The 56046-nt window shown below is 63.2% G+C and carries 54 protein-coding genes and 2 pseudogenes (1 of these 56 only partly in view); 29 read left to right on the top strand and 27 right to left on the bottom strand.

The genetic code is table 11. The annotated features are described in order from the left end of the window. Positions 1 to 653: 653 nt before the first annotated feature. Complete coding sequence (locus tag KIP88_RS29235; RefSeq protein ID WP_214491574.1) at positions 654 to 878, top strand: hypothetical protein; 225 nt, start codon at positions 654 to 656, stop codon at positions 876 to 878. A gap of 16 nt (positions 879 to 894) precedes the next feature. Then, entirely contained in the window at positions 895 to 1074 is a 180-nt protein-coding gene (locus KIP88_RS29240) for a hypothetical protein (RefSeq protein WP_214491575.1), read from the top strand. A gap of 215 nt (positions 1075 to 1289) precedes the next feature. On the opposite strand, the gene KIP88_RS29245 is transcribed toward KIP88_RS29240, so the two are convergent. Beyond that, positions 1290 to 1502 (bottom strand): DUF2842 domain-containing protein, encoded by a 213-nt coding sequence (locus KIP88_RS29245; RefSeq protein WP_214491576.1) that lies wholly within the window; start codon positions 1500 to 1502, stop codon positions 1290 to 1292. A gap of 106 nt (positions 1503 to 1608) precedes the next feature. Between KIP88_RS29245 and KIP88_RS29250 the strand changes: the two genes are divergently transcribed. Together KIP88_RS29250 and KIP88_RS29255 are read left to right on the top strand one after the other, a co-directional pair. After that, complete coding sequence (locus KIP88_RS29250; protein WP_214491577.1) at positions 1609 to 2700, top strand: COX15/CtaA family protein; 1092 nt, start codon at positions 1609 to 1611, stop codon at positions 2698 to 2700. Positions 2701 to 2852: 152 nt separating this feature from the next. Next, positions 2853 to 3662, top strand: coding sequence for an FTR1 family protein (locus tag KIP88_RS29255; protein ID WP_214491578.1), 810 nt, complete (start codon positions 2853 to 2855; stop codon positions 3660 to 3662). Between the two features lie 9 nt (positions 3663 to 3671). Here KIP88_RS29255 and nadC read toward each other — a convergent pair whose 3' ends face one another. The 8 genes from nadC to KIP88_RS29295 all read right to left on the bottom strand — a co-directional run bounded on the left by nadC (position 3672) and on the right by KIP88_RS29295 (position 11827). Further along, positions 3672 to 4541 (bottom strand): carboxylating nicotinate-nucleotide diphosphorylase, encoded by an 870-nt coding sequence (gene nadC, locus KIP88_RS29260; protein ID WP_214491579.1) that lies wholly within the window; start codon positions 4539 to 4541, stop codon positions 3672 to 3674. After that, positions 4538 to 6094: an L-aspartate oxidase gene (locus KIP88_RS29265; protein ID WP_214491580.1), complete on the bottom strand. Its 1557-nt coding sequence runs from the start codon at positions 6092 to 6094 to the stop codon at positions 4538 to 4540. Before KIP88_RS29265 ends, nadC begins: the two co-directional genes overlap by 4 nt. Further along, positions 6091 to 7077, bottom strand: a complete 987-nt coding sequence (gene nadA, locus KIP88_RS29270) for a quinolinate synthase NadA (protein WP_214491581.1) — start codon at positions 7075 to 7077, stop codon at positions 6091 to 6093. The genes KIP88_RS29265 and nadA overlap by 4 nt, the downstream gene beginning before the upstream one ends. Before the next feature lie 54 nt (positions 7078 to 7131). After that, entirely contained in the window at positions 7132 to 8088 is a 957-nt protein-coding gene (locus KIP88_RS29275; RefSeq protein ID WP_214491582.1) for a hypothetical protein, read from the bottom strand. A gap of 37 nt (positions 8089 to 8125) precedes the next feature. Beyond that, positions 8126 to 8647 (bottom strand): hypothetical protein, encoded by a 522-nt coding sequence (locus KIP88_RS48555; RefSeq protein WP_214491583.1) that lies wholly within the window; start codon positions 8645 to 8647, stop codon positions 8126 to 8128. Positions 8648 to 8858: 211 nt separating this feature from the next. After that, positions 8859 to 10139: an O-acetylhomoserine aminocarboxypropyltransferase gene (locus KIP88_RS29285; protein WP_214491584.1), complete on the bottom strand. Its 1281-nt coding sequence runs from the start codon at positions 10137 to 10139 to the stop codon at positions 8859 to 8861. A gap of 151 nt (positions 10140 to 10290) precedes the next feature. Continuing rightward, positions 10291 to 10875 carry a CoA-binding protein gene (locus KIP88_RS29290; protein ID WP_214491585.1) on the bottom strand — a complete coding sequence of 195 codons (585 nt, stop codon included), beginning with the start codon at positions 10873 to 10875 and terminating at the stop codon, positions 10291 to 10293. 127 nt (positions 10876 to 11002) lie between these two features. Further along, positions 11003 to 11827: an enoyl-CoA hydratase gene (locus KIP88_RS29295; RefSeq protein ID WP_214491586.1), complete on the bottom strand. Its 825-nt coding sequence runs from the start codon at positions 11825 to 11827 to the stop codon at positions 11003 to 11005. Positions 11828 to 11912: 85 nt separating this feature from the next. On the opposite strand from KIP88_RS29295, the gene KIP88_RS29300 reads away from it, so the two are divergent. From KIP88_RS29300 to KIP88_RS29315, 4 genes are all read left to right on the top strand, one after another. Further along, positions 11913 to 12341, top strand: a complete 429-nt coding sequence (locus tag KIP88_RS29300; RefSeq protein WP_214491587.1) for a PaaI family thioesterase — start codon at positions 11913 to 11915, stop codon at positions 12339 to 12341. Positions 12342 to 12495: 154 nt separating this feature from the next. Further along, positions 12496 to 12960 (top strand): 50S ribosomal protein L13, encoded by a 465-nt coding sequence (gene rplM / locus KIP88_RS29305; RefSeq protein ID WP_214491588.1) that lies wholly within the window; start codon positions 12496 to 12498, stop codon positions 12958 to 12960. 1 nt (position 12961) lies between these two features. Next, the gene (gene rpsI / locus KIP88_RS29310; RefSeq protein ID WP_214491589.1) at positions 12962 to 13438 is read left to right on the top strand and encodes a 30S ribosomal protein S9; all 477 of its coding nucleotides are present in this window, start codon (positions 12962 to 12964) and stop codon (positions 13436 to 13438) included. Between the two features lie 235 nt (positions 13439 to 13673). After that, positions 13674 to 14888, top strand: a complete 1215-nt coding sequence (locus tag KIP88_RS29315; RefSeq protein WP_214491590.1) for a GGDEF domain-containing protein — start codon at positions 13674 to 13676, stop codon at positions 14886 to 14888. Between the two features lie 45 nt (positions 14889 to 14933). On the opposite strand, the gene KIP88_RS29320 is transcribed toward KIP88_RS29315, so the two are convergent. Next, positions 14934 to 15767 carry an IclR family transcriptional regulator gene (locus KIP88_RS29320; RefSeq protein ID WP_214491591.1) on the bottom strand — a complete coding sequence of 278 codons (834 nt, stop codon included), beginning with the start codon at positions 15765 to 15767 and terminating at the stop codon, positions 14934 to 14936. A 132-nt stretch (positions 15768 to 15899) separates the two neighbouring features. Here KIP88_RS29320 and KIP88_RS29325 point away from each other — a divergent pair, with 132 nt between their 5' ends. From KIP88_RS29325 to KIP88_RS29355, 7 genes and pseudogenes are all read left to right on the top strand, one after another. Further along, a complete protein-coding gene (locus tag KIP88_RS29325) occupies positions 15900 to 16823 on the top strand; it encodes a dihydrodipicolinate synthase family protein (protein ID WP_214491592.1) in 924 nt (307 codons plus the stop codon). Between the two features lie 25 nt (positions 16824 to 16848). Next, on the top strand, positions 16849 to 18312 hold the full coding sequence (locus tag KIP88_RS29330) for an FAD-binding oxidoreductase (protein ID WP_214491593.1): 1464 nt from the start codon (positions 16849 to 16851) through the stop codon (positions 18310 to 18312). A 2-nt stretch (positions 18313 to 18314) separates the two neighbouring features. Then, positions 18315 to 19428 (top strand): annotated as a pseudogene (locus KIP88_RS29335) (four-carbon acid sugar kinase family protein). Continuing rightward, complete coding sequence (gene pdxA, locus KIP88_RS29340) at positions 19425 to 20459, top strand: 4-hydroxythreonine-4-phosphate dehydrogenase PdxA (protein ID WP_214491594.1); 1035 nt, start codon at positions 19425 to 19427, stop codon at positions 20457 to 20459. Before KIP88_RS29335 ends, pdxA begins: the two are co-directional and overlap by 4 nt. Positions 20460 to 20472: 13 nt before the next feature. Then, positions 20473 to 21603: an iron-containing alcohol dehydrogenase gene (locus KIP88_RS29345; RefSeq protein WP_214491595.1), complete on the top strand. Its 1131-nt coding sequence runs from the start codon at positions 20473 to 20475 to the stop codon at positions 21601 to 21603. Between the two features lie 54 nt (positions 21604 to 21657). Continuing rightward, positions 21658 to 22629, top strand: coding sequence for a tripartite tricarboxylate transporter substrate binding protein (locus KIP88_RS29350; RefSeq protein WP_214491596.1), 972 nt, complete (start codon positions 21658 to 21660; stop codon positions 22627 to 22629). Positions 22630 to 22785: 156 nt separating this feature from the next. Further along, the gene (locus KIP88_RS29355; RefSeq protein ID WP_214491597.1) at positions 22786 to 23025 is read left to right on the top strand and encodes a hypothetical protein; all 240 of its coding nucleotides are present in this window, start codon (positions 22786 to 22788) and stop codon (positions 23023 to 23025) included. Positions 23026 to 23028: 3 nt separating this feature from the next. Here KIP88_RS29355 and KIP88_RS29360 read toward each other — a convergent pair whose 3' ends face one another. Beyond that, complete coding sequence (locus tag KIP88_RS29360; protein WP_214491598.1) at positions 23029 to 25182, bottom strand: carboxypeptidase-like regulatory domain-containing protein; 2154 nt, start codon at positions 25180 to 25182, stop codon at positions 23029 to 23031. Between the two features lie 207 nt (positions 25183 to 25389). Between KIP88_RS29360 and KIP88_RS29365 the strand changes: the two genes are divergently transcribed. Next, positions 25390 to 25692 carry an antibiotic biosynthesis monooxygenase gene (locus KIP88_RS29365; RefSeq protein WP_214491599.1) on the top strand — a complete coding sequence of 101 codons (303 nt, stop codon included), beginning with the start codon at positions 25390 to 25392 and terminating at the stop codon, positions 25690 to 25692. Positions 25693 to 25696: 4 nt separating this feature from the next. On the opposite strand, the gene KIP88_RS29370 is transcribed toward KIP88_RS29365, so the two are convergent. Next, positions 25697 to 26821: an AI-2E family transporter gene (locus KIP88_RS29370; protein WP_214491600.1), complete on the bottom strand. Its 1125-nt coding sequence runs from the start codon at positions 26819 to 26821 to the stop codon at positions 25697 to 25699. Positions 26822 to 26938: 117 nt separating this feature from the next. Between KIP88_RS29370 and KIP88_RS29375 the strand changes: the two genes are divergently transcribed. From KIP88_RS29375 to KIP88_RS29405, 7 genes are all read left to right on the top strand, one after another. After that, the gene (locus KIP88_RS29375; protein ID WP_249791104.1) at positions 26939 to 27667 is read left to right on the top strand and encodes a hypothetical protein; all 729 of its coding nucleotides are present in this window, start codon (positions 26939 to 26941) and stop codon (positions 27665 to 27667) included. A gap of 123 nt (positions 27668 to 27790) precedes the next feature. Next, positions 27791 to 28561 (top strand): gamma-glutamyl-gamma-aminobutyrate hydrolase family protein, encoded by a 771-nt coding sequence (locus KIP88_RS29380; protein WP_214491601.1) that lies wholly within the window; start codon positions 27791 to 27793, stop codon positions 28559 to 28561. Between the two features lie 39 nt (positions 28562 to 28600). After that, positions 28601 to 29659, top strand: coding sequence for an extracellular solute-binding protein (locus KIP88_RS29385; protein WP_214491602.1), 1059 nt, complete (start codon positions 28601 to 28603; stop codon positions 29657 to 29659). A gap of 207 nt (positions 29660 to 29866) precedes the next feature. Next, positions 29867 to 31771 carry a PAS domain S-box protein gene (locus KIP88_RS29390; protein WP_214491603.1) on the top strand — a complete coding sequence of 635 codons (1905 nt, stop codon included), beginning with the start codon at positions 29867 to 29869 and terminating at the stop codon, positions 31769 to 31771. Positions 31772 to 32930: 1159 nt separating this feature from the next. Continuing rightward, on the top strand, positions 32931 to 33692 hold the full coding sequence (locus tag KIP88_RS29395) for a carboxymuconolactone decarboxylase family protein (RefSeq protein WP_214491604.1): 762 nt from the start codon (positions 32931 to 32933) through the stop codon (positions 33690 to 33692). Positions 33693 to 33807: 115 nt separating this feature from the next. Further along, positions 33808 to 34569: an SDR family oxidoreductase gene (locus KIP88_RS29400; RefSeq protein ID WP_214491605.1), complete on the top strand. Its 762-nt coding sequence runs from the start codon at positions 33808 to 33810 to the stop codon at positions 34567 to 34569. A gap of 95 nt (positions 34570 to 34664) precedes the next feature. Beyond that, the gene (locus tag KIP88_RS29405; RefSeq protein WP_214491606.1) at positions 34665 to 35369 is read left to right on the top strand and encodes a dihydrofolate reductase family protein; all 705 of its coding nucleotides are present in this window, start codon (positions 34665 to 34667) and stop codon (positions 35367 to 35369) included. A 44-nt stretch (positions 35370 to 35413) separates the two neighbouring features. On the opposite strand, the gene KIP88_RS29410 is transcribed toward KIP88_RS29405, so the two are convergent. Beyond that, positions 35414 to 36307, bottom strand: a complete 894-nt coding sequence (locus tag KIP88_RS29410; RefSeq protein ID WP_214491607.1) for a LysR family transcriptional regulator — start codon at positions 36305 to 36307, stop codon at positions 35414 to 35416. A 281-nt stretch (positions 36308 to 36588) separates the two neighbouring features. Between KIP88_RS29410 and KIP88_RS29415 the strand changes: the two genes are divergently transcribed. From KIP88_RS29415 to KIP88_RS29430, 4 genes are all read left to right on the top strand, one after another. Further along, the gene (locus tag KIP88_RS29415; protein WP_214491731.1) at positions 36589 to 36987 is read left to right on the top strand and encodes a cupin domain-containing protein; all 399 of its coding nucleotides are present in this window, start codon (positions 36589 to 36591) and stop codon (positions 36985 to 36987) included. 19 nt (positions 36988 to 37006) lie between these two features. Beyond that, the gene (locus tag KIP88_RS29420; RefSeq protein WP_249791105.1) at positions 37007 to 37492 is read left to right on the top strand and encodes a cyclophilin-like fold protein; all 486 of its coding nucleotides are present in this window, start codon (positions 37007 to 37009) and stop codon (positions 37490 to 37492) included. 74 nt (positions 37493 to 37566) lie between these two features. Then, a complete protein-coding gene (locus KIP88_RS29425) occupies positions 37567 to 37959 on the top strand; it encodes a putative quinol monooxygenase (RefSeq protein WP_214491608.1) in 393 nt (130 codons plus the stop codon). Positions 37960 to 38509: 550 nt separating this feature from the next. Then, positions 38510 to 39625 carry a TRAP transporter substrate-binding protein gene (locus KIP88_RS29430; protein WP_214491609.1) on the top strand — a complete coding sequence of 372 codons (1116 nt, stop codon included), beginning with the start codon at positions 38510 to 38512 and terminating at the stop codon, positions 39623 to 39625. 154 nt (positions 39626 to 39779) lie between these two features. Here KIP88_RS29430 and KIP88_RS29435 read toward each other — a convergent pair whose 3' ends face one another. From KIP88_RS29435 to KIP88_RS29495, 13 genes and pseudogenes are all read right to left on the bottom strand, one after another. After that, the gene (locus KIP88_RS29435; RefSeq protein WP_214491610.1) at positions 39780 to 41315 is read right to left on the bottom strand and encodes a TRAP transporter large permease subunit; all 1536 of its coding nucleotides are present in this window, start codon (positions 41313 to 41315) and stop codon (positions 39780 to 39782) included. 2 nt (positions 41316 to 41317) lie between these two features. Continuing rightward, positions 41318 to 41905: a TRAP transporter small permease subunit gene (locus KIP88_RS29440; RefSeq protein ID WP_214491611.1), complete on the bottom strand. Its 588-nt coding sequence runs from the start codon at positions 41903 to 41905 to the stop codon at positions 41318 to 41320. 184 nt (positions 41906 to 42089) lie between these two features. Then, entirely contained in the window at positions 42090 to 43517 is a 1428-nt protein-coding gene (locus KIP88_RS29445; protein ID WP_214491612.1) for a gamma-aminobutyraldehyde dehydrogenase, read from the bottom strand. 9 nt (positions 43518 to 43526) lie between these two features. Further along, positions 43527 to 44327: an ABC transporter permease gene (locus KIP88_RS29450; protein WP_214491613.1), complete on the bottom strand. Its 801-nt coding sequence runs from the start codon at positions 44325 to 44327 to the stop codon at positions 43527 to 43529. Between the two features lie 36 nt (positions 44328 to 44363). After that, on the bottom strand, positions 44364 to 45311 hold the full coding sequence (locus tag KIP88_RS29455) for an ABC transporter permease (protein WP_214491614.1): 948 nt from the start codon (positions 45309 to 45311) through the stop codon (positions 44364 to 44366). Next, positions 45308 to 46354: an ABC transporter ATP-binding protein gene (locus KIP88_RS29460; RefSeq protein ID WP_214491615.1), complete on the bottom strand. Its 1047-nt coding sequence runs from the start codon at positions 46352 to 46354 to the stop codon at positions 45308 to 45310. The genes KIP88_RS29455 and KIP88_RS29460 overlap by 4 nt, the downstream gene beginning before the upstream one ends. 98 nt (positions 46355 to 46452) lie before the next feature. Beyond that, the gene (locus KIP88_RS29465) at positions 46453 to 47607 is read right to left on the bottom strand and encodes an ABC transporter substrate-binding protein (protein WP_214491616.1); all 1155 of its coding nucleotides are present in this window, start codon (positions 47605 to 47607) and stop codon (positions 46453 to 46455) included. 156 nt (positions 47608 to 47763) lie between these two features. Next, positions 47764 to 48675 carry a LysR family transcriptional regulator gene (locus KIP88_RS29470; protein ID WP_214491617.1) on the bottom strand — a complete coding sequence of 304 codons (912 nt, stop codon included), beginning with the start codon at positions 48673 to 48675 and terminating at the stop codon, positions 47764 to 47766. Between the two features lie 308 nt (positions 48676 to 48983). Then, the gene (locus KIP88_RS29475; RefSeq protein ID WP_214491618.1) at positions 48984 to 49940 is read right to left on the bottom strand and encodes a hypothetical protein; all 957 of its coding nucleotides are present in this window, start codon (positions 49938 to 49940) and stop codon (positions 48984 to 48986) included. Positions 49941 to 50010: 70 nt separating this feature from the next. Continuing rightward, positions 50011 to 50162: pseudogene (gene glnA, locus KIP88_RS29480) on the bottom strand (glutamine synthetase); the annotation flags it as partial. A gap of 27 nt (positions 50163 to 50189) precedes the next feature. After that, positions 50190 to 50714 carry a DUF992 domain-containing protein gene (locus KIP88_RS29485; RefSeq protein WP_249791106.1) on the bottom strand — a complete coding sequence of 175 codons (525 nt, stop codon included), beginning with the start codon at positions 50712 to 50714 and terminating at the stop codon, positions 50190 to 50192. A gap of 224 nt (positions 50715 to 50938) precedes the next feature. Continuing rightward, on the bottom strand, positions 50939 to 52348 hold the full coding sequence (glnA, locus tag KIP88_RS29490) for a type I glutamate--ammonia ligase (RefSeq protein WP_214491619.1): 1410 nt from the start codon (positions 52346 to 52348) through the stop codon (positions 50939 to 50941). A 147-nt stretch (positions 52349 to 52495) separates the two neighbouring features. Next, a complete protein-coding gene (locus KIP88_RS29495; protein ID WP_011441447.1) occupies positions 52496 to 52834 on the bottom strand; it encodes a P-II family nitrogen regulator in 339 nt (112 codons plus the stop codon). A 40-nt stretch (positions 52835 to 52874) separates the two neighbouring features. On the opposite strand from KIP88_RS29495, the gene KIP88_RS29500 reads away from it, so the two are divergent. Beyond that, positions 52875 to 53084, top strand: coding sequence for a hypothetical protein (locus KIP88_RS29500; RefSeq protein WP_214491620.1), 210 nt, complete (start codon positions 52875 to 52877; stop codon positions 53082 to 53084). 116 nt (positions 53085 to 53200) lie between these two features. Beyond that, entirely contained in the window at positions 53201 to 54700 is a 1500-nt protein-coding gene (locus tag KIP88_RS29505; RefSeq protein ID WP_214491621.1) for an NAD(P)H-hydrate dehydratase, read from the top strand. A gap of 546 nt (positions 54701 to 55246) precedes the next feature. Here KIP88_RS29505 and KIP88_RS29510 read toward each other — a convergent pair. Beyond that, on the bottom strand, positions 55247 to 56046 hold the 3' portion of the coding sequence (locus KIP88_RS29510) for an enolase C-terminal domain-like protein (protein ID WP_214491622.1). 286 nt of this gene lie beyond the right edge of the window; only the last 800 of its 1086 coding nucleotides appear in the window; its start codon lies beyond the right edge, outside the window; it ends in the stop codon at positions 55247 to 55249.

Genomic DNA, 56046 nt, shown 5'->3' on the forward strand with positions numbered 1-56046 from the left:
CGGGAGGCGCCGAGGCGGCGTCCGGCGCCTCCAGGTAACGACCGGATTTCGCTTTCTGATCGTCCAAGCTCATGTCGCGGTTCGACTCCTTCGGGTGTTGTACCGACTGATCGCTAATCACGCGGCAAATTACCTGAGCGTTCTAGTCTCTGCGGCGCGCTTCGCGCCGTCTTCGCTGCTACAACATCATTAAGCGCGAGAAGCCAGCATCGCCACATAATGATAGCACGCATCGGATTCCCATCGAGTCGTGTGGCTTCTCGGCAACTTGTTCCGTACGGAGAAGAGGCTTTGGCGGGCTCTCGGGTGCGCCGTGGAAGTTCTTCGAGATCACGATCGACGTAATGGTGAGCAGCACGGAGAATTACGGGATTCTCCGCGGCGCGATCCTAGTTGCGGCTGAACTTTCTGTTTCTTCCCGAGCACCTCCGATCACGAACGTCGCGCTCCGACCGGATGCAAGCATCCCAACGAAGCCAAGCAGCAATGTCCGAACCGCGTCAAAAAGCACACCTCAAGCAGCGAATGTTCGACGTGTGCTCTTCCCTGTGAATTCACCGCCATTAAACTTAACCAGCAATCTTAATCAGCGGTTTTTCTTGCGGGGCACTGTAGCCGCGCTACCGTCGTCTCATCGGTCACGGAGGTGATCTATGAGCGATAAGAAGACGAAGGCCGAGCTGCTCGAGATGCTGGCCGAGGCGGTGCGCAATACGCAACCCCAGCCGGTCGGTAACACGCAACCCGAGCCTGTCCACGACCCGCAACCCGAGCGGAAACGTAAAACGCAATCCCGCAAAACGCGGCCAGCGTCGCAGCGCACGGCCAAAATCAAAAACGTTCGGGCATCTGCTAGCCGCAAGCAATGGCGTCGATAATGCAGCCGAGGATTCCATGATCGATAAAATGACGAAAGACCCCGCACAACGACCGGCGGAAAAAGCTTTTCTACAAGCACAAAAGCGAAGGGCGGTAACTGAATACGAAAAAGCGCAGGAGGCCTTCCAAAAGAACTACGAACGATTGCGGGCTGAGCGATTAGCTAGGGAAGCCGCGAAGCCCAAAGAGAAATAGCACCGTTGCTCCGTGGGTTACATGAAAGCGCTGGACGGCACTCTATATTGACGCGCCCTGGACTGCTCGTGACCGCAGAGCGCCCATACCCGCGTAGTTTCTCGCGCAGGTGGCCAGAGTCCGTTGTGGGGAGACGAAATTCCCGAGTGACAAGCGCATGTCTGCTTTAGCCTTCAAGAGCGGACATCTCTCGTTCTGTGAGTACACGCCCTAATCTATGCGGCGCGGTCCGGCCGTGACATCCAGCTGATGATCGGCATCGCCGGCAGCACCCACCCGAGCCCCGCCACGACATAGAAGATCGCCTGCCGCAGGCCGGAATTGGCCAGCCATGGCGTCTGGGCGATGGTCATTCCCAATAGCGACCACACCACGACCAGCAACAGAAGTGCGATGGTTCCGAAGAATTTGCGGGTGCGTATCGTCATGGCGGATATGTGAGGCTCGTGGCGGGTTGCGCGCGGGAAGGGGCGGACTATAAGGGGCGCGCCAATTCAATCAAGCGCGCCTTTAAGGCTGGCCAAGACGGGTTTTATGACCGCTAGTTCCGCACAGCAGGCTCCGCATCTCCGCGCCGTCAGATGGTGGCTGATCGTGGTCGCCGCGCTGATCGCGGTCATGGTGCTGGTCGGCGGCGCCACGCGGCTGACCGAATCCGGACTATCGATCGTGGAGTGGAAGCCGGTCACCGGCACGCTGCCGCCGCTCAACGAGGCGCAATGGGCGCAGGCGTTCGAGGGCTACAAGGCCATCCCGCAATACCGCGAACTCAACGCCGGCATGAGCCTTGCGGAGTTCAAGACCATCTTCTGGTGGGAATGGAGCCACCGCCTGCTCGGACGCGTAATCGGCGCGGTCTATCTGCTGCCGTTCCTGTACTTCCTGTGGCGCGGCGTGTTGAGCACTGAGCTCAAATGGCGGCTGTGGATTATATTCGCCCTTGGCGCGCTGCAGGGCGCGGTCGGCTGGTGGATGGTCTACTCAGGGCTAACGCAACGGACCGAGGTGTCCCAGTATCGGCTGGCGACGCATCTGATGCTGGCCCTGTTCATTCTTGCCTCAATCGTCTGGACGCTGCGGCGGATGACGGCGCGCCCGCAGCCTATCGTCCCGATGCGGCTGAAGGTCTCCGGGGTGGCCTTGCTCGCCCTGACTTTCGTCCAGCTCTATTTTGGCGCGCTGGTCGCGGGCCTGCGGGCGGGCAGGGTGTACAACACCTGGCCGGAGATCGACGGCGCCTTCATTCCGTCGGCGGCGCGGCTGTGGTTCGAGGAGCCGTGGTGGCGCAATTTGTTCGACAACACGCTTACTGTGCAGTTCGAGCACCGCATGACCGCCTATGCGCTGCTGATACTGGCGGTGCTTCATGCCATCGACGCCATGCGGTCACGGGCCGGCGCGGCCGTTATCGGCGGCGCGTGGTCGCTGGTGGCGGCGATCATTCTGCAGGCTGCGCTCGGCATCCTCACGCTGTTGCATCAGGTGCCGATCGATCTGGCGCTGGCGCATCAGGCTGTCGCAATCGTGGTGCTGACGCTTGTGGTCTTGCAGACCGAACGGCTGGTGGCACGCCGCGTCGAGCCCGACCGGCAAAAACTGATTCTGCCGCTCGGGCAACCCGGCTGAAATTGAGCAATTCTAATCTGTCGGCATTTGCGGGAAGTGCCCGATTTGCAGGGGTTTCTTGTTGCACGACGCCCCTGACGCGTTTGTGTGGGGCCGCACCGCTTTACTTGGATGGTTTGAACGATAAAACGAAACAAAAATGGGTTCGTTTCATGTCGTCAGCATTCATCCAGGCCGCCGTCATCCTGCTCCGCGAGGGGCTCGAAGCCATGCTCGTGATCGCAGCGCTGGCGGGCTATCTGACCAAAGCCGGCGCCGGTCATCGCATTAAGGCGCTATATGGCGGCGCGCTCGTCGCTGTGGCGGCCAGCTTCGTTGCGGCCTGGTTGTTTGCGGTGCTGAACTCGGGCGACCACAGCGACGTCCTGGAAGGCATAATCATTTTGCTTGCCGCCGCCCTGATGCTCTACGTCAGCGGTTGGCTGATGGTGAAGCAGGATCCCCGTGGATGGCAGGATTACCTCGCGCACAAGGCTGATCAGGCGTTGTCACAGGATACGATATGGGCGGTCGGCGCGTTGGCCTTCTTTGCGGTCTTTCGCGAGGGCGCGGAGACCGTCTTGTTCATCAACGCGCTCGCCAAGACCGAAGGCGGCTGGAGCGCGGGCCTGTTCGCCGGCCTTGCCGCGGCAGCGGCAGGCCTCGCCGTGCTGTTCTATTTCATCAACATGATTGCGCGGAAGCTTCCGCTGCGGCCGCTGTTCATCGTTACCTCGGCATTCCTGTTCGTGATGGCGATCAAGTTCATCGGCGAGGCCGTGCAGGAGTTCCAGGAACAGGCGATCATCACGGTGACCGAGGCCAAGGGCTCGGCCTTCCTGAGCGCGATCGGCCTCAATCCTTCCGTGGAAGCGCTGTCGATCCAGGGCCTGGTCATCCTGTTTGCGCTGGCGAGTTATTCGGTGGTCCAGCGCAACAACCGCCTGATGCGCGAGGATAAGGCCATGCGCGCGGCCGAGTAATCCGCCGCGCTACGCTGCCTGCCGATTGAGTCCGAGATAGTCGAGCCCGATATCGAGCGCGGCGGAGCTGTGGGTCAGCCAGCCCGCGGAAATCAGGTCGACGCAGGTCGCGGCGATCGCTTTGGCAGTCTCGGCGGTGATGCGGCCGGAGGCTTCCGTGATCGCCCGGCCGCCGGTCATCGCCACCGCCTGCCGCAGTTCCTCGACCGTCATGTTGTCGAGCAGGACGGCATCCACGCCGATCGCAAGCGCCTGTTCGAGTTGCGACAGCGTATCAACCTCGACCTCGATCTTGACGAGATGGCCGGCATGCGCTCTTGCGCGCTCGATCGCGGTTCTGACATCGCCGGCCAGCGCGATGTGGTTGTCCTTGATCAGGATGGCGTCGTCGAGGCCGAAGCGGTGATTGCTGCCGCCGCCGGCGCGGACCGCGTATTTTTCCAGCGTGCGCAATCCGGGCGTGGTCTTGCGGGTACAGACGATGCGCGCCTTGGTGCCTTGCGCTGCCGACACCAGCGAGGCCGTCGCGGTGGCCACGCCGCTGAGATGGCAGAGGAAGTTCAGCGCCGTCCGCTCGCCGGTCAGCAGCCCGCGCGCCGGTCCCTCGATGGCGGCGATCACATCTCCCGGCGCCACCACGCTGCCGTCAGGCCGTTCGGCGATGAGCCGGATGGCAGGATTCACGAGCTGAAATGCACAGCGCGCGATGTCGAGCCCGGCCACGACGCCGGGCTGGCGCGCCCGCAGCATCAGCGAAGACTGCTTGTCGGCAGGGACGATCGCATCGGCGGTGATGTCGCCGGCGCGTCCGAGGTCTTCGAGCAGGGCAGTTCGAACCAGCGGCTCGTACATGAGAGGCAGAAGCGGCGTAAGTGTCACGGCTGGGCACTCCCGACAGACAGAGATGATCCGGATTCAACGATGTCGCGGGCGACGTCGAGTGCGCCGGCGAGCGAGAGGGAAGACGGCGCTGCCGAGGGCAGGGCGTCAGGGAAGTCAGTCCGATAATGTCCGCCGCGGCTTTCGTCGCGCCGCCAGGCGGCGACCGCGATCATCAATCCAACCAGCGCTGGATCGGCTGCCGCGCTACGGCCGTTGGCGAGCGGATAGAGGCTGCGAATCGCGCGTTCGATTCCATGTCGGTCACGGAGCACGCCGAGGCCTTGCGAAAGGATCGGCCGCACGGCGGCAGGGTCGGATGCGGGAGGAAGCGCATCGGCAGCGCGCGTTTTCAGCGGGCCGCCGCTCGCGCGCTGGACGCTCTCCGCAACCCATTGCGCGCAGACGATCGCTTCCATCAGCGAATTGCTGGCGAGCCGGTTGGCGCCATGCAGCCCGGTGCGGCTGACCTCGCCGCAGGCCCAGAGGCCACCCACGGTGCTGCGGCCTTCGATATCCACGGATATCCCGCCCATGTGGTAATGCACCGCCGGCCGGACCGGTATCGGATCGGTCGTGGGATCGATCCCCGCCATTTTGCAGAAGGCGGAAATGACGGGATAGCGATTCGCAAATTCCGCTCCCGGATGTTTCCGCGCGTCGAGGAAGACGCGATGTCCCTCCGCGCGGTGGCGCCAGACCGCGCGCGCGACAATGTCGCGGGCCGCAAGCTCGGCGCCAGGCTGGTCCGCCATGAAGCGTTTTCCGGTGTCGTCGATCAGGATCGCGCCGTCACCGCGTACGGCCTCGGTGACCAACGGCATCGGACGTGACGGCCCGTCGAAGGCAGTCGGGTGAAACTGGACGAACTCGAGATCGGAGAGCAGCGCCCCCGCACGTGCCGCGAGCGCCAGCCCCTGACCGAAGCAACCCGCAGGATTTGTGCTGTCCAGAAACAGGCCGCCGATTCCACCTGTGGCGATCACGACGCGACCGGTGTCGATCACCAGCGGACCGTGCGCGTTCACCGCGAGTACGCCCTTGATGGCATTGTCTTCGACGATCAGGCTGCGCGCCTCGACGCCTTCAAGCAGGGTAATCGACGGGCAGCGGCGCACCGCTGCGATCAGCGCACGCATGATCTCGCGGCCCGTGCCGTCGCCGGTCGCGTGCACAATCCGGTTGCGGCCGTGTGCGGCTTCCAGGCCGAGCCGCCAGCCGCCGTCCGCCCGCCGGTCGAAGGCGACACCAAGTCTGGCGAGATGCTCGACCGCCGCCGGTGCGGCGTGAACGATCCGATGCGCGACGGCCTCGTCGCACAGACCCGTGCCAGCGGCCAGCGTATCGGCCAGATGCAGGGCAGGGTCGTCATCCCCGCCCATCGCTGCGGCAAGCCCGCCCTGCGCCCACAGGCTCGACGCTTCCGCACCAAGCGGCGCCTTCGACAGCAGCAACACCGGTTCGGGCGCCATCTGCAGCGCCGTCATCAATCCGGCCGCACCGCCGCCGATGATGACAGGACGGTTGTTGAGCGCTGAAATCTCCGTGCTCATATTGCCAGCATCCTTTCGACAGCGCGCCGGGCAGATACGGCGATGGCGGGATCGATCGTCACCTCGTGCTGGCCGGTTTCCAGCGCGTGGCGAATGTTCTTCAGCGTGATCCGCTTCATGTGCGGGCACAGATTGCAGGGCCGGATGAACTCCACGTCGGGGTGGAGCACCGAGACGTTGTCGCTCATCGAGCATTCCGTCAGCAGCACGACCCGGGGCGGGCGTTTTTGGCCGACAAAGTCCGACATCGCGGCCGTGGAGCCGGAGAAATCGGCTTCCGCGACCACCTCGGGCGGACACTCCGGATGCGCCAGGATGGTCACGTCAGGATGATTTTCGCGCAGTTGCCGGACGTCGGACGCCGTAAACAGCTCGTGCACCTCGCAATGGCCTTTCCATGCGATGATTTTCACGTTCGTCTGCGCTGCGATGTTCTGCGCGAGATATTCATCCGGCAGCATGATCACGCGCTCGACGCCGAGCGACTCCACGACCTTGAGCGCATTGCCCGAGGTGCAGCAGATATCGGATTCCGCCTTCACCGCCGACGAGGTGTTGACATAGGTGACGACAGGCACGCCGGGATAGCGCTGCCGCATCAGTCGCACGTCCTGTGCTGTGATGGAGTCGGCCAGCGAACAGCCCGCCGCGAGATCGGGGATCAGCACGGTCTTTTCCGGGTTCAACAGCTTGGCCGTCTCGGCCATGAAGTGCACGCCGGCCAGCACGATGATGTCGGCATCGACCTTGGTGGCTTCGCGCGCCAGCAGCAGGCTGTCGCCCACGATGTCGGCGACGCCGTGGAAGATTTCCGGCGTCTGGTAGTTATGCGCGAGGACGACGGCGTTGCGGCTTCGCTTGAGTTCGAGGATGGCGTCGACGTCCTCGGCGAAGGTAGCCCATTCAGGCGGCGGGATGACCCGTTTGACCCGGTCGTAAAGCTCTGCGGAACGGGCGCGTGCAGTGGAGCTGAGGCTGGCCATTTATACTCTCCTTGAGTATATATTGGCTTATACTTATCCTGAGCATAACCGATGTCAAGTGCGCGAAAGCGGGAGCTTGGTTCCGACGACCGCCCGTTCCGCCAGCACGCCATGGCGGAACCGGAATAATTTGGCGGGGCGGCCGACGGTATCGGCGGCGATTGCGCCAGTTTCCTCAACGAGTTGCTGCTGCTCGATCAGGCGGCGAAAGTTCTGCTTGTGCACCAGCCGGCCTGCAAGCGCCTCAACACTGCGTTGCAGTTGCAGCAGGGTGAATTCCGATGGCATCAGTTCGAACACCACGGGACGGTATTTGATCTTGGCGCGCAGCCTCGCGATCCCCGTTGCGAGAATGCGGCGGTGATCTCCACTCATCGGCCGGCCGGGAATGACGGCGGCGGCGCTTGCCCCGTCGCGCACGGCTTCTGGGACCAAGCCGGCTTCGTAGAGCAGTTCATAGCGCTGCAGGACCAGTTCCTCGTTCCATTCGCGCTCGTCGAGGCCAAACGTGATGGCGACGCGCTGCCAGCGTTCGCGTTGCAGGCTGGCGGTAGCTGCGGATTTTGACCACGCCCGCAGCCGCGACGCCAATGTCTTCGCCAGCGTGGCGGGAAGACCGGAGCGTTGATCCTCCCAGGGGAAATACTCGTACCAGCCGGACCAATGGGCCTCAAAGCCATGGCCGACCTTGTCCTCGCGGGTCAAGCCCAGATAGCTGATCGAGATCGAATGCGGCGACTTGGCATCTCCGGCCCGCCCGCGATCGGCGAACGTGTAGAGCTGCTCGACATAGCCGAGCGGATGGCCGGTCTGCGCCTCGACCCATGCCCGCAATCCCGTCTGCAGCGAACGGTGTGCGAATTCGAACGGGCCGCTCGGCAGCGCGCCGGCGTTGGCGATGGTCATGATCTTGGGTTCGCCGTCGGTGACGGCGACGAGGACGGCGACCAGGTCCGCCGTGGTCGCATTGGCAGCGCCCGTTTTGCTGGCTTTCCGCGATACCCCTGCCACGTCGGTCGTCCGTCTCCGTTGTTTGGTCAATGCGCGTTTAGCAATATCCGTACACGCCGCAAGCGTATGGCAGGCGATTCCAGTACGGCTCATAGGGGCCGCCATAATAGGGGCCGTCATAACTGTAGGAATGACTGGTGCCGTAGTAGCCGGGCAGTGTCGATGATCCCGGCAAGAGCGGCGTGCCGAAGATGCGCGGCGCATAGGCCTTGATGCCGGTCGGCACGAGCACCTCTTCTTCGACCACCAAGGTACGGCCGCGCCGCACATAAAGGGGAGGCGCCGGCGGGGCAACCGTGGTGCGATAATTGTAATGCGCACGCGGCAAGCCCGGCGGCAACTGGCTGGCGGCCCGGAACGCGGCGCGCCTGCCGGCGGCTTTTTTTTCGGTGCGCTTCGTCGCGGCCGGATTCTCGGCGGGCTTGGCGGCGGCAGGAGGGTCGGCCGGCTTCACTGCTGTCGGGCCATCGGCGGCCTTGGCGGCTCCGGGGCTCTCGTCGGCCGCAGCGGTTCCGACCGCGAAAATCGCGACCAGAAACGGTGTCATCCAGCGCAGCATCGTTGGCTCCGAATCATCGAGGGCGGCTCAGCGCCACTTTATGCCGGAATGAGCATTAACGAGAGGCTTGTCATTTCGAACGTTCGCCGTCATGGCCGGGCTTGTCCCGGCCATCCACGTCTTCCTTGGCGGCTTCTGAGACGTGGATGCCCGGGACGAGCCCGGGCATGACGAGTTTTCCCTGCAGATACTTGCGTACCGCCAAAGGCGCTCAGGCACTCAGCGCCTGCTCCAGATCAGCGATCAGATCTTCCTTGTCCTCGATGCCGATCGACAGACGTACGACATCCGGCGCGGCGCCGGATTTCACCTTGGCGGCGTCGTCGAGCTGGCTATGGGTGGTCGATGCCGGGTGAATCACCAGCGAGCGGGTGTCGCCAACATTGGCCAGATGCGAGAACAGCTTCAGGTTCGACACCAGGTTGACGCCGGCGTCGTAGCCGCCCCGCAGGCTGAAGGTGAACACCGCACCGGCACCCTTCGGCGCGTATTTGCGCGCGAGCTTGTTGTACTTGTCGCTGGCGAGGCCGGCATAGTTCACGGACGCCACGGCCGAATGGCCGGCAAGAAATTCCGCGACCGCCTTGGCATTCTCGCAATGCTTCTGCATGCGCAGCGGCAGCGTCTCGATGCCGGTCAGGATCATGAAGGCGTTGAATGGCGAGATCGCCGGGCCGAGGTCGCGCAAGCCCAGTACACGGCAGGCAATCGCGAAGGCGAAATTGCCAAACGTCTCCTGGATCCTGATGCCGTGATATTCCGGCCGTGGCTCGTTGAGCATCGGGTATTTGTTGTCCTTCGACCAGTCGAAGGTGCCGCCGTCGACGATGATGCCGCCGAGCGAATTGCCGTGGCCGCCGAGAAATTTCGTCAGCGAGTGCACGACGATGTCGGCGCCATGATCTATCGGGCGAATCAGATACGGCGTCGCCAGCGTGTTGTCGACGATCAGCGGCACGCCGGCCCTGCGGGCCACTTCCGCGATTCCCTCGATGTCGGTGATGCTGCCGGCGGGATTGGCGATCGATTCGATGAAGATCGCCTTGGTGCGCGGCGTCACTGCACGTTCGAAGCTGCCGATATCGTCGGGATCGGCCCACGCCACGTTCCAGCCAAAGCTCTTGAACGCATGCGTGAACTGGTTGATCGAGCCGCCGTAGAGTTTTCGAGCGGCGATGAACTCGTCGCCCGGCATCAGCAATTGTTGCAGCACCACGACCTGCGCCGCGTGCCCCGAGGCAACCGCAAGCGCCGCGGTGCCGCCTTCCAGCGCCGCAATGCGCTCTTCCAGCACGGCGGTGGTCGGATTGCCGATGCGTGTATAGATGTTGCCGAACGCCTGCAGCCCGAACAGCGAGGCGGCATGGTCGGCATCGTTGAACACGAAGGACGTGGTTTGATAGATCGGCGTCACCCGTGCGCCGGTGGTGGGATCGGGCTGCGCACCGGCATGCACGGCAAGGGTCGAAAATCCCGGGAGACGGTCGGTCATTCTTTTGCGTCCTGTTCGTTGGCTTGCGCGAAATGCGCGGCATGCTGATCGTAGCCGCGTCCGCCGTCAAGGCGAGGCGTTCACAAGTGGCGGATTGAAAACGGGTCTGCTTCTTCAGGTCGCGTATTCGAAATAATCGTTTCGCATTGCCTCACGTCGGCTCGCTTTTGTTCTTTGCGGCGCGATCCGATGCTGTCGTCGCACCGCCGCCGACGCTCATCCGGTTCAGCGACAGCCGCATGCCCTGCGTCGGGATCGGTGCGCGCTTCGAGCTCAGCGTGCGCGAATTGACTCCCATCCATGAAATTTCCGACGACAACCGTCCGTACTCGATCTTCGGGCAGCGGTTCATCACGACCTTGAGGCCGGCCGCTTCGGCTTTTTCGGCGGCCGCGTCATCACGCGCCCCGAGCTGCATCCAGATCACTTTCGGCGGTGGCGACAATGTCAGGGCCTCGTCGACAACAGGCATGATGTGGCTGGAATTGCGGAAGATGTCGATCATGTCGACGGGATGGCCGATATCCGACAGCGAGGCGACGAAGGGTTTTCCGAGCAGGCTCTTGCCGACATGGCCTGGATTGACCGGAATCATGTCATAGCCGCGCTGCGCCAGATATTTGAAGGCGAAGTAGCTCGGCCGCACATTGACCGGCGAGGCGCCGACCATCGCGATCGACTTCACGCCGTTGAGGATGCTGCGGATGTAGTTATCGTCGTAGGCGTCGTGGTTCATCTGTATCCTCTTGCGTCATTGCGAGCGCAGCGAAGCAATCCATCTGTCCGTTATGCCGCGCTATGGATTGCTTCGCTTCGCTCCCTTGCACAAACGCTTCGCGTTTGTTGCAGGCAATGACGGATAATCACTTATCCTGCCACTTCGGTTCGCGCTTCTCGATAAAGGCGCCGATGCCTTCCTCGGCGTCGCGTGCCATCATGTTCTCGGTCATCACTTCCGCCGTGTAGCGATAGGCGTCGGCAAGGCTCATTTCGGCCTGGCGATAGAACGCCTCCTTGCCGAGCTTGACAGTATAGGCGGATTTGAGCGCGACCTTCTGCGCCAGCGCGATCGCCGCATCGCGCTCGGTGCCGGCGGCGACGACGCGGTTGACGAGGCCGATATTCTTGGCCGTCGCCGCCGAGATCGGTTCACCCGTGAGCAGCATCTCCATCGCCTGCTTGCGCGGGACGTTGCGCGACAGCGCCACCATCGGCGTCGAACAGAACAGGCCGATATCGACGCCGGGGGTGGCGAAGCCTGCGGCCTCGGAGGCGACCGCGAGATCGCAGCTCGCCACAAGCTGGCAGCCGGCGGCGGTCGCGATGCCCTGCACGGCGGCAACGACAGGCTTCGGCAGTTGCACGACCGCCTGCATCATCGCGCTGCAGGCGTTCATGATCTGCCCGAAATAGGCGCGGCCGCGGTCGGCATCGCTGCGGCGCGCGGTCAGTTCCTTCATGTCGTGGCCCGCGGAGAAGGCCGGACCATTGGCCGCGATGACGACGGCGCGCACGCTGTTGTCGTCATGGATTTGCTTCAGCGCGCCGTGCAGCTCGGCGATCAGGCCCTCCGACAGGCTGTTGCGCGCCGCCGGTCGGTTGAGGGTGAGCAGGCGGATGCTGCCGACGTTTTCCTGCAGCAGGATCGGAGGTTGCGGCGTGGGTGCGCGAGCAGTCTGGGCGGGCATTTCTGAGGTTTCCACTCCGAGATTTTGTTTGGGCTTTGATGACAACCTAATGTAACAGGCACCCTTAATCGAGGGCAGGGGCGGCATGGCAGCAGCGAAAATGAGCGTGGCTGAGCTGGAGAAGTTCCTCCGCGAGGAATTTCCGCAAGCGTTCAGCGACGGCGATATCACGATCGAGAGCGCCGACGGCCAGACCTGCCTGCTGCGGCGGCGCTATGACGAGCGCATGCTGCGTCCGGGCGGCACGGTGTCGGGGCCGACGCTGATGGCGATGGCCGATTTTGCGATGTATGTGGTGCTGCTCTCGGCAATCGGCCCGGTGGGACTCGCGGTAACGACCAACCTCAACATCAATTTCCTGCGCAAGGGCCTGCCCGGCCAGGACGTGCTGGCCGCTGCGAAGCTGTTGAAGCTCGGCAAGCGGCTGGCGGTCGGCGAGGTGAACCTGCTATCGGGATCGTCGCCCGACCCGATCGCCCATGTGACGGCGACCTACTCCATTCCAAATACATAGAGTTTTTAGCGGTAGCATTACACCATATTTATAAGCTGTTGTTTTTTCTAATGTAATTTGCACGAAATGGCGTTGACGGACAGCGTCCCATTCTCTAGAAACCCGCCAGTTCGGCGCATCTGGCGCCGATTTCCATTTTCACGGATTTCCTCACATGAAAACCTATTCGGCAAAGCCCGCCGAGGTGACGAAGAAGTGGGTCGTGATCGACGCCAAGGGTCTGGTGGTCGGCCGGCTCGCGACTTTGGTTGCCATGCGCCTGCGCGGCAAACACCTCCCGACCTACACGCCCCACGTCGATTGCGGCGACAACGTCGTCATCATCAACGCGGCCCATGTCGTGCTGACCGGTCGCAAGCGCGACAACAAGGTCTACTACAAGCACACCGGCTTCATCGGCGGCATCAAGGAGCGCACCGCGAAGTCGATCCTCGAGGGGCGTTTCCCCGAGCGCGTGGTCGAGAAGGCCATCGAGCGCATGATCCCGCGCGGTCCGCTCGGTCGCGTGCAGATGGGCAATCTGCGCGTTTACCCCGGCGCCGAACATCCGCATGAAGCCCAGCAGCCCGAGAAGGTTGATATCGCTTCGATGAACCGCAAGAACATGAGGGCCGCATAAGATGTCGGATACCATGCAGTCGCTCGACCAGTTGGCGTCGCTGAAGACGGCGTCGCCGGAAGCGCCGAAATACGTCAAGAAGGTCGACAAGTACGGCCGCGCCTATGCCACCGGCAAGCGCAAGGACGCGGTCGCCCGCGTCTGGATCAAGCCGGGTGCCGGCAAGATCGTGGTCAACACCCGCGAAGTCGAAGTCTATTTCGCCCGCCCGGTGCTGCGGATGCTGATCCAGCAGCCGCTGGTCGCCGCCGCGCGCGCCGGCCAGTACGACGTCATCTGCACGGTCGCCGGCGGCGGTCTGTCGGGCCAGGCGGGTGCCGTGCGGCACGGCATCTCGAAGGCTTTGACGAACTTCGAGCCGGATCTGCGCGGCGTCCTGAAGAAGGGCGGCTTCCTGACCCGCGACTCCCGCACCGTGGAGCGCAAGAAGTACGGCCGGGCGAAGGCGCGCAAGTCGTTCCAGTTCTCGAAGCGCTAATTGCTTCGCTAAAATTTGCAGCGCATTGCTGCATTCGCGAGACGAAAAGGGCGCCCAATCGGGCGCCCTTTTTGCTTACTATTTAGTGATGGGTTACCACGGATTTTCGTGAAAACTTGCTTACCCGCGACAACGGATTTCGAACACGGCGCTTCTAGTGTTCACGATGGAATGGCGCGAAATTGCATTTCAGTGTGCGCCGAACAAGCTGCATCACACGCGTTCGGGTGAGCCCATGTCGTTCGATACCTCTACGCTATATCTGTTTGCCACGATGGTCGCAGGCATGCTCGGCGCCATGCTGCTGCTGTTCGGCAAGCAGGAAAACATCCCGGCCCTGAAATGGTGGGGGACGGCCTATCTGCTTGGCGCATCGTCGGTGGCGATCTGGACCATCGGTGGCGCCAAACTCGGCGAGCCGCTGTTGCTGGCGCTGCATGCGCTCGGCTTCGTGGCCTGCGGCATGGTCTGGAACGCCTCGCGCGTATTCCACGGCCGCAAGCCCAATTTGCCGGGGCTGTTGTTTGGCGCGATCGCCTGGGTCGGCATGGCGCTGGCTGTGCCGTCATTGAATCCCGCCATGCGGCTGATCGTCGGTGCAGCGATCGTCGCGATCTATGCGGGACTGACGGCTTCCGAATTGTGGAACGAACGGCGGCGGACGATGCACAAGCGCTGGCCGACGATTGTCGTGCCCGTGATGCATGGTTGCGTGCTGGCGCTGCCGATCCTGCTCGGCAGCCTGCTGCGCCCGCATGACGAAACCTTCACCAGTAGCATCTGGGTGACGGCGTTCTCGATCGAATTGATTCTTTATGCCATCGGCACGGTGTTCGTCATCTTCATGCTGGTGTCGGACCGCGCCGTGACGGTGCACAAGACCGCGGCTTCGGTCGATCCCCTGAGCGGAATGCTGAACCGCCGCGGTTTTTCGGAAGCCAGCAACCGGGTGATCGAACGCGAGGCCATCGCTGGGCGACCCGTGACGGTGATGATTTTCGACATCGATCATTTCAAGAGCATCAACGACCGCTTCGGCCATCCCGCGGGCGACGAGATCCTCAAATTGTTCTCCACCGTCGTGGTCAGCAATTTGCGCATCAGCGACCTGTCAGGACGGATCGGCGGTGAGGAGTTCGCGGCGCTGTTGGCGTGTTCGCTGGACGAGGGCGTGATCGTCGCCGAACGCGTACGCGAGGCGTTCGAAGGGGCCGGCATCGTCTGCGAGGAAGGTCCAGTCGATACCACCGTCAGCATCGGCGTCGCCGGCGGGCCGGCGGGCACGGAGCTCGAAGTGTTGCTGGCGGCAGCCGATACCGCGCTCTATCAGGCCAAGCGTGGCGGCCGTAATCGGGTCGAGGCCGCCGAAGAGCTGCCGCTGTCGCTGGAGAACTGGCGGCGCAAGACCGCCGGCCGCGGAGCTTCGCAACGCCCGGTGCCGGCGACCTAGCGAAGTGCGTGGCAGCACAAGGCGGGCCCAAGGAAGGTAGCGTCGCTAGCTCGACAGGCCAGCCTTCATCGCGAGCTCCTGCACGACAGCCGCGACACGCATCAGTTGGGGCAGGGCATGGTCGCGGAAGGCGGCCATGTCCATGCGCGTCGCATCGACCGTCACGCTCAAACCGGCAGTCACCGAACCCTGCGCGCCGAAGACCGGCGCTGCCAGCGTGCGGAGACCGTAGGCATTTTCGCCGTCAGAGACCGCGTAGCCCTGCTGTCTGACCAGGTCGAGCCGGTCGAGCAGGGCATCGAGGTCTGTCAGCGTTCGCTCCGACAATTTGACGCGCGGCCGCAATTCCAGCCGGCGGATTTGCTCGTCGCGCGGCAGGTGCGCCAACATGATATGGCCGAGGGCTGCACTGTAAGCCGGAATTCGCGTGCCGGGCCGGCGGTCCATCTTGTGCCGGTCGAGGCCGGTGCCGACGCGCGCGAGATAGATCACGTCGCCTCCGTCGAGCGCGCCGAGCGACGCCGCGTCGCTCACTGACGGCACGAGGTCGCGCAGCAACGGCTCGGCCAAAGCGCGCAGCGTTCCGCCAGATAGCACCGTGTAGCCGAGATCGAGACAGGCGACGCCGAGCCGGAAACGGCGGCTCTGCGGAATGTTTTGGAGATAGCCGAGTTCAATCAGGGTCTGGATCAGGCGGAACGTCGTTCCGCGATCGAGACCGGCGCGCGCGGCAATCTCGCTGAGCGTCAATTCATAGGCTTCGCTGGAAAAGCTCTGCAGCACCGCGAAGGCCTTGCTGACGGATGCAACGTAGTTCTTGGGATTCTTCGGCGGCGCGGGTGACGCCCGCTTGGCGGGTGCTTTGGGTGCCTTGGCCATCTCAAATGCCTGCTTGCAACAACGAAGGCCGGCGGCCCTTGACGTGGCGCAGGCCCGGTCCTAGGAAGGTGCATCAAATAAACAACAAAAGTTCGCATTCCGAACAATGCCTTTTCGGCGATCGGAGGAAATTTGTCAACGTCGTCCCTGCATCCTCGTGGCGTGTTCTGTGCGGCGCTGACGCCGCTCGACACCGAGCTCGCCCCCGATCACGCGCGCTTCGTCGCGCATTGCCGCTACCTGCTGAGCGAGGGGTGCGATGGCATCGCGATGCTCGGCACCACCGGCGAGGCCAACTCCTTCTCGGCCGCTGAACGCACCGCGCTGCTCGAGGCCGTCGTGCGCGACGGCATCGCGCCGAATCGGCTGCTGCCCGGAACCGGCGTCGCGGCGCTCAGCGAAACGATAGCGCTGACGCGTCACGCGCTCTCGGTGGGCGTCGATACCGTGGTGATGCTGCCGCCGTTCTACTACAAGGGCGTCACCGATGACGGTGTCTATGCGTCCTACAGCGAAGTCGTGCAGCGGCTTGGCGATGCGCGATTGCGGATCGTGCTCTACCACATTCCCCAGATGTCGGCGCAGCCGATCTCGCATGCACTGATCGAGCGGCTGCGGGCGGCTTATCCGGTGACCTTCGTCGGAATCAAGGATTCCTCCGGCGACTTCGCCAACATGACCGCGATGGTCGAGCGCTTCCCGGGTTTTGCGGTGCTGGCCGGCGCGGATCCGCTGCTGCTGCCGCTGCTGCGCAAGGGCGGCGCGGGATGCATCACCGCGACCTCCAATCTCGTGGCGCGCGATCTCGCCTATGTCTACCGGCATTTCCGCAACCGCGACGATGACGCCGAGCTTGCGGCGGCGCAGGCGCGCATCGTGAAGGCGCGAGAGCTTGTCTCGCGTTTTCCGCAGATGGCATCGCTGAAGGCGCTGGTCGCTGAGCGTACCGGCCATACCGGATGGCAACGCCTCCGGCCGCCGCTGGAGTCCCTGCCGGCTGCGCAGGTGAAGGCGCTGCTTGCCGACGCCGGCGCGTTTGCCGCGGTGAGCGTCTAGTCTGGGTAGGTGACGAGGCGAGCTAATGTCCGAATCCACCCAGGATATTCTTGCTGGATTGGCTGATATCGTCGGCAACAATCATGTCATCGATTCCGCCGGCGATCAGGAACCCTATGTGGTGGACTGGCGTGGGCGCTATCACGGTCGTGCCATCGCAGTCGTCCGGCCCGGCTCAACTGACGAGGTCGCCGCCGTCGTCAAATATTGTGCCGAAAGGCAGCTGCCGATCGTCCCGCAAGGCGGCAACACCGGCATGTGCGGCGCCGCCACGCCGGATGACGGCGCGTTCAATGTCGTGATCCGGCTTGACCGCATGCGGCGCGTGCGCGACGTGAGCCCGCTTGCCAATACGATTACAGTAGAGGCCGGCTGCATCCTCGCCGAGGTGCAGGCGGCCGCCACGGCGGCGGACCGCTATTTTCCGTTGAGCCTCGGGGCCGAGGGCTCCTGTCAGATCGGCGGCAATATCTCGACCAATGCCGGTGGCACGGCGGTGCTGCGCTACGGACCGATGCGGGATCTGGTGCTCGGGCTGGAAGTGGTGCTGCCGGACGGACGCATTTTCAACGGCCTCCGCGCGCTGCGCAAGGACAACACAGGCTACGCGCTCAAGCAGCTCTTCATCGGCGCGGAAGGAACGCTCGGCATCGTCACCGCGGCGGTGCTGAAGCTGTTCGCGCCGCCGCGCAGCTCGGCCCTGGCACTGCTCAAATTGCATGATGTCGAGCAGGCCCTCCAGATCATGCAGCGCCTGCGCGGCGCCGTCGGCGACCGGCTCGGCAGCCTCGAAATCATGTCGCGCAGCCAGATCGAGGCGATTGCCGCGACCGTGCCGCATATCGCCGTTCCCTTCGAACTCACCACACCGTGGTACCTGATCGTCGAACTGACCGACACGCTGGCCGGGATCGACCTCAACGAGCCGCTCGCCGCCGTGCTTTCGGAGGCAATGGATGCAGGCCTGGCCGAGGATGCCGTGCTGGCATCGAGCCTCGCCCAGGCGAAGGCGATCTGGGCGGTGCGGCACAGCGTTTCCGAAGGCAACAGGCGCAGCGGTTACGTGGTGTCGCACGACAGCGTGGTTCCGCTGGAGCGTCAGGCCGCGTTCGTCAGCAATGTCGAGACCAGGATCACAGCGGCCGTTCCCCATGCGCGCGTGGTGATGCATGGCCATATCGGCGATGGTAACATCCACGTGGTCGCCCTGATCGACCGCGATCGCTGCAGCGACCCTGATGCGACCGCCGCGCTGGTGGCGCGGATCAACGAGATCGTCGACGACGAGACCGCGGCGCAGGGCGGCGCCATCAGCGCCGAGCACGGCATCGGCATCACCAATCGCGGCCGGCTCGCGCGTGTGGCTGATCCGCTCGATATCGACCTGATGCATGGCATCAAGCAACTGCTCGACCCGGACGGCCTGATGAATCCAGGCAAGATCTTCGCGGGCGAGCGCGGTGTAACCGGCAGCGCTGGAGCCGCATGACGATGACGAGCGTCCGCCTTCTTGCTGACGACCTCACCGGTGCGCTCGACACCGCGGCCGAGTTCGTCGGTCTGTGCGGCCCATTCGACGTGACCTGGCGCGAGGCGCTCTCCACGAACAGCTTGTCGAGCCTGGCGATCGACAGCGGCACACGCGAACTCGCAAAGGCTGAGAGCGCCGAAATCGTCGGGCGGCTGGCGCCGCTGCTGCACGAGGGCACGATCGCCTACAAGAAAGTCGACAGTCTGCTGCGCGGGGCGTGGGCGGCGGAACTCGGCGCTTGCCTGCGCAGCGGCCATTGGGCGTCCTGCGTCGTCGCGCCGGCCTTCGACTATCAGGGCCGCCGCACCCGCGACGGCCAGCAATTCGCCCGCACGCCGGAGGGTGACTGGTATCCGGTCGGTAAAAATCTGCTGGCGCAATTGAAGGCGGAGAATATCGATGCCCGGCAAGGCCGGCCCGACACGTTGTCTTATGGCGGCGTTCAGGTCTTCGATGCCGAGAGCGACCGCGATCTCGATCGCGTGGTCGAGATGGGACGACGCCTGGCCGCACCCGTCCTGTGGTGCGGGAGCGGTGGATTGGCCGGTGCCCTGGCGCGCGGCAGCCGTGCCGACGTGCCGCGCCAATTGAAGAAGCCGGTGCTGGGATTGTTCGGCTCCGATCAGTCCGTCACCGCGTCCCAGCTTGAGGCATGCGGCGAGGCCGCCATCACGCTTGCCGAAGGCGACGCCGGAGGTGCAGCGCGGGTGCACCGCAAGCTTGCCGGTGACGGCGTAGCGCTGGTGAAATTTTCGCTGCCCGAGAGATTGTCGCGCGCAGAGGCGGCACGGCGGATCGCGCGTGAAATGACCACGCTGATCGGAGCACTTGATCCGCCCGGCACGCTGATCGTCGCGGGCGGCGAGACCTTGGAAAGTCGTCTGTCTCGCGCTCGGCGCGCATGCGTTAAAAGTCACCGGGCGTCTCGTGCCGGGACTTCCACGGTCCACCCTTCAGGGCGGCCGCTGGGCCGGCGTCGACGTGATCTCTAAATCCGGTGCGTTTGGTACAAGGGAGCTGTGGCGCGATCTGCTCCATGACAATCAGTTGCTCAGCACAGGGAGACCGACATGACCTCTCGCCATCTCGCAATCACCATGGGCGATCCGGCAGGGATCGGACCAGAGATCATCGTCAAGGCCTGCATCGGATTGCAGGACAGGATCACCAAGGGCGATCTGCGCCTGCTGATCATCGGCAGCGGCGCCGCGTTGAACGGCGCAAAGGCTGCACTCGGCGCCAGCGTTGCGATCCCGCAGGTGAACGCCGAAGACGCCGATTGGCCCAATCTCTGTTTTCTGCAGGCCGACGCCGAAGGCGCGCCGATCCTTCCGGGCGTGCTGAGTGCCGATGGCGGACGGTTTGCGTTCAAGGCGATCGAGCAGGGCGTGCGGCTGACACAGGCCGGCCGGACCGCGGCCATCGTCACCGCGCCGTTGAACAAGGAAGCGCTCAACAAGGCAGGTTACCACTATCCCGGGCATACCGAGATGCTGGCGCATCTGACCGGCGTGCGCGGCTCGGTGATGCTGCTGGCCCATGGCAACATGCGCGTCAGCCATGTCTCGACCCATGTGGCGCTGGAGGATGTCCCGAAGCGGTTGACCCCGGAGCGGCTCCGTCAGGTGATCGACCTCACCGACGACGCGCTGCGCCGGCTCGGCATTGCGCGCCCCAAGATCGCCATTGCGGCGCTCAATCCGCATGCGGGCGAGGGTGGGTTGTTCGGGCGGCAGGATATCGATGTCTCGGCGCCGACCATCGCCAAGGCGGTCGCCGATGGCCTCGACGTCGTCGGGCCGGTGCCGGGCGACACCATCTTCGTCAAGCTGCGCGCCGGCCAGTTCGATGCGGTCGTCGCGATGTATCACGACCAGGGGCATATTCCAGTAAAACTGCTCGGCTTCCAGGTCGATCCCGCGACCGGCCGCTGGCAGGAACTTTCCGGCGTCAACATCACGCTCGGGCTTCCGATCATCCGCACCTCCGTCGATCACGGCACGGCCTTCGACATCGCAGGCAACGGCATTGCCAACGAGCACAGCCTGATCGAGGCCATCGACTACGCCGAGCGCCTGGCCGGCGGTACCTCCGCAAAGCAATAACACCGGACGCCCAATGACCAATTCCTTCACGCCGATCGAGATCCTTCGTCCAACCGTCCTCGAGTTCGGGTGCGGAACGATTGCCGCCGCTCCACGCTTTGCGGAGCGGATCGGCGCGCGACGGCCGCTGGTGATTTCGGATCCCTTCAACGCGCGGCGTGTCGATCAGCTGGCGCTGCCCGGAGCGGTCAAGGTATTCGGCGACGTGAAGCCCGAACCGGATCTGCCCAACCTCGAAAGGGCGGTGGCGATGGCGCGCGATAGTGCGCCCGACCTCATCGTCGGTTTCGGCGGCGGCAGCGCGATGGATCTCGCCAAGCTCGTGGCCGTGCTCTGCACCGGCGATACGGCCTTCGCCGACATCGTGGGCGCCGAGAAGGTTGCAGGCCGCAGCGTGGCGCTAATGCAAATTCCGACCACCTCGGGGACCGGCAGCGAAGCCGGAACCCGCGCGCTCGTAACCGATCCGGCCAGCCGCAACAAGCTTGCGGTTCAGAGCCGCTTCATGCTGGCGGATATCGCGATCGTCGATCCCGACCTCACGATATCAGTGCCGCGCGATGTCACCGCGGCCACCGGTGTCGACGCGCTGGCACATTGCGTCGAGGCCTACACCAGCCGCAAGGCGCATCCTGCGATCGACCTCTACGCGATCGAAGGCGCGCGGCTGGTCGGACGCTATCTGCGGCGCGCGGTGACCGACGGCGACGATCGCGAAGCGCGCGCGGGCCTTTCGCTGGCGTCACTCTACGGCGGCTATTGTCTCGGCCCGGTGAATACGACGGCCGGTCATGCCGTGGCTTATCCGCTCGGCACGCGGCACCATGTGGCGCATGGCCTCGCCTGCGCGGTGATCTTCCCGCACACGCTGGCGTTCAACATGTCGGCGACCTCGACAAAGACGATCGCAGTGCTGCACGCGCTCGGCCTGCCCGAGCGCAACGTTCCGGCGGCTGCGTTCGATGCTACCTACAGCTTCTGCGCCGACCTCGGCATCGAGATGCGGTTGTCCGCACTCGGTGTTCCCAGGGACGATCTCGGCGTCATGGCGGACGAGGCCCATGCCATTCGCCGCTTGCTCGACAACAACCCGCGCGATTTGAGCCGTGACGAAATTTTGAAGATGTACGAAACGGCGTTCTAGCCAGCCGGCAGGCGGCGCGAAAAAAACTAATAACAGGAAGCGGAGGAGACCTCGATGAAATCAATGTGGCTTGTTGTTGCGTCGGCGATGCTGCTGGCGGCGGCACCCTCGAAGGCGGAGGATGCGTATCCTTCCAGGCAGGTGACGGTGATCGTTCCCTTCTCCGCCGGCGGCACCGCCGATATCTTCGCGCGAATGGTGGCCAATCATCTTCAGGCGAAGCTGGGCAAGCCGTTCGTGGTCGAGAACGTCGGCGGCGCCGGCAGCATCGTCGGCGTGACGCGGCTGGCGCGATCAGCGCCGGACGGATTAACCCTGGGCCTCGCGAGCACATCCGCGCTTGCGATCAACCCGTCGCTGTATGGTCAAAAGCTCAGCTATCAGCCTGACAAGGATCTGCAACCGGTCGCCCAGATCAGCGTCGTGCCCAACGTTCTGGTCGTCAATCCCGACAAGGTCGCGGCGCGGACCGTGCCGGACCTGATCGCCTACCTGAAGGCCAACCCGGACAAAGTCTCGTTCGGTTCGGCCGGCGTCGGCACCTCGCAGCATCTGGCGGGCGAGTTGTTCCAGCAGATGACGGGCACCAAGATGGTGCATGTGCCCTACAAGGGTTCGAGCCCGATGGTGACGGATCTCCTCAGCGGCCAGATCGACCTTGCGTTCGACAACGTGCCGCTGCTTCTGCCGCACGCGAAGGCCGGCAAGCTTGCGCTGATTGCGACCGCAACGCCCAAGCGCGCGTCGTTCGATCCGGCTCTTCCCGCAGTTGCCGAGCATCTGCCCGGCTTCGAGGCGGTCGCCTGGCACGGCTTCCTCGTCCCGGCTGCGACGCCGAAGCCGATCGTCGAAAAGCTGTCGACGGAGATCCGGGCTTTCATGCAGCAGCCGGAAACGGTGCAGAAGATGGCTGAACTCGGTGCCGTTGCCGTAGCGCTGGAGCCCGAGCCGTTTGCTGCCTACATTGCATCGGAGACGGCGCGGTGGAAGAAGGTCATCGAAGCCGCCAACATCAAGCTGGAGTAGGGATGCTTCGGATCGGCCGAGACGCCGGCTTTCCGAAACATCGCGTGCGAACAGGACGATAGCTCCGGAGATTAATTCGATACTTTCGAACCTATCTCCGGAGGGAAGGTCGCGCGGTAACCTCCCGTTTACCATTCCATTCATATCATCTGCGCCATGGATTCACCTCGCAGACGAAACCCTCAGGCTGCCCTGGTGTCGCTCGAAGCGGCCGCAGCATCCGCCCGCGGCGGTTTTGGCTGCCAGTTCTCGACCTCGGAAGAATTCGAGATGGCGCTCATCACGGAGCGTCGTGCGCAGGGGCGTTATGATCAGCGCAGAATGCGCTGGCCTGCCATCCTATTCGTCGGCTGTGCGCTGATGGTCGCCGGTACGGTGCTGCTGTTTAGCCGCTGATCCTCACTTCGCCAACGGATCGGGGCGTACCTGAATATGCACCGCCCGCGGCTTTGAGCCCTTGCCACCCTCCATCAACCAGGGTGTGCGATCGCCGCTTGAACTCCACAGCCCGCGGCCTTTCCAGCCCGCGCCCGGATCGTCAATGCGTCCGTCAAGGCCCTTGGCAAAAAAGCCGAGCGGATAGGGGATGCGCAACATCACCATCTGCCCGTCCTTCAACGCAACGAAGCCGTCGTTGAGGTTGGCGGTGGAGATCGGAATGTTCTCGCCGAGGCCGACCGTATTGTGGTGATCGACCCAGGTATAATAGCTCGCCTCGGCGCTCGAGCTCTCGAACCCTTCGAAGCCGGGGCCCGGATATTTGAAATAGGAGAAGCCCTCCGGGCAGTGTTTGCCGGTGGCGTTCGGCCCGTTCAGCGGGCTCTTGCATTTGCCGCGATCGAAGCGGATCAGGCTGCCGTTCGAGCCCGAGCCCCAGAGCACGCCGTCCTTGTCGATGTCACCGCCGCGAACGCCGATGCCTTCCTTCGGAATGGCGTAAAATTCCGACAATTTGGTCTTGGGATCGAAGCGCATGAAGCCGGGTTGGCCGACGAACACGTTGACGGTGTACCAGACCGAGCCGTCGGTTGGATGCGGCATGACGGCGTAAGGGCCGGAGCCCGCGACCCGCATGTCCTTTTCGGTTTCTGCCGGCTTGCCCGGCTCGGTGTATTCGTCGACCTTGCCGTTGCCATTGGTGTCGAGAACGAACGGCGCCCAGCCTTGCGCTTTGACCGCATCGCCGGTCTCGTCCCACACCTTGGTATTGACCCAGCCGGCGACCGGGCCGGTTCCCGATACCCAAAGCGTGTCGTCGGCATCGTAGCCGAACTGCGGGTGATGGGTGCCGAAGCAGGTATCGATGAAGCTATATTTTTGGGTCTTGGGATCGAACACCGTCACTTGCCGGCCCGAGCGTTCGAGCGGGAAGGCCTTGGCTGATGGATGATCCGACCCCTTCCGGCAGTAAGCCGGATTTTCGATGCCGCGCACCGCCGCCGCCAGCCACACGCGGCCCTTCTTGTCGAACATGCTGTTGTGGTTGTTGGCCCGCTGGCTCCAGATCTTCTCTTCACCCCAATAGGCCGAGGGGCTGGCCGGATTGAGGACGGCCGTGCCATGGAGCGGAGGGCCGAACGATTCCGGCGCATTGGGATCGGCGACGGGCATTTTTGAGAACGTTACCTTGTGTGTCTTCGGATCGAGAATAGGCATGTTGTCGGACGAGTACTCACTTGCTCCGAACAGCGGCCCGTAGGCGTTGACCGTCGGATAGCGCCGGTCTGACGAGATCAGATCGTGGACGAAGTGCTTCTCGGTCGCCCATTCCCAGGACGAGATGACGACATTGCGCTCGATGCCGGCTGGGCGCGGCGGTTTGGATTTCGGCAGTTCGCCCTTGGCGATCCGGTCGGTCCAGTCGCCGAAATATTTGAACGGCACGCCGCCGAGCTGGCCTGCGAGCCGGTTCACCATCCATTCCCCGGTCTGGCCCGAGGAGACGCGGCGCATCCAGGCTTCCTCGCCCGATGTGAATTCGCCGAACGCACCTGGGATCGTGCGCGTGGATTCCTGGCCAAGCTGATGGCAGCCGATGCAGTCGACATTGTTCATCCGCTGGCGCCAGATGTCCTGCGTAATCTCCTTTGGAATCTCGGTGCTGCCGCCGAAATCCTTTGCCGGCGGGATCTTCATCATCGTGTACCAGTAGATCGCCGAGTAATAATGAGCCGCCGCCGCATCGTTTGGTGCCGGAACCGCCGTGAGGTTGACCTGCTGACCGGGTTTGACCCGCAGCTTGGGTGAATCCACCAGCTCGTAGCCGCGCACCCAGATGGCGTAGTTCACCTTCGGCGGCAGGTCGGGGATCACGTAGCATCCCTGATCGTCGGTGACGACGATCTTGGCGAATTTTGTCGGCAGCTCGTTGGTCTCCGCGATGACCCAGACGCCGGCCTCCGGCCCGTTTGGTCCGAGCACCACGCCGCCGATATCGTCATTGTCGATCGCGACCGCCGAAGGCTGCTGCGCATGCGATGGTCCCGCCATCAAGCCAAGTACGCCCGCCGCTGCAGCCAAGGTGAAGGAGAATAGGATCCGGCCGAGATTCATCGTTTCTCTCCCCGTAGCCATGAGCTTGTCGCTCTTGTTTGGCGCGAGCCTACACCAAACGAGGGTTGAGGCGAGAGCATGTCGCTCGCGCGATTTCGTCATGCGTGATGCGCGTGCGTCGCAACAATGCATATGCGCCGCATCTGTCTTTTGCTTTTTCTGCGTCTGGGTTAGACACGCGCATTCTCATGAGAAGGCGTAACTCCGATGATCACCGAAATCGCACAGATCGACGTCAAGCCCGGCACCGAGAAGGATTTCGAGGCTGCCGTCGCCAAGGCCCGTCCGCTGTTCCTGCGTGCCAAGGGCGGCAAGGGTTTTGAGCTGCACAAATCGATCGAGAAGCCGCAGCGTTACCGGCTGATGGCGCAATGGGAGACGCTGGAAAACCACACGGTGGATTTTCGCGGCTCGGAAGATTTCACCGCTTGGCGCGCGCTGGTCGGGCAGTATTTTGCTGCGCCGCCCGAGGTCGAGCACACCGAGACGGTGCTGACCACGGCCGGCTAAGCCATCAGCCGGCGGCGATCGCGACAGGCACCGGTTCCGCCTTGAAATGGTCGATCATCACCTTGGCGATCGCCATCAATGGCAGCGCGAGCGCCAGCCCCCAGATGCCGAACACGACGCCGAGCAGGATCTGGAAAGCAAACAGCGTGGCCGGCGGGATATCCAGCGCCTGGCGCTGGATGATCGGGGTCAGCACGTAGCTTTCCAGCGCGTGCACGCCGAGAAACAGGATGAAGGCGGAGAGGGCCGCGACCCATCCGGAGGCGAGGCTCGCCAGCACCACGATCAGCCCGCCGAGGATCGCGCCGACCGTCGGGATGAAGGCGAGAAGTCCTGCCTGGATGCCCAGGATGAACGAGCTCTGGATGCCGATGATCGACAGCCCGATCCAGGTCACCAGGAATACCGCGACCATGGTGATGATCTGCGCGATCAGCCAGCGCTCCAGCGTCTCGCCGATCCGGTCGACGATTGCGATTGCGCGCGTGCGGTGTCTGACCGGCGCCATGAACAGCAGTCCGTCGCGGTAGACGCCGGGCTGGGTGGCAAAGGCTATTCCCAGAAACAGTACGATGAAGAAGTTTCCGACCGCGCTTGCTGTGCCCAGAATTAGCTTCAGGCTCTGGCTGAAGATAGCGCCGCCGCTGGCCGCAATCGTGCCGGCGCTGGGAAGTGCGTGGGGCGTCGGCGGCGCAGCCGCCGGCACGGCGTCATCCGACGACGACGACACGGTGCCGAAGTCGAAAAAGCTGGTGTCGACGCCGTTCCTTTCCAGAAAACCTTTGACGTTGACGAGCTGCGTTTTGAGCGTGTTGCTCAGCGCCGTCGTCTGCTGGGCGATGGTGGTGCCGCCGAGGAAGACAATGCCAGACAGCATGCCGGCGACCACGAGGCACACCACCGTCAGCCGCAGCGCATGAGGCAGCCGCACGACGCGCCCGAGCAGGTTGCTCATGGCGTTGAGGGCGACGCCGAGCAGGATGCCGGAAAATATCAGGAACAGGGTCGCGGCGAAGTGCCAGGTGAACGCGAGCAGGGCGGCGAACAGCACGACGCCGATGCCCCCGACCGATATCGCCCACGCCAGATCGTTGCGGGCCTGAAGGCGATTGTCAGCCGGACCTGTCACCGTTGATTCCTTCTCGCGAGACATTGTGCATCCAGTCATTCGCCAAAACCGGGCCGGGATCAAGCGGGCGGGTGCGCGCCGGTTTGACGCTGCAGCCCCCGGTATGCCAAGCGGTGCATGAAGCTGATATGGCGGGCCGGCGAGGAAGAGATGAATTTCAAATGGTTCGGCCCGATTGCGCTGCTGGCGGCGCTCGTGATCGGCGACCAGATCAGAATCAACCGGCCCGCCCACAAATATCGCCTGACAGTCGAGGTCGAGACGCCGGAGGGGCGCAAAGCGGCCTCTGGCGTGATGGCCGTCCATCCCGATCGCAGCTACACCAGGCGCGGCCAGACCCGCACCCTGGGCGACGCCGTGTTTGTCGATCTTGGCAATGGCAAAAACCTCGTCGCGCTGTTGGCGCATATCGATAAGACCGTCGTGCTTGATGACATCAACTATGTCGCTCTGCGCGCCTATACGGTGGCCCAAGGCAAGCGAGTGTCGTTCAACGAGATGAGCCGGCTGACCGGCATAGTTCCGGTGAAGGATGCGCTGATTCCGGTGCTCGTCAGTTTTGCCGACCCGGCCAGTCCCGGCACGGCGCAGCAGGTCGCGCCAGAAGACGCCGCAGCGGTGCTCGGCAAGGGCTACCGCCTCCAGGGGCTCACCGCCGAAGTGGTGCCGAACGGCTACTGGCCGCTGGATTTCGGCGGCGCGCTGGGCGAGCCGGTTACACGCGGAATCCAGGCGAAACTGCCGTGGCTGACTGGGGCCGACAATTCGGCGGCCACCGCGCTCCGGGCGGCCGGCTTGCCCGGGGTCGACGGTATCGACGCCCGGGAGGCCTTCACGCGCAAGTAGCAGGGCAGCCCCGCGCAGAGTGGCGGGATATTGATCCGGCACGATCTCGCAGGCATTATCTTCTGCAATCATGGCCCAACCCAGAAGATCCTTGCACAGGACGATGACAGCGGAATTTTTGCGATGACGCGGCCCGTGGTCGGTGTGATCGGGAACGCCTATCGCGTCGAAAATCGTTTCCAGACCCAGATGGTCGGAGAGCGCAATTTGCGCGCGGTTACCGACGTGGCGGGGGCGTTGCCGCTGATGTTCGCGGGGTCGCCCGAGATTACGGACATTGGCGCGCTTCTCGACGTCGTCGACGGAGTGATTCTGACCGGGGCGCGGGCCAATGTTCATCCCACCCGTTTCAAGACCGAGCCGCATGAGAGGCACGAGCCCTACGACATCCACCGCGACGATGTCGCGCTGGCGCTGACGGAGGCCTGCGTCGCCCGCGGCGTGCCGATCTTCGGCATCTGCCGCGGCCTGCAGGAGATGAACGTTGCCTTCGGCGGCTCGCTGCACCCGGAAATCCGAGAGATCCCCGGCCGCATCAATCATCGCATGCCGCGGCTGGAAAACGGCGAGATCCATCCCGATCCGACGGTGGTGTTTGCCGATCGGCACGATGTCCACCTCACGCCCGGCGGCACGTTTGCCAACCTGCTCGGATGCGAGACCATCCGAGTGAATTCGCTGCATGGGCAGGGCATCCTCGAACCGGGCCAGCGCGTCGTCATCGAAGGCATCGCCGAAGACGGCACCATCGAGGCGATCCGGATCGCGGACGCCGCGAGCTTCGCGCTCGGTGTCCAGTGGCACGCCGAGTACGACCCGCAGCGCAACCCGATCAACCGAAAGCTGTTCGAAGCGTTCGGCGAAGCACTGAAGACGCACCTGCGAACCAGCTAGGCGGCCGCAAAGAACGGTCGCGTCACAAGGGAGGATGCGATGCGAGACCGCAAATGGACGAGACGCGACCTGCTCAAGATCTCGGCCGCAAGCCTCCTGTTTGCCGAACCGGCGAAGGCTGCGGCGCCGCCGTCGGCGGAAGTGACGCCGGCCTTGATCGAAGCCGCGAAGAAGGAGGGCAAGCTGTCGTTCTATTCGGCGCTTGAACTCAACACCGCCGAGCGCCTGGCGCGGACCTTCGAAGCGAAATATCCGGGGATTACCGTACGCGTCGAGCGTTCCGGCGCGGAGCGGATTTTCCAGCGCATCGCGCAGGAGCAGGGCAGTGGCATCAAGGCCGTCGACGTCGCCAACTCGACGGACGCCGCGCATTATCTCGAATGGAAGAAGAACGACTGGCTCGAACCTTACATGCCCGCCGACGTCGCCAGGCATTTTCCACCCGATCAGATCGATCCGGGCGGCATGTACGCGACGTCCTGCGCGTGGACCGAGGCGATCGGCTACAACACCAACCTCGTCAAGCGCGAGGACGCGCCGAAGAGCTATGCCGATCTGCTCGATCCGAAATGGCAGGGCAAGATGGTCAAGGCCCATCCGGGCTATAGCGGCGCCATCCTGACCACAACCTTTCTGCTGGCGCGCGATCTCGGCTGGCCGTACCTGGAAAAGCTCGCGCAGCAGAAGATCATGCAGGTGCAGTCGGCCGCCGATCCGCCAAAGAAGATACTGCTCGGCGAGCGCGCGGTCATGGCCGACGGCAATGATTACAATCTCGTGCTGCTGAAGGATCAGGGCAAGCCGGTGGAAGTGGTTTACCCTTCGGAAGGATCGCCGCTGATCATCGTGCCCTCCGGTATTTTCCGCAGCGCGCCCAATCCGAACGCTGCAAGGCTGTTCCAGAGTTTCTTCTTCAGCGCGGAAGCCCAGCAAATGCTGGTCGACGTCTTTGCGCACCGCTCCTTCCACGGCGAGGTCAAGGAGAAGGGCGGGCACGTCCCGCTTTCCAGCCTGAAACTGCTCAAGGCCGATCCGGCCCAGGTGCAGGCGCAAAGCGAAGAGATCAAAGCGCGCTACGCCAAGATCTTCGGGGTGTGATGCCGGCCGCCTCCAAGGCTGGAAATAAGCCGGAAGTATTTGCAACTGCAAGGAATCATTGGATAGTATTGCAACCGACGCACTTCTGGGACGAATCATAAAGGCGGCCTGTATCAAGCGTCCTCCGTACTTTTACGGAGGTGGAAAAGATGGGATCAGGTCCCGGAAGTCGGCTAAGTCATCCACCATCTCCAGACTGGTGAAGCCATGACGCAACCAAGACGGCTCGCGCTGGCGATGGCGGTGCTGGTCGTCGTGACGTCCTGCGTCGTGAGCGCAGTGACCTATTATTTTGCGACGCAAGCAGCGCCGGGCGGAGCCCTGACGACGATTGTCAGTGCGGCACTGCTGGGCGGCGCGATCGCCGGCGTGCTCGCGGTGGCTGTCGCGGCCGGTCCTGCGCGATTTTGGCGTAGCGCGCTGCCCGACATCACTGGCCCCGTGGATGGTCGCGGCGGACAAGAGCAGGGGCTCGCCCACCAGACGCTGACCGACAGCGAAATGGCGCAAGCCATCATCGAAAACGCGCTCGATGCCTTCGTCCAGACCGATGAAAGTTGTGTCGTCCTCAACTGGTCTCCACACGCCGAGGCCTTGATGGGGTGGACGCGCGCCGAGGCCGTCGGCAGGAGCGTGGAAGAACTTCTCTTTCCGGAACCGCTGCGCGTATTGTATCGGCAATGGCTCGATCAGTTCCTGAGCGAGGCCGAAGGCGACGCGGTCGGCGGACGTTACGAAACGCCGCTGCTGCAAAAAGACGGTCGCGAATTCTTTGCCGAGGTTTCGTTCACAGCGCTGCGCCGCCATGACGGCCACGTCATCAACGCCTTCGTCAGGGACATCACCGCAAAACGCGCTGCGGAAGAACAATTGTTCCAGGCGCAGAAAATGGAATCGGTCGGGCAATTGACCGGCGGCATCGCCCACGACTTCAACAACATGCTCACCGTGATCACGGGCACGATCGAAATCCTGGCCGACGGCGTCAAGCATGATCCGGCGCTGACGTCGATCGCCAAGATGATCAATGACGCAGCCGACCGGGCCTCCCAGCTCACGGCGAACCTGCTGGCCTTTGCCAGAAAGCAGCCGTTGCGGCCGCTCGAGACCGACGTCAATGCCCTGATCGAGGAGGCGGTCAAGCTGCTGGCGCCGACGCTCGGAAGGCAGATCGAAATCGAGACGGCGTTGAGCGACCAGGCCTGGCCGGCCCTGGTCGATCGCAGCCAGCTCACTTCGGCGCTGGTCAATCTCGCCATCAACGCCCGCGACGCCATGCCTGATGGCGGCAGGCTGCTTTTCAGGACGGGAAATTTCACGCGCGGTGCGCACGACGCGGAGGTGGGCGGTCTCGGCGCGGGCGACTATGTCGCCGTCGAGGTCATCGATAGCGGCGCCGGCATTCCACCTGCCATACGCGACAGGATTTTCGAGCCGTTCTTTTCGACCAAGCAGTTCGGCACCGGCACGGGGCTTGGCCTGAGCATGGTTTTCGGATTTGCAAAGCAATCCGGCGGCGGCGTCGTGGTTGACGGCGAGGAGGGGCAGGGCGCCTGTTTCCGCATCTATCTACCGAAGGCCGACGTCGAGCCTTCGTACGTGCTTCCGGCCAGCGATGCCTCGCCGCCTGGAGATGACGAATTGCGCGGGGGATCGGAAACCATCCTGTGCGTCGAGGATGACGATGTCGTGCGGGCGCATGTCACCGGCCGTCTCGAAAGTCTCGGCTACAAGGTCATCACCGCTTCCAACGCGGCCCAGGCGCTCGAGCTGGTTAATTCCGGTGCGGCGTTTGACCTTCTGTTCACCGACATCGTCATGCCCGGCGCCATGAACGGCCGGCAGCTCGCGCAAAAGGTCACCGAACTGCGCCGGCCGCTCCGGGTGCTCTACACCTCGGGCAACACGTTCGGCGCGTTCGATTCGAGCGGGCGTCTCGGCGAGGGCGTGCTGTTGCTGGCCAAGCCGTATCGCAAGGCCGAGCTCGCCCGCATGGTGCGCCTCTGCCTCGACCGCGCGATCGACCACATGGGCGACCCGATCCCGCTGCCCTATTCGGTGCAGGAAGATCTCGAGCGTTTCCTGAAGGAAAATCCGCCGAAGCCGGGCTAGGGTATTTTGGCCGGTCTTGGCGTCATTGCGAGCGAAGCGAAGCAATCCATCTTTCCCTGCGCGAGGTGACAATGGATTGCTTCGCTTCGCTCGCAATGACGTGGAGACAGCGACGCACACACCATCGTCATCCCCGCGTATGCGGGGATCCAGTACGCCGCGGCCTATCGGTTCAATCACTGACGTCTCTGGAATACTGGATCACCCGCTCCAGTGCGCAATTGCGCACAAGGCGGGTGACGACGACCGAATATGACTTCGCGATCTCGCGACATAAGCTGCCCGAGGTTTGCTGAAGAACTTCCCGCCCTCTCCAATCAGAGGAGGGCGCAGGGAAGACCGGGTGCGCGCCGCACCCGCGGTCTCGCGTGCAAGTGCACACAAAGAGCACGCACACGAGCATACAGGTTCGGCGGGAGCATCCCGGCCTTCCCTGCGCAATGGCTTTACGGCTTACTTCGAGCTCTCCCCGGTGAACGGCTTTCTTGCCACCGTCGCTCCACGAGATAACTCGTGAAACTTAGCGCCAGCACCGCGGCGCCAGAACCACACGACTTCGCCGTACGCGTCCGGCGCGTACGTCTATCGCGCCATTCGCGTCCATCGCATCTCACCGCACGTTCGTGACGATCGCGAGCGTCCCTCATCTGCCGTAAGACGGGCGGAGTTATGCCGGTGATTTGCGTGCCAAGTTAAGCGGAATATTTTTGCGGAAGGGGCTGGACAGGTTTTGACTGATTTGCCCGTCGTGCCGATTGGTCGCAGTCACTACGTGAGATTGTGCTTGCGCGGGAGGCAAATCAGCCAGGACCAATTCAGACCAAACCCGGATGTCGCTGCGCTCATCCAGGCTACGCTGCTGATTGCTCGTCGGGTTGTTTTGTGGCAGCCGCCAGCATCAATTGATTAGCGTGCGTAATAAGTCCATGCACATTCTGCCGTCTAATCGCATGCCGCTGCGCGGCCTATAAGCAAGCGGACGCTCGGCACAATCCGTAACGTAAGCAAACAGGCGATTGTTCAGCCGCTGAACCGGACCGGGGCCATCAAGCAACAGTCGCGGTAGGGTGCCGTTTTCACGCTCCTTCGCGCGAAGAGCGCTAGCCAGGGAGCAGAGTTGCTTCCGGGCGCGGACGCTCGTGAACGACAGGAGGTCTACATGAAATTTCTTGCTGCAGCGATCACTACACTCACTCTGATGACTTCATCAGCGACGCAAGCGGAAGGGACGAAGATGCTGGACGATGTGCGCATGGTCGCGCCGGCCCTGGAGAAGTACACGCAAGGTACGCTTCTTGGCGATGTCTGGAAGCGCCCCGGCCTGTCGGCGCGAGACCGGAGCATCGTTACGATCGCCGCCCTGATCGCGCGCAACCAGGCCATCGAGATGCCCTTCTATTTCAACCTCGCGCTCGATAGCGGCGTGAAGCCGCGCGAGATTTCCGAGGTGATAACCCATCTCGCATTTTATTCCGGCTGGGCGAATGCGATGTTGGCGGTTACGGCCGCAAAGAACGTCTTTGCCGCGCGCAATATCGGGAGCGATCAGCTTCCGGCGGCGTCACCGTCGCTTCTTCCGATTGACGAGGCGGCCGAAGCACAGCGTGCGACCCGCGTCGAGCAGCAGTTCGGAGCGTGGGTTCCCGGCGTCGTGCAATACACGACCGATATATTGTTTCGTGATTTGTGGCTGCGCCCTGATCTTGCGCCGCGCGACCGCAGCCTCGTCACGGTCAGCGCGCTCATCGCTGCCGGCCAGGTTGCGCAGATTCCTTATCACCTTGGCCGGGCGATGGATAACGGCCTGACACAACCGCAGGCCGCCGAGGCCATCACGCATCTTGCCTTTTATGTTGGGTGGCCGAACGTTTTCTCGGCGTTGCCGGTCGCAAAGGAAGTTTTCGAGAAGCGCCCCCGCTAGAGCCTTTTCGGTTCTGATCGAATCAGAACCGGGCTCTAGATTCTTGTTTTGACGCGTTTTCTTGACGCGAACCGGTACCCACTTCGCTCGAAAACGCTTTAAGAGGAACAGGTTCATGAACTTGTCGTTCGAAAACAAGGCTGCGCTTGTTACCGGCGCCGCCTCCGGCATGGGCCTGGCGACGGCCAAGGCCTTCGCTGAGGCTGGCGCTGCCGTCGCGCTCGCGGACGTTAATGAGGCCGCGGTGCGCTCCGCCGCGGAAGATCTGATGGCTGCTGGCCATCAGGCGATTGGCATCCGCTGCAATGTCGCCGATGAGCCTGAGGTGGCGGGCATGGTGGAGCAGGCCGTCTCAACATTCGGACGGCTGGACGCCGCGTTCAACAATGCCGGCGTACAATCACCGGCGCTCGAAATCGCCGATGTCAGCGGCGAAGAATTCGATCGGGTGAACGCGATCAATCTTCGTGGCGTCTGGACCTGCATGAAGCATGAACTCCGTCACATGCGTGAACAGGGCAGCGGCGCGATCGTCAATTGCTCGTCGATCGGCGGCTTGATCGGCCTCCCTGGGCGTGCGGCGTACCATGCTACAAAGCACGGGGTGATCGGGTTAACGAGGAGCGCCGCCCTCGAATATGCCTCACGCGGGATCCGCATCAATGCCGTGTGTCCTGGGACGATCGACACGCCCATGGTCTCGGAGATGCTGGCCAAGGAGCCGGATGCCATGAAGGAAATCATGCGGGATCAGCCGATCGGCCGGCTCGGCCGGCCCGAGGAAATCGCGTCGGCTGTTCTTTGGCTGTGCAGCCCCGGCGCGAGCTTCGTGATTGGTCATGCGCTCGTCGTGGACGGCGGGTTTACCGCGCACTGACCGCCATCCCGAATGGCCTGACAAGCCAGGCGTGGATTATCATCCGCCGAAGTAGCCGACGCCCACGGCCTGAAAGTGACGATCGAGAGCTTCGCATGAAACCGCATGTTATCTGCCTCATGGCCTCCAGCGTCGACGGTCGGATACTTCCCAGCCGCTGGCGTCCGAAGGGAGCAGCCGGAAATCTCTTCGAGCGCGTGCACGATGACCTTGCCGGCGACGCCTGGCTGATAGGCCGCGTCACGGGTCAGGAGTTCGCCAAGGGTAAGCCCTACCCGGCATCGACGGGGGAGAGCTTTCCCCGCGAACACTGGTTCTCGCGACGCGACGCAAAGGCCTACGGAGTGGTGCTCGACGCCCACGGCAAGATCGGCTGGGGCCGTTCGGACATCGGCGGCGATCCAATTGTGGTCGTACTTTCCGAAACGGTAGCGGATGCGCACCTGGCGGGCCTGCGCAGCGAAGGCGTGTCCTACATCTTCGGCGGAAAGTCGGAGCTCGACCTCAACCTCACGCTGGACATCCTCAATCGCGAACTCGGCGTGAAGCGCCTGCTGCTGGAGGGGGGCGGCGGGACCAACGGCGCCTTTCTGCGCGCGGGGCTTGTCGACGAACTCGACCTGATCCTCTGTCCGGCCCTGGACGGTGCGAAGGGGGCCCCGAGCGTCTTTGATTCCACGGAGACCGAGGCCGACCAGCGCGCGCCCGTCACAGCGATGACGCTGGAGAGCAGCCGGACCCTGGAAGGCGGTGCGATGCTGCTGCGGTACCGGATCCAGAACGAGGGTCGGCAGGGGTAGCTCCCGCATGGATCGACCGTAGACAGCAGCACACATCTCGTCTGTCAGCGCCGGTAGCGAAGCGCATCCACCACAAGTGCAAACGCTGCCGAAGCTTGGCGGCGGCTCGGATAGAAAAGGTGGTAACCTGAATATGGCTGGCACCAGTCCGCGAGCACGCGCTTGAGACGACCTTTGTCGATATGTGTTTGCACCATGCCTTCGGGAACGTAGGCCAGGCCGCATCCGGACAGCGCGGCGTTCAGCAGTTGCGTCGCGGCGTTGAAGGTCAACTGGCCATCGACGCGCACGCGCAATTCGCGGTTACCTTTCTCGAATTCCCAAGCATACACGTTGCCGTGCATCGGCAGGCGCAAATTGATGCAGTTGTGCCCCGTCAGGTCCTGCGGCTTCTTCGGTTCCGGCCGGGTCTTGAAGTAGGAGGGCGCGCCCACCACGGCCATCCGCATATCGGGGCCTATGCGGACCGCGATCATGTCCTTCGCTACCTGCTCACCGCTTCGCACGCCCGCGTCATAGCGCTCCGTGACGATGTCGGTCAGGCCGTAGTCGGTAATGATCTCGATCTTGATGTCCGGATAGTCGCGGAGCAGCTTGCCAAGTTTCGGCATGAGGATGGCGTTCGTCGCATATTCGGTCGCCGTGATGCGAACGGTGCCGGCGGGCTTTTCGCGAAGTTCGCGCAAGGCCGCCAGTTCCGTCTCGATTTCCTCGAAACGCGGTCCGACGGTCCGCATCAGGCGCTCGCCCGCTTCTGTGGGCGAGACGCTGCGCGTGGTGCGGGTCAGGAGCCGAACGCCGAGACGCGCTTCGAGCTGGCGGATGGTCTGACTCAGTGCCGATTGCGAGACGCCCAGCTTCGCTGCCGCCTTCGTGAAACTTCGTTCCCGCCCGACGGCGATGAGGGCGGCCAGGTCATCCAGGTGTCCGAGCTGCATTTATTGCACCAGCTTATAGGTCTTTGCGGATTATACCGGCTAGTCGCGACGGGGCCATGCGCTAAATAGTCGGTGATGTCAGCGTCCAATGCGCGGAACAGCGCGTGGACCGCAGCCAACGGCGTTCCGCCGTGGCCCTTTATGCGTACAGCAACCGTCCGGGAGACCTCATGTTCACACGCAGACGCGTGCTTGCCGTCACGGGTGGCGCCGCGCTCGCAGCAGCCGGACCGGCCGCTGCGGATACGGCGCGCGTCGCGATACAACGAGGGAATGGGACAATGGAGATCAAACGAAACGGTTCGCAGTCGTCCCGGGCGGGATCGAGCGAATACTTCTCCGGCGTGGTCCGCATCGACCCGCTGTTCCAGGCGCCCGATCCCGGACGTGTCGGCGGTGGCAGCGTCACATTCGAGCCGGGCGCCCGCACCGCCTGGCATACGCATCCGCTGGGCCAGACATTGATCATCACGTCGGGCCTCGGCTGGGTGCAGCGCGAGGGCGGGCCGATCGAGGAAGTTCGGCCCGGCGATGTGGTCTGGTTTCCGCCCGGCCTGAAGCACTGGCACGGCTCAACGCCGACGACCGCGATGACGCACATCGCTATTCAGGAATCGTTGAACGGCAAGAACGTTGATTGGATGGAAAAGGTCGGCGACGAACAATACCGGCGAACTTAAATCCGGCCGAGATGCCCCAATGACTGGATCGACGCTCGTTACGCTAATCCTCGGAACGCTGCTGAGCAGCATCGTTTCGAGTGTTCACGCTGAAGGAGGCGGCCCGTCGGCTCGCGCGACGTCGCAGCAAGCATCCGCTCAACAGACAGGTCCGATGAAAATAAGCATAAAAATCCAGGACAAGGTCATCACGGCCACTCTGGTGGACAACGCGACATCCAGGGATTTTGTATCGCTGCTGCCAATAAGTTTGACTTTGGAAGACTACGCAGCAACCGAAAAGATCAGCAACCTGCCGAGAAGATTGTCGACTGAAGGCGCGCCTGCTGGCAGCGATCCTTCCATCGGAGACATTTCCTATTATTCGCCTTGGGGCAACCTAGCCATATTTTACAGAGATTTTCGTTACTCGAGCGGTCTCGTCAAACTGGGAAAGATCGATTCCGGCATCGAAGCACTGAACGTAACCGGATCCGCGAAAGTGACGATCGAGCTTGTCCAGTAGAAGCATCCAGGATGATGACTGCACAAGATCGCTGAGGCCGACAGGGTCCGCCATCTGGCCGTTAGGAAACCAACATGAACGCTAGGCAGCTTCTGATACTCGGCGCCTCGATGCTGGCGTCATCACTGTCCGGGCCCACCGTTGCCGAGGAAAGGCAAGGACAATACGTGCAGATGGCGGAAATCGAGATCGATCCTGCGCAACTGGAAGACTACAAAGCTGCGGTTAAAGAGCAAATTGAAACTGCAATTCGCGTCGAGCCGGGCGTTTTGGTCTTATACGCCGTTTCTGAAAAGGATAACCCCGCCCATATCAGGGTTTTTGAAGTGTACCGGGATATGGATGCCTACAAGGCGCATCTGGAAGCGGCTCATTTCAAGAAATACAAGGCCGCTACAGAGAAAATGGTCAAATCGCTCAAGCTTGTTCAGGCGACGCCGATCATACTTGGGGCGCAGGCGAAGTGAGAGAGCGCTACGTCTCGAACGCCGTCGCATGACTTGACAACGAGGTAAAACGAAGGGCGCCCCGTCTTGGCTACAGGCGAGAGGTAACCCAAGCCAGGGCCGAGAGCTATCTTGATGCGGCGCTTCAGGTCGCGCGGGAGCAAGGGTCAAAGATACTCGAGTTACGTGCCGCAACATGCCTTGCGGGGCTCTGGATCCATCTGGACAGGAGAAGGTGATCGACAGGCTCGGCAGAAGCTGAACGCTCATTGCCGTTGAGTTGATGTCGTGATCATTGGATCTGTTGCAGCGCATTCACTGCAGCCAAGACACCGGAAGTGACCGGCGTACAGTCAGAATGGTGCGCATGACCCAAACCCGTCCTGTCGCGCGGCAGACATTTCGAACGTCCTCCGAAATTCGTCTAATTGGCGAGTAAGCACGCTCCGGAAGGTCGTGCTGGCTGAAGGCACCTCATCCGCGGTAGGATTGCTCGCCGGCGGCGCCCCGTTGGCTCGCCTGCACACTGTTAGAGGGAGGTAGACACTCAACGCTAGAGAGGAGGTCGACAATGAAAATCAGTTTGCTTACGAGGACGGCACTGGTCGCGGCAGTCACTGCCACATTGGCGCTCGCCGGCACGGCCCATGCCCAGCAGGCTCGAACACTCAAGGTCCAATCGGCAGTGCCCCCGTCCTCCACGGCGCAGGATGCCTTGAAGTTCTTCGCTGACCGGGTGGACAAGTTGACAGCGGGCCAGCTCAAGATCGAGGCGCTGCCGGGCGGTGCAATCGTCCCGCCGTTCGAGATTCTCGACGCAGCGCACAAGAAGGTTATCGATGGCGCCTGGGGCATCTCCTACTGGTGGTTCGGCAAGAACAAGGCTGCGACCCTGTTCGCCAACACGCCTGCCGGTATTGCCGGCATGGATCCTGTCGACTTCATCGGCTGGGTATACGAGGGCGGGGGCCTCGATCTGTGGAACGAGTTCTACCAGAAGGAGCTCAAGCTCAACCTGGTCGCGTTCCCCAGCATGCCGCCGAGCCCGCAGGCGCTCGGCTGGTTCAAGCGTCCGATCAAGGACCTCAACGACTTCCGCGGCATGAAGTGCCGACAGACGGGCATCGTTGCCGAACTCTATTCCAAGATGGGTATGGCCGTCGTCAACATGCCGGGCGGTGAGATCCTGCCGGCGGCTGAGCGCGGTACCATCGACTGTGCTGAGTGGGTCGGCGGCATCGAGGATCAGCGGCTCGGGCTGCACACCGTGTGGAAGTTCCACTACACGCCCGGCATGCACGAGAGCGCATCCGTGGCCGAGATGGCCTTCAACAAGGACGTTTGGGACAGCCTGCCGGACCAGAACAGGGAGGCCATCAAGTCGGCGCTTTCGGAAACGTTTCTCCGCTGGTGGGCGAGTTATCAGCGGCAGAACGCGGACGCGATTGCCGAATTCGCGGAGAAGCACAGCGTGAAGCTGCTGACCACGCCGGTCGAGATCAACCAGGCCTTCCTCAAGACCTGGGATGAATTCGCTGCCGCCGAGTCGGCCAAGAATCCGTTCTTCAAGAAGGTCTACGACTCTCAGAGGGCCTATGCCGCCAAGGTGGTGCCGGCCAAGCGCTTCATGTTCCCGCCCTACGCTTTTCAGGCGGACTACTACTGGCCGCCAAAGGAAGGCAAGTAGCAGCAGGGGGAGTACTACCAAATCGAGGGGCGGCGGCAGCGCCGCCCTTCTAAGGCGTGATGACTTTTCTTCGAATCGTCATCCCGCCTTCCCTTTTTGTTTGCGCATGATCTTTTCGGAAAACCGCTACACACTTTTCCGGATCATGCGCTAGCTATCTCACCGCATGCGGCAGCCACAGAGCGATTTGCGGCCACACCAGCAGCAGGATGAGGACGAAGACCTGGATCACCATGTAGTCGGCCATGCCCTTGTAGATCGTGGAGAGACTCCAGTTCGGCACGACGTTGCGCAGATAGTAGGCCGACATGGCCACGGGCGGACTGAGATAAGCGGTCTGCATGTTGACGGCGGTGAGCGTGCCGAACCAGATCAGCAGGTCGAGCTTGCCGAGGCCCAACTGGAGCTTTTCCACCACCGGCAGGGCGATCGGCAGGAACACCAGGATGATCACGGGCCATTCGAACGGCCATCCGAGCACGAAGAAGATCGCCATGATGAGAGCGAGCTTCCACCAGTCGCCCAGCGGAACGGCGAGCAGGTAGTTGGTGATCAGACTGGCCGAGCCGAGCTTGGTGAAGACGGCGCCGAACACGGTTGAGGCCACTGCCAGGAACAGCACCATAGCGGAGGTCACCATCGTGCCGATGCCCGCATTCGTGAGCGACTGAACGCTGAGCCGGCGATACACGAGTGCCAGGATGGCGGCGCCGAAGGCTCCGCAGGAGGCGGCCTCGGTCGGCGTCGCCAGGCCGCCGACAATGGTGCCAAGCGTAAAGCCGATCAGCGCGCTCAGCGGTGCGATCCCCAGCACGACAGCTCGGAAATAGGCGTTGCGGACGTAGGCCCACGCCGCCAGCAGCGCCGGCACCAGCGCCGCAACCGACACGCTGATCCCGCCGATCGTCACCGCGAGAGACGGGGCGCGGGTAACGCCGAGCAGCAGATAGATGAGCAGATAGACAATCGCCACGAGGCAGAGAAGCGCCAGGATCAGTACCGGCATTCCTACCCTCTCGGTGGTCATCTCCTTGTAGGCGGCTTCGCGCTCCTCCATCGTCATGGCCGGACCGAGCTTGGGATTGAGGAAGCTTCGGGTCAGCGTGTAGGCGATGTAGCAGCCGGCGAGCAGAAAGCCGGGGCCGAACGCCGCCGAATAGAGCAGGTTGACGGGAACGCCCATGACCGGGCCCATCACCACCAGCATGACGCTGGGTGGAATGAGAATTCCGAGCGTGCCGCCGGCAGCGATGGCGCCCGAGGAGAGCCGGGCGTCGTAGCCGGTCTTGATCATCATCGGCGCGGCCATGATGCCGAGCACCGTGACGGCCGCGCCGACGATGCCGGTCGCCATGGCGAAGATGGTCGCCGTCAGGATCACCGCCAGATAGAGCGAGCCGCGCACCGGCGCCAGCAGGCTGCGCATGGCCCCGAACAGGCGTTCCATAAGTCCGGCCTGTTCGGTCATGTAGCCCATGAAGATGAACAGCGGCACGGCCGGAAAGATCTCGTCCTTCATCGTGCCCCAGATCTGCAGGTAGCTCAGGTTGAAGGTCTGCTCCCAGCCCAATCCCAAACCGCCGAAGATGATGGCGAGAAACAGCAGCGTGAAGGAGATCGGGAATCCGATGAAGATGACGGCGACCATGCAGACGAGCATGATGAGGCCCAGGAGCTCGGAATAGCTCATGTTCAGACCTCGATCCTCTCGTGCCTGGTCAGGAACTCGCCGGTGCGCCACGCCCACAGGCTCTTCATGAGCTCCGAGATGCCCTGCAGGGACAGCATGAAGGCGGTGAGCGGGATAACCCCGCGCAGCGGCCACAATATCGGCGTCCAGGCTCCGGAGCTTGAGCGCTCGTCGATCGAGATCGAGTAAAGGAAATCATCGATCGAGATGTAGAACAGCACGGCCATCGTCGGCAGGAAGAACAGGATGAAGGCAAGGCTGTCGATCATGCCTTTGGTCCGGTCCGAGAACCCGTCCCACAGCATGTCGGTGCGCACGTGAGCGCCCTTGAGAAGCGCCAGCGCCGATCCCAGCATGAAGAGCGCCGCATACGACATGGTCGTTACGTCGAGCGCCCAGACGGTAGGGCTTCTGAAGAAGTAGCGGGCGAAAACCTCGAAAACGTTGGCGAACACCAGGGGAATGATGAAGAGCACGAAGAGGTGGCCGGTCCACTCCGTGAACTTGTCGATGGTGCGGATAACGGCCAAATAGCCCCGGGGTGGCGTCGGCCTTGGCGACGACGAGACACTGGTCATTACAGTGGCCATCAGTTGACCCCCAGACGCAGCCCGATCGTGAACCCCGTGAAAAACTGGCCGCACCATCCAGTGCGACCGCTCAGTCGCCGTCGAGCGCCGTCCGATGGAATGTTACTTTAGCGGCGATCTCGGCGCCAGCGGCTGGATAGCCGTCGCAGTCGCCCCTAATCCGCTTTTTAAAGCGAGATCACCCTTATCCGTTCTTCACCATCACGTGGCGCACTACGGTGTAGTCCTCCAACGCGTAGGCACTGAGATCCTTGCCGTAGCCGGACTGCTTCAGCCCACCGTGCGGCATCTCGCTGACCAGCATGAAATGGCAGTTCACCCAGGTGCAGCCATATTGCAGGCGGGAAGCGGTGGCGAGGCCCTTCGACACATCCTTGGTCCACACCGAGGACGCCAGTCCGTAGTCGCTGTCATTGGCCCAGTTCACGGCGTCCTCGACATCGGAGAAGCGCGTCACCGAGACCACGGGGCCGAACACCTCGCGCCGGACGATCTCGTCGGACTGCAACGCGCCCGCTACTACCGTCGGCTCGTAGAAGAAGCCCTTGCCGGCGGAGACCTTGCCGCCCGCGGCGATCTCGACGTGGTTCAATTCGTTAGCCCGCTCGACGAAGGAGGCGACGCGGGCGCGCTGGCGGGCTGAGATCAGCGGACCGATGTCGTTCTCGTCGTCGTCCGGCTGATTGAACTTAAGGTCTGAAGCGGCCGAAGCAAGGTCCGCCACCAGCCTCTCGTAGACTTTGTCGCCGGCATAGATGCGGCAGGCGGCGGTGCAGTCTTGGCCGGCATTGTAATAGCCGAAGACCTTCACACCCTCGACTACGCCTGCGATGTCGGCATCGTCGAACACGATCACCGGCGCCTTGCCGCCAAGTTCCAGATGGGTGCGCTTCACCGTCTTGGCGGCAGCGGTAAGCACCTTCTTGCCGGTGGCGATGTCGCCGGTGAGGGAGATCATCGCGACCTTGGGGTGGTTGATCAGCGTGCTGCCGACACTTTCGCCCCTTCCGACAACGACGTTCACCACGCCCTCCGGGAAGATGTCGGCGATCAGCTGCGCCAGCTTCAGCATGGTCAGGGGCGTCTGCTCGGACGGCTTGATGACGACGGTATTGCCGCCGGCCAGCGCCGGGGCGAGCTTCCACGCCGCCATCATCAGCGGATAGTTCCACGGTGCGATGGAAGCGACGACGCCGACCGGATCGCGGCGGATCATCGAGGTGTGGCCGGCCATGTATTCGCCCGCCACCATGCCATGCTGGGTGCGCACCGCGCCGGCGAAGAAGCGGAAGCAGTCGACGATGCCGGGGATCTCGTCGCGCAGCACGGCGTGGCGCGGCTTGCCGCAGTTCAGCGCTTCCAGCGTGGCGAAGCTTTCCGCCTCCTGTCCGATGCGATCAGCAAGCTTGAGCAAGAGGTAGGAGCGCTCCATCGGCGTGGTGCGCGACCAGGTCTTGAACGCCGTCTCGGCGGCGTTTACTGCGGCGTCGATCTGGTCCGGCGAGGCCTCCGGGAGTTCGAGCAGCGTTTCCTCGGTCTTCGGGTTCAGCACCGTCTCAGGCGTCTCGGTGCCGGTCTCGAATTTCGAACCGATGAGCATCTGTGTATCCATGAGAGCCTCCTATTTGCCGCTGCCGGCCACCGCCTCGCCCTCGCGCGTCAGATAATAGGCGGCAAGGATCGGCAGGAAGGTCACGGCGATGACGAGCACGGCGACGACATTGGTGACGGGACGCTGCCTCGGGCGAATGAGCTCCGACAGCATCCAGATCGGCAGCGTGGATTGCTGGCCGGCGGTGAAGGTGGTGACGATTACCTCGTCGAACGACAGTGCGAAGGCGAGCATGCCGCCGGCGAGCAGCGCGGTGCCGACATTGGGCAGCACGACGAGGCGGAAGGTCTGGAAGGCATCTGCGCCGAGGTCCATCGAGGCCTCGATTAACGAGGGCGAGAGCCGGCGGAGCCGCGCGACGGCGTTGTTGTAGACCACGACGATGCAGAAGGTGGCGTGGCCGAGCACGATGGTCCAGAAGGAGAAGGGGATCTCCATCAAACCGAACGCCTGCCGCAGCGCGATACCGGTGACGATGCCGGGCAGGGCGATGGGCAGCACAAACAGCAGCGAGATCGGCTCGCGGCCAAAGAACTTCGCCCGCGCCAGCCCGCCCGCCGCCAGCGTGCCAAGCACCAGGGCGATGAGGGTGGCCAGCGTAGCGACGCGCAGCGACAGGCCGACCGCGGCCCAGATATCAGTACGCTCCCACACCACGACGAACCACTTCAATGTGTAACCCGGCGGTGGAAAGGCGTAGCTGCGCTCCTCCGTCGTGAAGGCATAGAGCACGATAAACAGCAGCGGGATGTGCAGGAAGGCGAGCCCCGCGAGCGCGGCGAGCTTGAGGGAGAGCGACGCGCGGGTCATGGGGCGGCCCTCGGGTTTCCGGGATGCCTCAAAATTTCACAGCGCATCGAACGCCCCCATTTTCTTCGCAAGCGTCAGGAACAGCGCCATCACCAGGATCGGCACCAGCGAGAAGGCCGCCGACAGCGGGATGTTTCCGGCCGTGCCCTGCAGCGTGTAGACCGCCTGCCCCAGCACCAGCGCGGAGGTGCCGATGATCTGCGGCACGATGTAGTCGCCGAGCGTGAGCGAGAAGGTGAAGATCGCGCCCGCCACCACGCCGGGCAATGCCAGCGGCAAGATGATGGTGCGGAACGTCCGGCCGGGACTGGCGCCGAGATCGCCCGCCGCCTCGATCAGGCTGCTGGGCACGCGCTCGAGCGCCGCGTGCATCGGCAGGATCATGAAGGGCAGCCAGAGATAGGTGAACACCAGGACCATGCCGGTGTAGCTGACCGAGAGCGAAGGCCCGCCGACAAGGGGGAGCGCCAGCCACGCCTCCAGCGCCGGCCCAAGGCCAAGGCGCCCGGCGATCCAGCCTATGGCGCCTTCCTTCGCCAGCAGCAGTTTCCAGCCGTAGATCTTGACCAGATAGCTCGACCACAGTGGCATCATCACCGCGAGGTAGAACGCCGCCTTGGCGCGCGGCCCGGCATAGCGCGCGGCGTAATAGGCCATGGGAAAGCCGATGATGGCGCAGAGCACCGTGACGGCGGCAGCGATGCTGACCGTGCGCATCAATATGTCGAAATTGGCCGGCCTGAAGAGCTCCGCCAGCGTCGCGAGCGTCGGCTCGCGCACAATGGTGCCGGAAAACTCGTCGATGGAGAAGATCGACTGGGCGAGGAAGACAAACAGGCTGCCGAGATAGACCATGCCGAGCCAGAGCAGCGGCGGCACGAGGAGGATGAGGACCAGCAGGTTATGCCGGCGGACCAGCAGGTCCGAGAGGCGGCGGAGCGTGCGCTCGTGAGGCGCGGGGGTGTCGAGGATGGCAGGGATCATTCCTCGCTCTCCATCGGCTGAAGGGCGTCAGACCGCACTGCGAATCTCACCGGCCCGCCGCGCTTGATCTCCCCGGCCTGTCCCGCCGGCACGGCTGCGACCAGCACGAGGCCGGCGGGCGTGCGGGCGGTGATGCGGCGCACTGGGCCCTGGTATGAGACGTCGACGATGACGGCGTCGAGCACGACCGCTCCTGTCGGAGCCGAGGCACCCGCCGACATCAGGGCGATCTTCTCCGGCCGCAGGCTCGACGGACGGGCCGGGGCACCAAGCGCTTGCGCCTCTGCGGCGCTCAGCACGTTGGCCGAGCCTACGAAGTTCGCGACGAAACGAGTGCGCGGGCGCTCATAGACCTCTTCCGGCGGGCCGACCTGCACGATGCGGCCTTCGTTGAACACCGCGACGCGGTCGGCCATCGATAGGGCTTCGCCCTGATCGTGGGTGACGAAGACGAAGCTGAGGCCGAGCGTGCGTTGCAGGCCCTTCAGCTCGAGCTGCATCTCTTCGCGCAGCTTGAGGTCCAGCGCACCGAGCGGCTCATCGAGCAACAGCACCTTGGGACGCACGATGAGGGCGCGGGCGAGTGCAACACGCTGGCGCTGACCGCCGGAGAGCTGTGCCGGGCGGCGGCTCTCCATGCCGGTGAGCTTCACCATTGCCAGGGCCTCGCGGGCCTGCTTGTCACGCTCGGCACGGCCGACGCCGCGGACGCGCAAGCCGTAGGCGACATTGTCGCCGACCGAAAGATGCGGGAACAGCGCGTAGTCCTGGAACACGGTATTCACCGCGCGCCGGTAAGGCGGCAGGCCTTCGACCTTCTCGCCGAAGATTTCGATATGGCCGGCGTCCGGCTGCTCGAAGCCGGCGATGAGGCGCAGGCACGTCGTCTTGCCGGAGCCGGAGGGGCCGAGCATGGCGAAGAACTCGCCCGGCAGGATGGAGAGGTCGACGCCGTCCACCGCCTTCACCGCCCCGAAGTGCCGCGCCACGCCCGCGAAGCGGACGGCAGGGATTTCCAGAGCGGTGTCGATGTTGGCGTGCATGGACGGTTTAAATGCGCCTCCTGCTCGGGCTTGACTCCACTAGATTCCAGCATCGCCGCGCTTGGGCAGCGCAGTCTGTAGCTCGCGCTTGCGCGAGCCTACCTTCCGCCCAGCACCGCTATGTAGTCCGACACCCAGCGATAATAGGGCACACACCCCGCGCTTTGCGTCGAACATTTGGCGACCGGGGTGCGCCAGAAGTGGATCTTCTCGAAATTCCCGGCGCCGTTGGTCTTGCAGCCGTCGTCCGTCAGGAGCGCGTTTCCTTTGCACGCCGCAAGAACCGACGGCACTGAGCCGAACCACGCCGCCAAGTCGCCCTGCACCTTCGGGTCGATCGAATGCTCCATCCACATGTACGCGCAGTTCGGATGCTTTGCGTCGACATGCATCATGGTGGTGTCGGCCCAGCCGGTGGCGCCCTCCTTGGGAACGGTCGAGGCAACCGGCTTCTTCTGACTGTTCAGGAGATTGACCTGGAACGGCCACGAGGAAGAGGCGACCACCCCCTCGTTGGTGAAGTCGTCGATCTGCACCATGGGATCGTGCCAATAGCGCTGCACAATCTTGCGCTGGCCACGCAGCAGTTCGAGCGCCGCCTTGTACTGGGCCTCGGTCAGCTCGTAGGGGTCCTTGATGCCGAGCTCTGGCTTGTGCGTCATCAGATACAGCGCGGCGTCGGCGATGTAGATCGGGCCGTCGAAGGCCTGCACGCGGCCCTTGTTCGACTTGCCGTCCGGCAGCGTCGTTTCCTGGAACACGACGGCCCAGCTGTTCGGCGCTTCCTTGAACACGTCGCTGCGGTACATCAGCACGTTGGAGCCCCACTGATAGGGCACGCCGTAATGCTCGCCGTTCACCGTGTGCCAGGGCGCTTTCTGAAGGCGCGGATCGATGCTGTTCCAGCTCTTGATCAGCTTGGTGTTGATGGGCGCGACCTTTTTGCCGGCGATGAGGCGCAGCGAGGCGTCGCCAGAGGCGGTGACGAGATCGAAGCCGCCCTCGTTCATCAACGCGACCATCTCGTCCGAAGTGCCGGCGGTCTTCACATTGACTTTGCAGCCGGTCTTCTTCTCGAAATCCGTGACCCAGTCAAAGTCCTTTTTTGTGTCGCCGCGCTCGATGTAGCCCGGCCAGGCGACGATATCGACCGAGCCTTCGCCTTTATCGATGGAGGTCTTCTCGGCGGCGAACGCCGGCTGGAAGCTGAGCGAACCACAGGTGACGAGCGCCAGCAGATGTTGGACGCGCATGACAGTTCCCTCCGTTCTACAGGGCAGGTAGCAGCCCTTTGACGCGAAGTCTGACGCTACGGCGGCAGTCGCGCCACACCAAAGATGAGAAGCGAGGAATCGGAAAAACCGATGGGCAGATGGCAGATCGTTATCCCAGGGGCGGAGAGGGGGCGTTCACCGCGTCCGCCCGCCATGTCGTGTCGCTGATATCGAGAGGAAGCCGGCGGCTGCAGGCGAGAGCGGTGAGCCGCGCCGCCAGGCCGTCACGACCTCGATGGCCGGCAGTTCTTCCACCAGCGCGCGGGCCTCGATCTTGTCGCCTTCCAGCGACCACGGGCGATAGGTGAGGTCCGGCAGCACGGCGACGCCACATCCGGTCGCGACGAGGCCGCGCACCGCCTCGACGGAGCGGGTGCGGAAGGCGACCGGCGGGCGGATGCCAAGCCGGCGCCAAATGATTTCCGAGGCTTCGGCGATCTCGTCGACGGTCAGCAGCACGTGGGGTTCGCCGGCGAGATCACGCAGGCTGACGCGCTCGTCCGCGCTCGCCGGATGGCCAAGCGGCAGCCAGATGCGATAGGGCGAGACCTCGACCGGCTCGGTATGCAGCGCCGAAGGGCGGCGGCCGGGCGGCAGCACAATGACGGCGACATCTAGTTCGCCTCCGACCAGCAGATGCTCCAGATAGTCCGCCGCGTCCTCGACCGCCTCGACCGCGACATTCGGGAAGGCGCGACGGAAGCGGGCAAGCAGGTCGGAATAGACATAGCTGGCGACCAGTGGCGTGACACCGACCGAGAGCCGCCCTGACAGCGCCATCGCCTCGCCATCGCCCAGCGCACGGCGGGCATCGGCGACATCGGCGAGGATTTTCCGCGCGTGGCGCAGGAAATACTGGCCCTTCAGCGTGAGATCGGCGCCGCGGGCGTGGCGGTCGAGCAGCCGGAAGCCGAGATCGAGCTCCAACTCGCGCAGCGCTTCCGTGACGGTCGATTGAGAGATGCAAAGGATATGCGACGCAGAGGACACCGAGCCGTTTTCCGCGACCGCAACGAAATACTGGAGCTGGCGCAGCGAAAAGGCCATCGACGAAACCGGGAGGTGTCGGATGGACCGATGATACAGCATGAAGACGCTAGGCGGAACGCCGATGTGGAAGCAGTCGATCGGATAGCTTTGAACTTCTTCCTGGTTGGCCCGTCGCCTTCGATATCGGGCCGTCCGATCCCAGAACGCCCTTTCGCTGTTGTGCCGGGTCCGCCGACCGCTAGGTTCGAAAGATTATGTGCGGACCGCGGTCCTGTTGATGCGGAGCTATTCAAGGATCAAGCGGGGACAGGTTTGCGGTGCCGTGCGACCCTTGGGGTCTTGGAGAGCGTCGCTTCCCCTTAGACCTAATTGCGCAAACCGAGGCTTTGCAGGAGCGACGGTGGCTGGGCATTTTGCACATAGGGGTCCTGCGCTCGGGGGTCGGCTACGGGCGGGGCCTGTGCCCGTGCGTCTTGCTCTTCCCGGACCCTTGCTCGATGATTTCGCTGGGACCGGATCTCTGCTCGTGCATTTCGCACGGACTGGACCCGTCGGTGCTTTTTCACGGGCCGGACCTGCGCTGGGGCATCTTGCGCCACCTTTACAGGGGCGGCTTGCACGGGTTGTGCGGGCTCGACTTGTGCCCGTGTCTCTTGCTCTGCTGCCCAGGCCTGGAATTGCTTGAACAAGGCTTCAGTGATTGGCTGGTTGACCTCGGCTTGACTCTGCTCGGCTTGCCTCTGATCGGCAGGTTCAACAGCCGCAGCAATTTCGTCGCGCGTCGGCGCATCCGCTGTGGTCGGCGGCAAATCCTGAGGGCTGGCGATCGATTGATGAGTGCTGGCGACTGATTGAATCGTTGACGTCGACGGATCGGCGTCAGGCTGAAGCACCGGTTTGTCGACCCACCAATCCGTCACGTTCGCAACGAGCGCAACCGGATTTCCGATCGATAGAATAGCGATGCCGATCGCTATCACCGTTACAGCCACAATGCTCGTCTTGAGAATTCGCGACGAGATGGTCGCTATGTTCCAAGCCTTCCCGATATCCGGTTGCTCGGTTTCTTCCGCATGCCCGGAGAGAAAGAGAGGAGAACGATCCGGCTGAAAACCATCGTTTGTCGCCATTTGGTTGATGCGCCTCTTATTGATCGCATCCATCAATACCCCACCAGCGAGGTCTAAAAGCGACAATCGCCGCCACGATTTAGGAGAAGTCTTGGTTTCACTGGGATATGGGAACCGCAAGATCACGCGGAACTCCGGATTGCTTTGTGCACGAGCGGAAATGAACGCCACAAAAACAAAAGGCGGTTCCATCAAAAGGCGCTTCCATCGGAAGCGCCTTTTGCGTCTTGGAGCAGCAACCTCGACGGCAAGCCGCCGGCACTCACTGCGAATAATACATCTCGAATTCGACCGGGTGCGGGGTCATCTCGAAGCGCTCGACTTCGGTCATCTTCAGCTCGACGAAGCTGTCGATGAAGTCGTCGTCGAACACACGCCGCCGTTCTTGAGGAAGGCGCGGCCCTTGTCGAGATTTCCACTAGTTCACCAGCGATGATGTTGTCACTGGGCCATACGACGTGCGGGCGCAGTGGCCGGCCGCAGCTCCAGTGTGGATACGCCTGCGGCAATATTCACACCCGTCTGTCCCTGCACGGATGCCGGCTGCATGATGATCCTGCGGTCCGGGCCTCCAACGAGGACGTTGGCGCTTGCTCCGGCGCCGACTGTGCCGCCGGCGGTCGCACCCGTATGAGTTCCCGCCAATGCCCCCCGGCCCAACGTGGCCGGCGCAAAAACCGCCCAGGCCATCCGGCCGCCCGTCGTGGCACCGATGTCGAGGCCAAGTGTGCTGACGGTGCCCTCATAAGCATCGCGCACCCTGCCTCTCGCGGACGCATAGATGCAGCTCAGTTGCCGCTGCCCCCCGACAACGAGGCCGACGCCGGGCGATATGTTGCAGGTAAGCGTGCCGACCCTTGTCCGATCCTGAGCCGTGGCCGGGGCCACGGCGAGGGCGAGCGCCAAGGCGGCGCATGCGGTTGCGAGGCTATTCAACGTAGTTCTGTTCAGCATTGCTTTGTTCATGGGGGTCCCTCCATCGACCATTCTGATGGAACCCCTTAACGCGCAGCGACATTGCGATGTTCCGGTTCCAAGTCTACTTGCGCGGAATTAGCGGCGGCTTTCGGCAGTGTTCCAACCAGGCGACCGAAACGCCCTGACTTTGCTCGCAAAAACAAAAGGCGCCCCGCAAGGAGCGCCTTTCGCATGTTGAGCGGAGATACCGACGGCGCGAACGCCGCGCGGGATCACTGCGAATAATACATCTCGAACTCGACCGGGTGCGGGGTCATCTCAAAACGCTCGACTTCGGTCATCTTCAGCTCGATGAAGCTGTCGATGAAGTCGTCGTCGAACACGCCGCCGTTCTTGAGGAACGCGCGGTCCTTATCGAGGTTTTCCAGCGCCTCGCGCAAGCTGCCGCACACCGTCGGGATCTGCTTCAGCTCTTCCTTCGGCAGATCGTAGAGGTCCTTGTCCATCGCAGGACCCGGATCGATCTTGTTCTTGACGCCGTCGAGGCCGGCCATCAGCATCGCGGCGAAGCCGAGATAGGGATTGGCCATCGGGTCGGGGAAGCGGACTTCGACGCGCTTGGCCTTCGGGTTTGCCGTGTAGGGAATGCGGCAGGAGGCCGAGCGGTTGCGCGCGGAGTAGGCGAGCAGCACGGGGGCTTCATAGCCCGGGACCAGGCGCTTGTAGGAATTGGTCGACGGGTTGGTGAAGGCGTTGATCGCTTTCGCGTGCTTGATGATGCCGCCGATGTAGTGGAGGCAGATTTCCGAGAGGTCGGCGTACTTGTTGCCGGCGAACACCGGCTTGCCGTCCTTCCAGATCGACTGGTGGCAGTGCATGCCCGAGCCGTTGTCGCCGTAGACCGGCTTCGGCATGAAGGTGGCTGTCTTGCCGTAGATGTGGGCGACTTGGTGGATGCAGTATTTGTAGATCTGCATCTGGTCGGCCATCAGCGTCATGGTGTCGAACTTCATGCCGAGCTCGTGCTGGGCGGAAGCGACCTCGTGGTGATGCTTTTCGACCTTGACGCCCATCTTGGCCATGGCGCCGAGCATTTCCGAGCGCATGTCCTGCACCGAGTCCTGCGGCGGCACGGGGAAGTAGCCGGCCTTGGTGCGGATGCGGTGGCCGAGATTGCCGCCCTCATACTCGGTGTCCGAATTGATCGGCAGTTCCGAGGAGTCGAGCTTGAAACCGGTGTTGTAGGGGGTGGTCTGGTAGCGCACGTCGTCGAACACGAAGAATTCGGCTTCCGGTCCGAAGAATATGGTGTCGCCGACGCCGGACGATTTCACCATCGCCTCGGCCTTCTTGGCGATGCCGCGGGGGTCACGGTTGTAGGGTTCGCCCGTGGTCGGCTCCAGCACGTCGCAGACGATGACCATGGTGGTCTCGGCGAAGAACGGGTCGATCGTCGCGGTGACCGGGTCGGGCATCAGGCACATGTCGGATTCATTGATCGCCTTCCAGCCGGCGATCGAGGAGCCGTCGAACATCTGGCCTTCGGCAAAGGTGTCCTCTTCGATCATGCTGACGTCGAAGGTCACGTGCTGCCACTTGCCGCGCGGATCGGTGAAGCGCAGATCGACGTATTTTACGTCGTTGTCCTTGATCGATTTCAGGACGTCTTTGGCGGTCTTCATGAATACCCCTTTTGGCTACGGACGGTTTCCAGGATTCTTGCGACAGCGACATTCCGCAACGATCTTGTGAGAAATCGCGAACGAAATCAGACCGCCGAAGCAGCCCTTTTCTTGGTTTTTAGTCGCAAAATTCGGATAGCAGAGGGCTTAGATAGCGTCCAGCCCGGATTCTCCGGTTCTGATCCGGATCGCTTCCTCGATATTGGAGACGAAGATCTTGCCGTCGCCAATGCGCCCGGTCTGGGCGGCGCGGCGGATTGCGTCGATCGCTTTTTCGACCAGGTCATCGCCGATCACGATCTCGATCTTCACCTTGGGCAGGAAGTCGACGATGTATTCCGCACCGCGATAGAGTTCGGCGTGTCCCTTCTGCCGGCCAAAACCTTTGGCTTCGGTGACCGTGATACCCTGCAGTCCGACCTCCTGAAGCGCCTCTTTCACCTCGTCGAGCTTGAAAGGCTTGATGATGGCTTCAATCTTCTTCACTGAGCGCCTCCCGGGCAATTCCAAATTGCAGATAGTTTCGATGTCGCGCGAGGCGCCGTCTGGTTTGATCCTTGCATCCGGCAAAGCCGGCTTGCTCATAATTGACGCGAACTGCGACGATCATAAGCTCGGTTTTCTAACCGGCTTCCTCAAAAGCAGGGTCTATGCCAAGTTGTTAATGCGGCTGATTTCGGAACGTTATCAGACTTTTAACAGGCGAGTGGAAGAGGTTGTGCCGGACGCTGTATGATAGAGAAGATTACAAAATAGGCAAACAGATCAATTCGTGTGCAGTCGAGGCCAGCCGAGGCGCAGGGAGCGACGGCGATATGCCTCCAGAAAAGGCGGACGGATCGAGGATTCGGCATGGACGTTTTGACCACGACTGAGATGGAGCGTGCCGACCGGTTGACGATCACCGCGGGCACGCCCGGCTTCGCGCTGATGATGAGCGCGGGCCAGGCCGTGGCCGAAGCCGCAATGGATCTCGTCGAGGAGGGACCGATCATGGTGGTCGCCGGCCGCGGCAACAATGGCGGCGACGGTTTTGTGGCGGCGGCCGAGCTGGCTGCGCGCGGCCGGGACGTCTCGGTCATCCTGCTGTGCGAGCGCGACAGCCTGCAGGGTGATGCGGCCCTCGCTGCACGCGGCTGGAAGTACCCGGTGCTGCCGTTCAACCCGCAGGCGATCGGCAAGCCGGCGCTGATCATCGATGCGCTGTTCGGCGCCGGGCTCAATCGTCCGGTCAAAGGCGATCCGCTCGAGATGATCGAGGCGGTCAACGCCAACGGCGCGCCGGTGCTCGCCGTCGACCTGCCGAGCGGGATCAACGGTACGTCGGGTGCGGTGATGGGCGCTGCGATCAACGCGATCGAAACCGTGACGTTCTTCCGCCGCAAGCCGGCGCATCTGTTGATGCCGGGGCGCAAGCACTGCGGCCGTGTCCGCGTCGCCGATATCGGCATCGATCCCCGCGTACTCGAAGAGATCCGGCCGCAGACATCAGAGAACGTTCCGCAGAGCTGGCAAAAATCCTTCCCCGTGCCTGACATCGACGGCCACAAATACGCCCGCGGCCACGCCGTCGTGTTGTCGGGCGAACTGGCGTCGACCGGGGCGGCGCGTCTCGCGGCGCGCGGTGCGCTGCGGGCAGGGGCTGGTCTCGTCACGGTGGCCTCGCCGCGCGACGCGCTGGCGGTCAACGCCGCGGCGCTGACGGCGGTCATGGTGCGCGCCGTCGATACGGTGGTCGAATTCGCGGAGATGATTGACGACAGGCGGCTCAATTCCATCGTGATCGGGCCGGGCGCCGGCGTCGGCGACCGCACGCGCGATCTCGTTCACACCGCACTGTCGACAAAGCGCAGCCTCGTGCTCGACGCCGACGCGCTGACGAGTTTTGCCGAAGCGCCCGAGCGGTTGTTTGAACAGATCAAGGCGAGCGAGGACGCCCACGTCGTGCTGACCCCGCATGAGGGCGAGTTTCCGCGCCTGTTCAGCGACATCAGCAACAAGCATCCCGGCCGCTCCAAACTGGAGCGGGTGCGCGACGCCGCCGAACGTTGCGGCGCAGTGGTACTGCTGAAGGGACCGGATACGGTCGTGGCCTCCCCGGATGGACGCGCCAGCATCGCCGCGAATGCACCGCCCTGGCTTGCGACGGCGGGAGCGGGCGACGTGCTGGCGGGAATGATCGCAGCGTTTCAGGCGCAGGGCGTGCCGGCGTTCGAGGCTGCGTGCATCGGCGTCTGGATGCACGGCGAAGCCGCGCGCGAGGCGGGGCCGGGCCTGATCGCGGAAGACTTGCCGGAAGTGCTGCCCGCGGTGTTTCGCCGGCTCTATGACGAGTTCGGGATTGAGTATTAGGCCGCTTGAACTTGATGACACGAACGCCTCGGCGCGCGTTCACCGAGCCTACGCCTTGCTGTGGCAGACCGGTCTGTAGACGTCCGAGGTACCCAGTGATTGCACCGCGCGTGGATGTTCAATCAAAAGCGCTCGTGGCAACGTGCGTTCCCGGCCGATGCGGGCGGGACGATCACGCGGCCCGACCAACGGTAGCAACCTGAAGGAACTATGGCCATGCGCACAATCCTCGTCGCTGCTGTGATCCTCTTAACCACTTCGGCCGCTTGGGCCCAGGGACAGCCCACGTCGTGCTCCGGGGGCGCGCAGATGTGCAAGGAATCGATCAGTCGGGCGCGTGATGCAACGCGGTTGAAGACAACCCCCGCCGGCTGCGATGCCGCGGCCGCCCAGTGCATGAAGACCGGCGTGTTTGTGGGTCCCGGTTCGGGTATTCGCTGGCCAGTGGCCAAGAATTAATTTCCGTAGGATGGGTGGAGCGAAGCGATACCCATCGTCTTCGTCACCAGTGCTGGAGTTGATGGGTATCGCTGCGCTCCACCCATCCTACGCCATCAGATGTTTGGACACCGCCGTCTCATTCCATTCCAGCCCAAGGCCGGGGCCTCTTGCCGTCACCGTGCCATCGACGATCTCGACGGGGTGGGCGAGGATGATGCTGGCGAAGTCGAGGAATTCGAGCCAGTGCGCCGTCGGCGTTACCGCCAACATATGGGCGCTGGCCTCCGCAAACAGATGGCTCGACATCGGAATGTTGGCGGCTTCCGCTTGGGCTGCGACCTGCAGCCAGCCCGTGACACCGCCGCACTTCATCAGATCGGGCATGATGAAATCGCTGGCGCCGGCTTCGATCGCCTCCGCAAAGCCGCGCGGAAACCACCAGTTTTCGCCGGCCTGAATCGGCGTCGGTGATGTCTCGCGCACTTTTGCGTGTCCCGACAGATTTTCCTGCGGCACGGGTTCTTCGATCCAGTGCAAATCGTAGGGGGCGAGGCGGGCGATACGGCGCGACGCTTCAGCGGGATCGAGCGACTGGTTGAAGTCGATCATCAGTGCGACATCAGGGCCGATGAGGGCGCGCACGCCCTTGACCATCCGTTCGTCGTTGGCGGCATCGCCGTCGCCGACCTTGATCTTGATGCCGCGAAATCCCTGTTCGAGCGAGCGGCGCAGCGCCTTTTCGTCGGCGACGGGATCGACCACGCCGTAGCTGTCGTAGGCCTTGATTGGCCGCGCCGAGCCGCCGAGCATCTCCGCCACTGGCTGGCCTGCGATCTGTCCGAGCGCGTCCCAATAGGCCATGTCGAGGCCTGATACCGCCATGCCGACGAGGCCCTGCCAGCCGA

The organism is Bradyrhizobium sp. SRL28 (assembly GCF_018596315.1).
In the GTDB taxonomy this organism is placed as follows: domain Bacteria; phylum Pseudomonadota; class Alphaproteobacteria; order Rhizobiales; family Xanthobacteraceae; genus Bradyrhizobium.

What these genes read in the sequence shown, in the direction of transcription:
- KIP88_RS29235 (WP_214491574.1), top strand. Translation starts at nt 654, where the DNA reads ATGAGCGATAAGAAGACGAAGGCCGAGCTGCTCGAGATGCTGGCCGAG.
- KIP88_RS29240 (WP_214491575.1), top strand. Translation starts at nt 895, where the DNA reads ATGATCGATAAAATGACGAAAGACCCCGCACAACGACCGGCGGAAAAA.
- KIP88_RS29245 (WP_214491576.1), bottom strand. Translation starts at nt 1,502, where the DNA reads ATGACGATACGCACCCGCAAATTCTTCGGAACCATCGCACTTCTGTTG.
- KIP88_RS29250 (WP_214491577.1), top strand. Translation starts at nt 1,609, where the DNA reads ATGACCGCTAGTTCCGCACAGCAGGCTCCGCATCTCCGCGCCGTCAGA.
- KIP88_RS29255 (WP_214491578.1), top strand. Translation starts at nt 2,853, where the DNA reads ATGTCGTCAGCATTCATCCAGGCCGCCGTCATCCTGCTCCGCGAGGGG.
- KIP88_RS29265 (WP_214491580.1), bottom strand. Translation starts at nt 6,094, where the DNA reads ATGAGCACGGAGATTTCAGCGCTCAACAACCGTCCTGTCATCATCGGC.
- nadA (WP_214491581.1), bottom strand. Translation starts at nt 7,077, where the DNA reads ATGGCCAGCCTCAGCTCCACTGCACGCGCCCGTTCCGCAGAGCTTTAC.
- KIP88_RS48555 (WP_214491583.1), bottom strand. Translation starts at nt 8,647, where the DNA reads ATGCTGCGCTGGATGACACCGTTTCTGGTCGCGATTTTCGCGGTCGGA.
- KIP88_RS29285 (WP_214491584.1), bottom strand. Translation starts at nt 10,139, where the DNA reads ATGACCGACCGTCTCCCGGGATTTTCGACCCTTGCCGTGCATGCCGGT.
- KIP88_RS29290 (WP_214491585.1), bottom strand. Translation starts at nt 10,875, where the DNA reads ATGAACCACGACGCCTACGACGATAACTACATCCGCAGCATCCTCAAC.
- KIP88_RS29295 (WP_214491586.1), bottom strand. Translation starts at nt 11,827, where the DNA reads ATGCCCGCCCAGACTGCTCGCGCACCCACGCCGCAACCTCCGATCCTG.
- KIP88_RS29300 (WP_214491587.1), top strand. Translation starts at nt 11,913, where the DNA reads ATGGCAGCAGCGAAAATGAGCGTGGCTGAGCTGGAGAAGTTCCTCCGC.
- rplM (WP_214491588.1), top strand. Translation starts at nt 12,496, where the DNA reads ATGAAAACCTATTCGGCAAAGCCCGCCGAGGTGACGAAGAAGTGGGTC.
- rpsI (WP_214491589.1), top strand. Translation starts at nt 12,962, where the DNA reads ATGTCGGATACCATGCAGTCGCTCGACCAGTTGGCGTCGCTGAAGACG.
- KIP88_RS29315 (WP_214491590.1), top strand. Translation starts at nt 13,674, where the DNA reads ATGTCGTTCGATACCTCTACGCTATATCTGTTTGCCACGATGGTCGCA.
- KIP88_RS29320 (WP_214491591.1), bottom strand. Translation starts at nt 15,767, where the DNA reads ATGGCCAAGGCACCCAAAGCACCCGCCAAGCGGGCGTCACCCGCGCCG.
- KIP88_RS29330 (WP_214491593.1), top strand. Translation starts at nt 16,849, where the DNA reads ATGTCCGAATCCACCCAGGATATTCTTGCTGGATTGGCTGATATCGTC.
- pdxA (WP_214491594.1), top strand. Translation starts at nt 19,425, where the DNA reads ATGACCTCTCGCCATCTCGCAATCACCATGGGCGATCCGGCAGGGATC.
- KIP88_RS29345 (WP_214491595.1), top strand. Translation starts at nt 20,473, where the DNA reads ATGACCAATTCCTTCACGCCGATCGAGATCCTTCGTCCAACCGTCCTC.
- KIP88_RS29350 (WP_214491596.1), top strand. Translation starts at nt 21,658, where the DNA reads ATGAAATCAATGTGGCTTGTTGTTGCGTCGGCGATGCTGCTGGCGGCG.
- KIP88_RS29355 (WP_214491597.1), top strand. Translation starts at nt 22,786, where the DNA reads ATGGATTCACCTCGCAGACGAAACCCTCAGGCTGCCCTGGTGTCGCTC.
- KIP88_RS29360 (WP_214491598.1), bottom strand. Translation starts at nt 25,182, where the DNA reads ATGAATCTCGGCCGGATCCTATTCTCCTTCACCTTGGCTGCAGCGGCG.
- KIP88_RS29365 (WP_214491599.1), top strand. Translation starts at nt 25,390, where the DNA reads ATGATCACCGAAATCGCACAGATCGACGTCAAGCCCGGCACCGAGAAG.
- KIP88_RS29375 (WP_249791104.1), top strand. Translation starts at nt 26,939, where the DNA reads ATGAAGCTGATATGGCGGGCCGGCGAGGAAGAGATGAATTTCAAATGG.
- KIP88_RS29380 (WP_214491601.1), top strand. Translation starts at nt 27,791, where the DNA reads ATGACGCGGCCCGTGGTCGGTGTGATCGGGAACGCCTATCGCGTCGAA.
- KIP88_RS29385 (WP_214491602.1), top strand. Translation starts at nt 28,601, where the DNA reads ATGCGAGACCGCAAATGGACGAGACGCGACCTGCTCAAGATCTCGGCC.
- KIP88_RS29390 (WP_214491603.1), top strand. Translation starts at nt 29,867, where the DNA reads ATGACGCAACCAAGACGGCTCGCGCTGGCGATGGCGGTGCTGGTCGTC.
- KIP88_RS29395 (WP_214491604.1), top strand. Translation starts at nt 32,931, where the DNA reads ATGAAATTTCTTGCTGCAGCGATCACTACACTCACTCTGATGACTTCA.
- KIP88_RS29400 (WP_214491605.1), top strand. Translation starts at nt 33,808, where the DNA reads ATGAACTTGTCGTTCGAAAACAAGGCTGCGCTTGTTACCGGCGCCGCC.
- KIP88_RS29405 (WP_214491606.1), top strand. Translation starts at nt 34,665, where the DNA reads ATGAAACCGCATGTTATCTGCCTCATGGCCTCCAGCGTCGACGGTCGG.
- KIP88_RS29410 (WP_214491607.1), bottom strand. Translation starts at nt 36,307, where the DNA reads ATGCAGCTCGGACACCTGGATGACCTGGCCGCCCTCATCGCCGTCGGG.
- KIP88_RS29415 (WP_214491731.1), top strand. Translation starts at nt 36,589, where the DNA reads ATGGAGATCAAACGAAACGGTTCGCAGTCGTCCCGGGCGGGATCGAGC.
- KIP88_RS29420 (WP_249791105.1), top strand. Translation starts at nt 37,007, where the DNA reads ATGACTGGATCGACGCTCGTTACGCTAATCCTCGGAACGCTGCTGAGC.
- KIP88_RS29425 (WP_214491608.1), top strand. Translation starts at nt 37,567, where the DNA reads ATGAACGCTAGGCAGCTTCTGATACTCGGCGCCTCGATGCTGGCGTCA.
- KIP88_RS29430 (WP_214491609.1), top strand. Translation starts at nt 38,510, where the DNA reads ATGAAAATCAGTTTGCTTACGAGGACGGCACTGGTCGCGGCAGTCACT.
- KIP88_RS29435 (WP_214491610.1), bottom strand. Translation starts at nt 41,315, where the DNA reads ATGAGCTATTCCGAGCTCCTGGGCCTCATCATGCTCGTCTGCATGGTC.
- KIP88_RS29440 (WP_214491611.1), bottom strand. Translation starts at nt 41,905, where the DNA reads ATGGCCACTGTAATGACCAGTGTCTCGTCGTCGCCAAGGCCGACGCCA.
- KIP88_RS29445 (WP_214491612.1), bottom strand. Translation starts at nt 43,517, where the DNA reads ATGGATACACAGATGCTCATCGGTTCGAAATTCGAGACCGGCACCGAG.
- KIP88_RS29450 (WP_214491613.1), bottom strand. Translation starts at nt 44,327, where the DNA reads ATGACCCGCGCGTCGCTCTCCCTCAAGCTCGCCGCGCTCGCGGGGCTC.
- KIP88_RS29455 (WP_214491614.1), bottom strand. Translation starts at nt 45,311, where the DNA reads ATGATCCCTGCCATCCTCGACACCCCCGCGCCTCACGAGCGCACGCTC.
- KIP88_RS29460 (WP_214491615.1), bottom strand. Translation starts at nt 46,354, where the DNA reads ATGCACGCCAACATCGACACCGCTCTGGAAATCCCTGCCGTCCGCTTC.
- KIP88_RS29465 (WP_214491616.1), bottom strand. Translation starts at nt 47,607, where the DNA reads ATGCGCGTCCAACATCTGCTGGCGCTCGTCACCTGTGGTTCGCTCAGC.
- KIP88_RS29470 (WP_214491617.1), bottom strand. Translation starts at nt 48,675, where the DNA reads ATGGCCTTTTCGCTGCGCCAGCTCCAGTATTTCGTTGCGGTCGCGGAA.
- KIP88_RS29475 (WP_214491618.1), bottom strand. Translation starts at nt 49,940, where the DNA reads ATGGAACCGCCTTTTGTTTTTGTGGCGTTCATTTCCGCTCGTGCACAA.
- KIP88_RS29485 (WP_249791106.1), bottom strand. Translation starts at nt 50,714, where the DNA reads ATGAACAAAGCAATGCTGAACAGAACTACGTTGAATAGCCTCGCAACC.
- glnA (WP_214491619.1), bottom strand. Translation starts at nt 52,348, where the DNA reads ATGAAGACCGCCAAAGACGTCCTGAAATCGATCAAGGACAACGACGTA.
- KIP88_RS29500 (WP_214491620.1), top strand. Translation starts at nt 52,875, where the DNA reads ATGTCGCGCGAGGCGCCGTCTGGTTTGATCCTTGCATCCGGCAAAGCC.
- KIP88_RS29505 (WP_214491621.1), top strand. Translation starts at nt 53,201, where the DNA reads ATGGACGTTTTGACCACGACTGAGATGGAGCGTGCCGACCGGTTGACG.